The sequence below is a fragment of the Ovoidimarina sediminis genome, from assembly GCF_032586175.1.
Classification (GTDB): domain Bacteria; phylum Pseudomonadota; class Alphaproteobacteria; order Rhodobacterales; family Rhodobacteraceae; genus Ovoidimarina; species Ovoidimarina sediminis.
This window is the reverse complement of record NZ_JAWHTE010000016.1, coordinates 55,681-110,727: the sequence shown is the minus strand read 5'-3', so window position 1 is coordinate 110,727 and position 55,047 is coordinate 55,681. Positions and strand designations below refer to the sequence as shown.

Below are 55,047 nucleotides of genomic sequence, written 5' to 3'. Positions count from 1 at the left end.
TGCAGTAAGGGACGATACCGGGATGCTATGACAGCGGCATGTCGTACAGGCAGAGCTGTCAATACGGGGCGCCACCGGCGCGGGCAGGGCGGATCGCACGATCCCAGGGCCCAATGCGGGAAAGGAGCGCTTCGGCGAATGAACAGGAGAGGATACATGAAGAAACTCGTAACCAGCGTCGCGGGTACGGCCCTTCTGGCGGCTGCACCCGCTATGGCCGCAGACATCGTCATCGGGGTGCCGAACTGGGCCTCGGTCAATGCGACCGCCCATGTGCTCGAAGTCGTGATCGAGGAAAACCTCGGCCTCGACGTCGAGCTTCAGAACGGCACGAACCCCATCGTGTTCGAAGCGATGGACAAGGGTTCGATGCATGTGCACCCCGAAGTCTGGATGCCGAACCAGCAGAACCTGCATGACACCTACGTCAAAGAGAACGGCACCGTGGTGATGAACCAAAACCCGGTGCAGGCGGAGCAGGGCATGTGCGTGCCGAGCTATATCGCCGAAGAGCATGGCATCAAGTCGATCGACGACCTGAGCGATCCCGACAAGATCGCGATCTTCGACACCGACGGCAACGGCACGCCGGAAGTCTGGATCGGGGCGCCGGGCTGGGCGTCGACCGTGGTCGAGAAAATCCGCGCGAAATCCTACGGCTACGATCAGACCTTCGAGCTGACGGAGTACGAGGAAACGATCGCCTACGCGAACCTCGCGAACGCGGCGAAGGCGAAGGAGCCGTGGATCGGCTTCTGCTACAGCCCGCATTACATCTTCGTGACGCAGGATCTGCACGTGCTGGAAGAGCCGGCGCATGATCCGGCGACCTGGACAATCGTTCAGCCGACGGATGATCCGGACTGGCTCGAGAAATCGGAAGCTTCGACGGCGTGGAACGGTGCGACGCTGCACCTGCACTACGCCAAGGCGCTGGAAGAGCAGTTCCCCGAAGTCGCGACGCTGTTCCAGAACTTCCAGATGAACGGCGACGATCTGTCGGCCATGGGCAAGGCGCTTGCCGTGGACGGCCAGGAAGCTGCCGAGTTCGCGAAAGAGTGGGTTGCCGCGAACGAGGACACCGTTCTCAACTGGCTGACCAACTAAGCCCCGACGCTTCTTGCCGCCGCGCCACACGCGCGGCGGCCTTTCCATGAGGGGACAGGGAATGAGCGAAGCCGTCGTAAAGCTCACGGACGTCTGGAAGATATTCGGCAATCGGGCTGCCGAGGCCATGGCGGCCGTAAAGTCCGAAGGGATCGGGAAGCCCGAGGTTCTGTCGCGCTTTCAATGTGTCGTCGGCGTGCAGGCCGCGACCTTCGAGGTCGCTAGGGGTGAGATCTTCTGCATCATGGGCCTGTCGGGCTCGGGCAAATCGACGCTGGTGCGCCACATCAACCGGCTGATCGAGCCCACATCCGGCACCATCGAAATCCTGGGCCAGGATGTTTCGGCAATTTCGGACAGCGAGTTGCGGCGCATCCGCGCCCAGCAGATCGGGATGGTGTTTCAGCACATGGCGCTGATGCCGCACCGGTCGGTGCGCGACAACGTGGCCTATCCGCTGGAAATCCGTAAGGTATCGAAATCGAAACGCTGGGCGGTGTCGGACCATGCGCTTGGCCTCGTGAATCTCGGGGGCTACGAGGATCGCCTGCCGAAGGAGCTTTCGGGGGGCATGCAGCAGCGGGTGGGGATCGCCCGGGCGCTCGCCTCCGACCCCGAGATCCTTCTGATGGATGAACCGTTCTCGGCGCTCGACCCGCTGATCCGGCTTCAGCTTCAGGATCAGTTCAAGGCGCTTGTGGCGCAGCTGAAGAAGACCACGCTCTTCATCACCCACGATCTCGACGAGGCGATCCGCATTGGCCATCGTATCGCGATCATGAAGGACGGTGTCATCGTGCAGATCGGCACGCCGGAAGACATCGTGATGAACCCCGCCGACGATTATGTGCGGGAGTTCGTGCAGGGCATCTCGAAGCTGAAGCTCGTGAAGGCGCATTCGATCATGGAGCCGCTCGCAAGCTATCAAAAGCCGCTCGACGGCGCGCCGCGGGCGGATCATGGCGCCGATCTCGACCAGTTGATCGATCTGGCGGTGAACACCGATCACCCGGTCGTCATCACCGATGGCGGCGCCGATGTGGGCGTGGTGACGAAACCGAGGCTGCTGCGCGGCATTCAAGGGGGCAAGGATGGCTGACACGACCACGGAAACCACCGTCATTGCCGCCTCGGATATCGAGGTGGACCGTGAGGCGCTTGACGCCTCTATCCACGAATTCGCCGAGGTGAACGGGGCCTATTACGCGAACGCCTTCCACAAGATCCACGACACCACCACGGTCCTGCCGAGCACCTTCAACCTCTGGGCGGCCGTGCTGGGGCCGATCTGGGCCGCGAGCCGGGCGATCTGGGGGATGTTCTGGGCGTTCCTGATCCTCGAAATCATCGCCTGGGTTCAGATCGGGCGCGGGGCCTGGGGCAACCCGGGTGCGGAGCTTTTCGAACGCGCCGAGCGGCAACTGGAACGCGCGGCGGAGCTTGCGCAGCGCGCTGCGGATGCCACCGAGCAATCGGATGTCGAGCGGTTCACCACCCTGTCGGAAAACATCGGCAAGGCGGCACAGAACACGCTGGACCAGGCCAATGCCGCGCAGGCGGAATCCACCGGCATTCTGCTGACCGGGCTTGTCGTGCTGGCGGTGCTGAAGCTGTTCCAGGGGCTTTACGCCAATCAGGTCTACGAAAAGCAGTTCTCGCACTGGCGGATCGACCCCGAGAAGACGGAAAACGGGCGGAAGACCTCGAACATCGTTCTGGGGGTGGTGCTGACCGCGGCAATCGCGCCGCTCATCATCTACAAGTTCACCGTCAACAACTCGCTTTCGATCCTCGATGACTTCCCGGAGGATTGGGTGTCCTCGCTGTTTCTGGGCGCGGAAGGCGGATCGCTCTTTTCGGCCATCGCAAGCTGGATGGAAGCGCGGATCGACGCGGCCGCGGCCGCGGGCGGCGATCTGTTCGACGGGATCGTGGCCGGCGTCCGGTCGGTTCTCGATGCTCTGACGATCGCTTTGATAGGCTCGCCCTGGCCCGTGGTGATGCTGGTGATCATCGTCACCGCCTGGCGCGCGGCGGGGCCGCGGGTGGCGATCTTCACCGCCGCCTCGCTCGTTTACATCGCGTTCCTCGGCTACTGGTCGATCGCGATGGAGACGGTGGCGCTTGTCGGCGCGGCGGTGATCCTTTGCGTGGTGATCGGCATTCCGCTGGGCATCTGGTTCGGCAAGTCGCGCCGGGCCTACAACTTTGCCGAACCGGTCCTCGATCTGATGCAGACGCTGCCGGCCTTCGTCTATCTGATCCCGATCATCGCGTTCTTCGGAACGGGCAACCCGCCTGGGATCCTGGCCACGATCATCTTCGGGATGCCGCCGGTGATCCGCCTCACGGCGTTGGGGATGCGTGGCGTGCCGGAAAGCATCAAGGAGGCAGCCGTCGCCTTCGGCGCGTCGCGCTGGCAGCTTCTGAAGGATGTGGAAGTACCGCTGGCGCTGCCGTCGATCATGACCGGGGTGAACCAGACGATCCTGATGTGCCTGTCGATGGTCGTGATCATCTCGCTCATCGGCGGGGGCGGGCTTGGCAAGGAGATCCTGGAAGCGCTGCAATACGCGGCCAAGGGCCCGGGCCTTCTGGGTGGCTTCGCGATCCTCTTCGTCGCGATGGTCATCGACCGGATCGTGCAGGGCGCCTTCCGGCGCGAAGACGAAAAGATCTGATCGGTGGGGGGCTTCGGCCCCCCCTTTTCCTTTCGGGATGGCGCTGGCGATGACTGATGATCCCTACCAGACCTCGATGATGGAAAACCTCTACTGGTGGGGTGTGCCGACGCTGTTCCGCTGCCCGCATGAAGGGCCGGAGGGCAAGGATATCGCCCTGGCGGGGGTGCCCCATTCCACCGGAAACGGAACGACGGAGCGCGATCAGCACCTTGGCCCGCGCGCCCTGCGCCACGTTTCCGCCGTGGCGCGGCGGGTGCACGGGGGCTTCGGGATCGATCCCTGGAAGGCGGCGAAGATCGCCGATGTGGGCGATGTGCCCTTGCCGCGCGCCAATGACAACGAGCACTGCATCGCGCAGATCACCGAGTTCTACGGGCGTATCGACGCGGCGGGCGCGCGGCCCGTCTCGGTCGGCGGCGACCATTCGATCACCGGCGGGATCGTGCAGGCCTTGGGCCGCGGGCACCTTGCGGGCGGGGAGCCGGTGAGCTTTCTGCATCTCGACGCGCATACGGACGTCTTCACCAAGGTCGATCACTTCCTTGGCGCCAGGAAATCGGCCGCGCATTGGGGTGCCTACCTGGCCGATCAGGGGCAGGTCGATCCCACCCGGTCGATGCAGATCGGGCTTCGGGGGCATGCGCGCACGCTCGACTGGCTGCAACCCTCCTACGACTACGGCTACAACGTGGTGACTATGAAGGAGTTTCGGCGCCGGGGGCTGGAGGACGTGGTGGCCGAGGCGCGCGAGGTTCTCTCAGGCCGTCCGGTCTACATCACCTTCGATCTCGATTGCCTGGATCCCACCATCGCGCCCGGGGTGTCGAACCTTGAGGCCGGTGAAAAGGGGTTCGATATCGACGAGGCCGTGGGGCTTTTGCACAGCGTCCGGGGGCTCAATATCATCGGGGGCGATGTCGTGTGCATGATGCCCACGAAGGACAGCCCCAACAACATCACCGCGCTGACGGCGGCGGCGGTGATGTTCGAAATGATCTCGATGATCGCCGAGACCGTGGCGGCGCGGGGGTAAGCCGCCCGCGCCGCGCCGGATCTATTCGGCGGCCAGCGGCGGGCCTGTGAAACTCTGGCCGAAGCTTTCGGAAATCTCGTTGAACCGTTCCATTTCGCCGGGAAGCTCGACGCCCAGCGTCGCTTCGAAGAAGCCTTCGAAGCCACCGGGCGTCACGACGACGAGAAGCTGCCCGCCATCATCGCCAAGCACCCGGAAGGTGTGCTCTGCCCCGGCCGGAACGAAGGCGGCTTCACCCTCTTCGAGGATCATCGTCTCGGTCCCGCTTAGAACCTGGGCGCGGCCCTCCAGCACGACGAACCCTTCCGCCGCATCCGAATGGACATGGCGCGGGGGGCCTCCAGGCTCGGAAAAGCGGGTGGTGAACATGCCCATTTCCCCCCCTGTGGCCTCGCTTTCGAGGATCACGTGAATTTCTGATCCGTTCCACATCATCGGGTCGTGGGCCAGTGCCGGGCCCGCCAGCGTGATCAAAGCCAGTGTCGCAACTGCACGCATTCGTTTCCTCCTTGTCTGTCGCTTCCCGCACCGTGACCCGGGCGGGAGGGGTATGCCTGAAGCCTGAAACCGTCACCAACACGGAGATGTTGGCGAGACAGGCAGGCTTGGCCTAAGCTTGTTGAAGCGTCCGAAGGGGTGGAGGGGCGAACGAAAACCGGTGAAAATTTACGAATTCCACCAAAAGGGCCTCGTGCTTGACGGATCGGACGGGAGCCTGCGACGGCACACGGGCGAGGCTGTCGAACTTCGCCCGCAAAGCCGGGAGGTGCCTGCGCATCTGGCCCGCGCGCCCGGCCGGACCGTGAGCCGGGAAGAATTCACCGAGGCCGTTTGGGACGGACGGCAGGTCAGCGATGACAGCCTCGTTCAGTGCATCGCGGAAATCCGCAGCGCGCTGGGCGATCATGAGCGCAACATTATCCAGACTGTTCCGCGCAAAGGCTACCGCTTCGTGCCGCCGGACGGGGCGCAGCGGCAGGGGGCGGGGCGTCGCCGCGCCTTGCTGCCGGCTGCGGCGGTCGTGGTTTTGGTCGCGGTGGTTGTGGGGTTCGGTTTCTGGCCGCAGCAACAGACGTCGCGTGCGCCCGTGGTCGCCGTGCTGCCGCTGGATGATCTGAGTGCTGCCCCGCACCAGGGCTATCTGAACGATGCGCTGGCGGAGGGGATCATCACCGAACTCGCCCGCTTCCCCCAGTTTCGCGTCATCGCCCGCAATTCGAGCTTCCAGTTTCGCGAGGCGCCGACGGATGTGCGCGAGATCGGGGCGACCCTTGGCGCGGGATATGTCGTAGAGGGCAGCCAGCAGTTCGACGGGGCGCGGATCAAGGTGACGGTTCAGCTTGTGGAGACCGATACCGGGGCACACCTCTTTTCAGATCGTTACGAGCGCGACCTCGATGATCTTTTCGCTGTTCAGAATGAAATCGTGCGCCATATCGCGTCGGTCACGGGGCAATCCATCCTGTCGGACATGCCGGTGCACGCGGCCGAGGATGACGTGGATTCGCGGCTGCGCGGGCTTCAGGCGCGCAACCACATGACGAACCTCACGCGGGAAAACTGGCAGAAGGCGATGGCGCTTGAGGAAACCTCGATCCGGGAAGAGCCGCACTCGGCCTGGGGGTATGTCGGAAAGGGCCTGATGCTTGGGGTCGGGGCACGGCTCGGCTGGCTCGAGCCGCGCGAGGATGTGCTGGCGGAGGCGAAAGACCATGCGGAGACGGCCCTGCGCCTCGCGCCCGAAAACTACATGTCGCATTACACACTCGCGCGCATCCTGTCCTGGCAGGGAGAGTACGCGGAATCGCTTCTGCATTTCGCCCGCGCCTCCGATCTGAACCCCTCGGATTCGATCGTGCTGATCGGGATGTCGATCCCGCTTCTCTATACCGGCGAGACGGAGCAGGCGATCGACGTGCTGCAACAGGCCGCGAAGGTCGATCCGCTGCACGGGGACTGGCTCAGGTGGCAACTGGGCTGGGCCTACTGGCAGAACGACGAATGCGAACGGGGGCTTGAGGCGATGCAAAGCATGGCCTCGCCGCCGGTGGCGTCGAACAAGACGCTGGCCTCGCTTCTCGTCTGTCTCGGGCGGGAGGAGGAGGCAAAGGTGGCGCTGCAACGCTTTCTCGATACCCGGCCTGGATACTCGCGCGAAGACGAGGCGAAAACGATCCCGATCGACTGGAAGCCCGACGGGCTGCGGGACCGGTTTCTGGAGGATATGCGCCGCGCCGGGATGCCCTGAGCCCGCGCGTCAGCGGGCATAGGCCCAGCCGTCGGACCGTGGATCGCTGGCGCTTTCGGTGCCGCCGTCGGGGTGGGCGACGACAGCGCCTGCATGGCCCATGAGGCTTGAGAAGGCCGGCAGGATTTCGACGTCGTGGCCCGCCGCCCGCAGGGCTTCCACCATGGAAGGATCGGCGGTGCTCTCGATCTTGAGCGATGTCGTTTCATCGCCCCATGTGCGGCCCAGAAGCCAGCGCGGCGCGGTTATGGCGGCCTGCAGCGGCTGGCCGAACATCGCATAGCGGCTGAAGACGGCGGCCTGCGTCTGCGGCTGGCCTTCGCCGCCCATGGTGCCATAGGCCATGACCCGGCCATCCGAAAGCTCGGCCAGGGCGGGGTTCAGGGTGTGGAACGGGTGGTGGCCGGGGCGCAGCTGGTTCGGCCCCGGTGCAAGGGAAAAGCCCGCGCCGCGGTTCTGGAAGTAGACGCCCGTTTCGGGGCAGACGAGGCCGGAGCCGAATTCCCAGTAGACGCTTTGGATGAAGCTCACCACCGTGCCTTCCGCATCCACCGCGCCCATCCAGATCGTATCGCCGTCCTTCGGCTCATGCGGCCAGGGCAGGGCGCGGGTCATGTCGATCCCACGGGCGAGGGCGGCGATGTCGTCATCCCCGAGCAGATCCTGCGCGGGCCGCGCCATGGTGCGGGTGTCGCCAAGCTCCCGGTTGCGGACGATGAAGGCCTGTTTGGTGGCCTCGATCAGGCCGTGCCAGTGATCGAATGTTTCGGCGCCGGTCACGCCAAGCCGGTCGAAGGCGCCAAGGATCGCGAGCGACGCCATGCCCTGGGTCGGCGGGATCATGTTGTAGAGCGTGCCTTGCCGTGTCCTGAGGGTCAGCGGCGTGACCTCGCGGGCCGTCGCCGCGTCGAAATCCGCCTTGCGGAGGGGGCTTCCGGCGGCTTCCAGAAAGCGCGCATGTGTCGCACCGATATCGCCGCGGTAGTAGTCGTCGAGCCCGGCCTCTGCGAGGCGTTCGAAGGTTCCGGCCAGCGCCGGTTGCACAAGGCGCGCGCCGGGCGGCGGGACGGCCCCGTTCTGCAGAAACACATCGGCGAAGCCCGGTACATCGGCAAGCCCGTCAAGCTTTTCCGCCGTCGTCTCCGACTGGTTGCGGCTGACGGCGATGCCGCCGCGCGCATGCGAGATCGCATCGGCCAGAAGATCCGAAAGGCGTGCCGGGGCGGAGCCGTCGAGGTCGAGCGCCTTCGCCCAGCCCGCGATCGTTGCCGGGATCGTCAATGCGGCCTCGGCCCCCCGCGTGGGCAGGGCCGTTGTATGGCCTCGTTCGGCATACCACTCAGGTGTCGCAAGCCCCGCTGCCGCACCGCAGGCGAAAACGCCCTGCGGCGCCGCGCCTTTCCGCTTGATGATCCAGAACCCGTCGCCCCCGATCGCGTTCATATGCGGATAGACCACAGCGATCGTCGCTGCCGCGGCCACCATCGCCTCGACCGCCGAACCGCCCCCTTCGAGGATATCGGCGCCCGCCTTGGTCGCAAGCCGGTGAGGGGCTGTGAAGGCCATGCCGCGGCCAAGTGCCGTTTCGATCATTCCAGTGGCTCCTTCTGCCGCGCCCGGTTGCGGGGAAGATGCAGTCTTCGTCCCGAAAGACAAGACCATGGCCGACGGTCAGCCGAAGATCTTCCTGAACCGGCCGATGCACTGCCGGAACCCGGCCTCGAAATCGCCGTCGCCGGGGTGAAAGACGCTTTCGAACGAGATCGCGCCGTCATAGCCGTCCGCGCGAAGCGCCGCGGCCATCGGCGCGAACTGATCGGCAAGCTGACCGTCGCCCATCCGGCGCACTTCCAGCGTGGCGCGCGGCGTGTCGACCTGCACGTCCTTGATGTGGATATGCCCCAGGTAGCCGTCCTTCACTTCGTCATAGCCGTCGGGAAAGGCACGCTCGTGGCACCAGCAGTTGTTGGCGGGATCCCACAGAACCTTCAGCGCGTCCTTCGCGCCGAGATCGTCGATCAGCTTTCGCGCTGTGTAGTTCGAGTTCACCATGGTCCCGTTGCCGGTTTCGACAACGAGCGTCACGCCCTCGGCGCGTGCGAGGTCGACTGCCGGCGCGATGAGCGGCAGCATCGCGTCCCAAGCACCGTGGGCGACGTTCCATTTCTCGGCCCCGTTCCGGCCCCAGAGGATCTGTTCCTTCTTCGGAGTCATGATCCGCACGAGCGGGGCGCTCAGGGTCTGGGCCATCCCGATCACCCGCTTCAGCGCGTCCATGTGCCGGGTGTGAAGGTCGTCGCCCGGCCGGTTCGCCACGGTCATGCCCGCGAAGACATGGCGCGAGAGGCAGGAGACGGGTTTGCCGCGGTCCCGAAGCAGGCGGTCGATCTCCGCGATTTCGGCCGGGGAGTGATCGCCGACCTCATGCTCGCCCACGAACTGAAGCTCGGCATGGGTGAGGCCGAACTCGTCCATCACGCCGACTGCATGGGCGAGATCACGGCTGATCCCGTCGCAGATGACCCCGAGCTTCATGGCCTGCCCGTCCGGTGGAGTTCCGCGCCCACGATTTCTTCGATCACCCGGGTACAGACCCAGTTATCGCCGTCGGGGTATTTCGTGCGGCCGGCGTGAAAGATCTGCATCGCCGCGGCGGCGGTGTGAAGCGGCACGCCCAATTCCTCGCCGAGGCCCATCGAGATCGTCAGATCCTTGTGCATCGTGTTGATGTGGCTGCCGGTGCCCTCGAACTGGCGGTCGATGATCTTCTGAAGCGCATTATTGACGATCCCGCAGCCGGCGGAAGACGTGGAGAAGACATCGAGGATCACCTGTCCCGGCACCCCGGCCTTTGCGGCAAGGGCCGCGGCCTCGAAGGTGGCCGCGAATTGCGCCCCGATCAGCGATTGCAGGCAGGCTTTCACGGTTTGCCCGTCGCCCGGTTCGGTTCCGACGCGGTGGATGACGGCGGAAACCGCCTCCATCACCGGGCGGAACGTGTCGAGCACGTCGCCGGGGGCGGCGGCCATCATGGTGAGCGTGCCGCCCTGCGCGCCGGGAAACCCGCCCGAGACGGGCGTGTCGATCAGGTGAATGCCCGAGCCTTCCATCGCCGCGCCGATCTCCCGTGCCTCGCGGGGTTTGATCGTGGCCGAGAGGATCACGGCGCTGCCTTTCGCCATCGTCGAGACAAGGCCGCCTTCGCCGAGGATCACCTCGCGCGCCTGATCGCCGTTCATCACCATCACGAAGACGGCGTCGGCTTCCGCGCCCACCGCGCCCGCCGTATCCGCCCCATGCCCGCCCATGTCGCGAAACGCGGCCATGCGCGCCGCGCTCAGATCATACCCGGTTGTGGTGAACCCGTTCGCAATCAGGTTCTTTGCCAGCCCCGAGCCCATATCTCCAAGCCCGATAACGCCCGCTGTCTTCATCGCGATGCCCTCCCGCACACGCAAGCAATGCCAGTGATGTCCGTGGGGACACCGGTTCTCGCGGGGATTTCACGCGTCGCTTATCCGGCGACGTCGGGCGCGTCCGGAAGACACCCCGCTGCCCGGTTAGGTAGGGCGAGCGTAGGCGCGGATATCCGGGCTGGCAAGCGCCGTGCGCGGGGCGTAGCGTTGGGGCGCGACGCGGCCGGGACACGGGAGGACTGGGCATGGATGGAGCACGAAATCACGCGGGCGGCGGCCCGGTCTGGCTGGAGCCGGATGCAGGGAGTATCGATGACTTCTCGATCCTCGTGTCGCGCCGGACCGATCCCGCGGACTGGCCCGCGGCGGCGGCGGTCGAGCACAACATCCCGATCTATGACGGTGCCGCCGTGCGCCGGGCCTGCGCGACGCCGCAGACGCGGCGGGCCTTCATGGCGGAATGGGCGCGGATCTTTCGCGACGGGCCCGGCGTGCTTGCGATCCGCGACGCGGTGGACCGCGAGGCGGTGGATCGCGCAACCCTGCTGTTCGAGCGGCTGATCGGGGAGGAACGCGAAAGCGGGGCAGGCGGCGGCGATCACTTCGCCAAGCCCGGCGCAAATGACCGGGTGTGGAATGCCGCGCAAAAGCATTGCCTCGCCGACCCGGAAGGGTTTGCCGCGTACTATGCCTCGGATGCCATCGCCGCGGCCTCGGAGGCGTGGCTTGGCCCGAACTATCAGCTGACCGCACAGGTCAACCGGGTGAACCCCGGCGGCGCGGCCCAGACGCCACACCGGGATTATCACCTCGGCTTCATGACGCTTGAGGATGCGGTGTCCTACCCCGCGCAATGCCACGCGATGAGCCCGCTTCTGACCCTGCAGGGCGCGGTGGCCCATTGCGATATGCCGCTAGACAGCGGGCCGACGATGCTTCTGCCCTATTCGCAGGCCTTCTTCGAAGGATACGTGGCCTTCCATCACGAGGCCTACAGGGAGGTCTTCGCGCGGCATCACGTGCAGCTTCCGCTTCAGACGGGGGACGCGATGTTCTTCAACCCGGCGCTGATGCACGGGGCGGGGACGAACCGGTCGCCCGATATCCGCCGCATGGCGAACCTTTTGCAGGTCGGGTCGGCTTTCGGGCGCTCGATCGAGACGGTGGACAGGGAGGCAATGGTGGCGGCGCTCTATCCCGTTCTGGCCGGTAGGGCTCTTTCGGGGCGTGCGCGGGAAAACGTGATCGCGGCAAGTGCGGAGGGTTATGCCTACCCGACCAATCTCGATCGCGATCCGCCCGCACCGGGGAGCCTTGCCCCGCTTTCGCCGGCGCAGATCATGCGCGCGGCGCTGGCAGAGGGGAAATCCGCCGAGGCCTTCGTGGCGGAAATCCGGGCGGCGGCGGAGAGGCGGCGCGCATAGCCGGACGGGCCTCCACGCGGCTGTGTGTCGGTCAGGTCGCGGGCCCGATGGCGCGGATCACCCGGCGTGCGGCGTCGACGAGACGGGGCTCGACCTCCTTCAGGATCGCAACCCGGTCGAACCGGTCCGGGTCTGCCGCCAGCACCTCGCGCAAGGCCTGCCCGAAGGCCATGCGAAGCTCCGTTCCGATGTTGTACTTGCAGATTGCGGTGGTGCGGGCGAGGTCTGCCCGCTCCGCCACGGGCACGCCCGATCCGCCGTGGATCACGAGGGGCAGGGACGTGGCGGCCTCGATTTCCGCGATCCGGGCGCGATCGAGCCCCCCCTCCTGATCCTGTTGCAGGTGCACATTGCCGACCGAGATCGCCATGGCATCGACCCCGCTTTCCGCGGCGAAGCGCGCGGCCTCTGCGGGATCGGTCCCGCGAGAGGCCTCGCCCGCCGCATATCCCACGAAGCCGATTTCACCTTCGCAGGAGACACCGGCGGCATGAGCCATCGTCGCGATCGCGGCCGTTGCGCGGATGTTCTCTTCCAGCGGCAGTTTCGAGCCGTCGAACATGATCGAACTGAAGCCGGCGTCGAGCGCCGCGCGGCACTCCTCTGCGGTGTAACCGTGATCGAGATGAACGACGACGGGCACCGCCACGCTGTCCGCCACGTTCCGCATCATCGCGCCGAGAACGGGCAGTGGCGTATGCGCGCGGCAGGATGGCCCGGCCTGAAGAATGACCGGCAGGCCCTCGGCCTCGGCCGCATGGGCGTAGGCGCGCATGTCCTCCCACCCGAGGCAGACGAGCCCGGCCACCGCATAGCCCTGCCGGTGTGCGGGCTTCAGAACCTCGGCAAGGGTCGCGAGGGTCATTTGAACTTCGCGACCATGTCCATGATGCCCGGGATCGTGTGGAGCTGTTCGGCGTGGGTCGGCTGGAAATACTGAACCAGGCTCCGCTGCGACAGGCCGCCCAGGATCGTGAAATAGTACATCTCGTAGCCCGGCAGCACGCAGCAGGGGTGATAGCCCCGGTCGAGACAGATCGTGGAGCCGTCGACGATGTGATAGGCATCGCCCGGCTCGTTATCCTCGCGCTGCAGCATCTGAACGCCGGAGCCGTAATTCGGGCGGAACCGGAAATTGTAGGTCTCGTCGTGGCGCGTCTCGTCGGGCAGGCGATCGGTGTCGTGCTTATGGCTCGGAAAGCCCGACCAGCCGCCTGCGCCAACCGTGTAAAGCTCGCTCACCAGAAGCCGCCCGACGCGGCCATGCTGTTTCTGGCCGAGGATGTGCTTGATCTTGCGGTGGGTCTTGGTGTCGTCGGAGCCGTATTGCACGATGTCGAGTTCGTCGGCACGCACCGCGAAAGGCTCCAGCACCTCGTCGAATTTCGCACCGGCCACGAAGACTTCCGCGGCCTTCGACCGGCAGGCGATGGTGGCCCTGGCCCCGGTCGGCACATAGACGCCCTCGGGCTCTCCATCCCAGACATCAACGCCGCGACCGCCGAGGTCGGTGGCCGAGAAATCGCCCACGGTCACGTCGACCGTGCCGGTGGCCGGGACGATGCAGGTCTCGAATCCGGGCACGGCATAGTCGAAGCTTTGCCCTTCGGTCAGCTTCACGATGTTGAAGTAGTTGAGCGGCACCACTTCATTGCCCACATCCACGATAGGCTGGTTCTTGTTGTCATAGGGCGGAATATGCATCGGGTTCTCCCGGAGGTCAGGCCGCTGTCGGGCCGGGGTGAGCATCTAGAAAGGCGGCGAGATCGGCATGATCCGGCATCGAGGGCGCGCAGCCGGGGCGCGATACGACGATGGCCGCACAGGCCGACCCGCGCAGGATCGCGTCACGCAGGTCGAGCCCTTCGGTGATCCCGCTCAGAAGCCCGGCCATGAAACTGTCGCCCGCGCCGTTGGGCTTGAGCGCGGTCACCGGGTAGACGCCGGTGTGTATCTCCTGACCATTCGCATAGGTCAGCGCGCCTTTCTCACCCATCTTGTAGATGACGATGCCGGCGGAAGACCCCGCAAGGTCTTCCGCCATTTGCCGGCCTCTGGCGATGCCGCCCGCCATGAAGCCGAACTCCTCGTCATTGCCGACGATCATGTCCGCCGCCGCACCGGCGCGGGACAGAACATCGGAGGCCACCTCGGGCGATGGCCATGAATAGGGGCGGTAGTCGATATCGAAGATGATCGGCAGCCCGATCGCGCGCGCCTTGTCGAACGCGTGGAAGGTGGCGCTGCGGGATGGCTCGGCAGCGAAGACGGTGCCGGCAGTGACAAGCGCGCCGTAATCGCCCAAGGCGACGCGATCCACGTCCGCCTCCGTCACCTGAAAATCGACCGCACCGTTGCGGTAGATCACAAGCTGGAAATCCTCGATCTTCGATTCGTAGACGGCAAGCGAGGTGCGGTATTCGCCCCCCACCGGCCTGCAATACTGCGTGTCGACGCCGTAGCGGCGGAGTTCGTTGACGCAGAAGCGCCCCACCGCGTCGTCGGAGACGGAGGTGACGAGCGCCGCCTTGCCCCCGAACTTGCAAAGCCCCGCCGCGATATTCGCCGACGAACCGCCAAGGCCGGTGCGGAAGACATGCGCCTCCTCTGCCGGGGTGCCGGGTGGATCGGCGAAGAAATCCATCCCCGCGCGACCGAAGACAACTGTGTTGTTCGCCGAAATCCCGGCGATCAGCGCGTCGAGACCAGGCATCAGACCCCCCGGCGCTGCCGGACGCGGGCGCTTTCCCATTCCTCGTGGGCCTCGCGCACCCTGGGCTTGTCCGACACTTCGGGCGTGCCGACCTCCCACCAGGTGTGGCCTTCGGTCGTCCAGCCTTCATAGGCGTCGACATGCATCACGATGACGCTTGTCTTGTCGGAGGCCTTGGCGCGCTGAAACGCCTCGCCAAGCTCGGCGGGCGTGGCCGCGTATTCGGCATTGGCGCCCATCGAGGCCGCGTGGGCTACGAAATCGACCCCGAAAGCCTCGGGCACCGTCGGGCAATCCTTGAAGAGGCAGTTGAAGCTTTCATTGCCGGTGTTGTTCTGAAGCTTGTTGATGACCGCGAAACCGCCATTGTCGAGAACGAGGATGATCAGCTTTTTTCGCGTCAGAACAGAGGAATAGATGTCGGAATTCATCAGGAGGTAGGAGCCGTCGCCGACGAAGACGATGGTGTCGGCGTCGGGCTCTTTCTCGGATTGGGCGATCCGCGCGCCCCAGCCACCGGCGATCTCGTACCCCATGCAGGAAAAGCCGAACTCCACATCCACCGTGCCGATATCGAGCGTGCGCCAGTTCGCCGTGACCTCTGCCGGCAGGCCGCCCGCCGCCGTCACCACGCGGTCGCGCTTGCCGCATAGTTCGTTCACGACGCCGATCGCCTGGGCATAGGAATTCGGGCGGTTTCCGGGCCGGACGTTTTCGGCCACATAGGCATCCCAGTTCCGCCTTTCGGCCTGGGCGAAGCCCGTCCAGTCCGGCGGGGCGGTTGTGCCGTTCATCGCCGCGCCGATTGCCTTGAGGCCCAGCTTGGCGTCGCCCACCACGGGAATCGCCATGTGCTTGCCCGCGTCGTGGCGGGCGGCGTTGAGCGAGATGATCTGTGCATCGCCCGCAAACGCCGTCCACGATCCTGTCGTGAAATCCTGAAGCCGGCAGCCGACCGAGAAGATCACGTCCGCCGCCTCGGCCACCGCGTTGGCACTGTCCGATCCGGTGACGCCCACGGGCCCGATGTTCAGCGGGTGGGTGGCAACCATGTTCGCCCGGCCCGCGATCGTCTCGATCACGGGGATGTTGTGGGTCTCGGCGAACTGCGTAAGCTCCGCGACCGCGCCGGAATACTGAACGCCGCCGCCCGCGATGATCACCGGGCGCTTGGCTTTCTTCAGCCGCTCGGCGGCCTCTGCGATCTCGGCCGGATCAGGCGCCTGCCGCCGGATGCGATGGATGCGCTCTTCGAAGAACGAGACCGGGTAATCATAGCTCCACCCCTGCACGTCCTGATGCAGCGCGAAGAAGGCCGGGCCGCAATCGGCCGGGTCGAGCATGGTGGCAAGGGCGGCCGGCAGCGACTGGATGACCTGGGCGGGGTGGGTGATCCTGTCCCAGTACCGGCTGACCGCCTTGAACCCGTCGTTCAGGCCGAAGGCGGGGTTCCCGTAATGCTCGATCTGCTGCAGCACCGGGTCGGGCAGGCGGGTCAGGAAGGTATCGCCGCAAAGCATCAGCATCGGCAGGCGGTTCGCATGGGCAAGCGCCGCCGCCGTCAGGAGGTTCGCGGTGCCGGGCCCTGCTGAGGCGGTGCAGAACATGAAGCGCCGGCGCAGGTGATACTTCGCATAGGCCGCCGCCGCGAAGCCCATGCTTTGCTCGTTCTGGCCCCGGTAGAGCGGAAGTTCATTCTGGAAACCGTAAAGTGCCTCGCCAAGGCAGGTGACGTTCCCATGTCCGAAAATGCCGAAGCCGCCGCCGCAGATCCGAACCTTTTCGCCATCGATCTCGATGAACTGCGCTGCCAGGTAACGCACGATGGCCTGTGCTGTGGTCAGCCGAATGGTTTCACCGGACATGCCGTGTCCTCCCTCGTGCCCTGTCTCTTCCGGACGATTGGTCATTGACCATGACCGCCGTTTGAAGATACGCAAATTGCAACCGGTTGCAATACGAATCTGGGGGTGATGCCAATGGCGGAGATCGGGATCGGCATCGTTGGGGGCGGCTACATGGGCAAGGCCCACTCCGTCGCGATGGCCGCCGTCGGGGCGGTGTTCGACACCGCACTGCGCCCCCGGCTCGAGATGATTGCGGGCTCCTCTCCCGAAAGCTCCGAACGCTACCGCGCGGCCTATGGGTTCGCCCGCGCCGCCCGCGACTGGGCGGAACTGGTGGCCGATCCGCGCGTCGAGGCCGTGGTGATCGCCTCGCCGCAGGGCACCCATCGCGCCATCGCCGAAGCGGCCTTCGCCCTTGGCAAACCCGTCTTCTGCGAAAAGCCCCTGGGCGCAAGCATCGAGGATGCCCGCGCTATGACGGACGGGGCAGAGGCCGCGGGCGTCGTGAACATGATCGGCTTCAACTACATCCGCACGCCCGCCTCGCGCTTTGCCCGCCAGTTGCTGGCCGAAGGCGCGATCGGCCAGGTCACCTGGTTCCGGGCCGAGCATACGGAAGATTTCTTCGGCGATCCCACCGGCCCGGCCTCCTGGCGCAGCCACGGGGATGCCAACGGCTGCATGGGCGATCTCGCGCCGCATATCATAAACGCGGCGCTGGCGCTCATGGGGCCGATCGAACGCGTTTCGGCAGAGATCGAAACCGTCCACGACACTCGTGGCGGAGAGCGTGTGACGAATGACGACCAGGCCCAGATCATGTGCCGCTTCGCCAGCGGGGCCATGGGGCACATCTTCGCCTCGCGTATCGCGAACGGGCGGAAGATGGGCTATGCCTACGAGATCACCGGAACGAAGGGGGCGATCCGCTTCGACCAGGAAGATCAGAACGCGCTGTGGCTCTACCGCACCGACGACCCCGAAGGTCAGCGCGGCTTCCGCAAGATCCTGACCGGGCCCGAGCACCCCGACTACCTGCCGTTCTGCCAGGGCCCGGGCCATGGCACCGGATACCAGGACCAGATCATCATCGAGGCCAAGGATTTCCTCGAGGCCATCACTGCGGGCGAAAGCCGCTGGCCCACGTTCCGCGACGGTCTTGCCGTTTCGGAAGTGGTGGCGGCGGCGCGCCGCGCCCACGCATCACGCACCTGGGAACAGGTCAAGGAGGTCTGAGATGACCATCAGAATCGGCAATGCGCCCTGCTCCTGGGGCGTCGAATTCGCGGGCGATCCGCGCAACCCCGACTGGCGCGACGTGCTGCGCGAGAATGCCGAGGCCGGTTATGGGGGGATCGAGCTTGGCCCCGTCGGTTTCATGCCGGAAGATCCACCGCAGGTGGCCGAAGCGCTTGACGAATACGGGCTGACGCTGATCGGTGGCGTGGTGTTCCGCCCGTTCCACGATCCCGGCCAGTGGGAGGATGTGCTGGACGGGTCGGTGCGCACCTGCAAGGCGCTGACGGCCCATGGCGCGCAGCATCTCGTGCTGATCGATTCGATCTCGCCGCGCCGTGCGCCGACGGCGGGCCGGGCCGATGCCGCCGAACAGATGGATGCCGCAGAATGGGCGGCCTATCGCGACCGCATCGCCCATGTGGCGAAGATGGGGGCCGAGGAATACGGCCTGACCGTCGGCATCCACGCCCATGCGGCGGGGTTCATGGATTTCGAGCCGGAGCTTGAGAGGCTTCTGGACGAGGTCGATGACAGCATCCTGAAGATCTGCTTCGACACCGGCCACCACTCCTATGCGGGTTTCGATCCCGTGGCGTTCATGGAACGCCACATGGATCGGATCTCCTACATGCATTTCAAGGATATCGATCCGGCCGTGAAGGCCGATGTGATCGCGAAGGGCACCGGCTTCTACGAGGCCTGCGGGCAGGGCATCTTCTGCAACCTCGGCGACGGCGATGTCGATTTCCCGCGGGTGCGCCAGATCCTGCTCGACGCGGGCTTCGACGGCTGGTGCACGGTCGAGCAGGATTGCGACCCGACGCTGCCCGATACCGATCCCCTGCGGGACGCCAAGATCAACCGGGCCTACCTGGCCTCCATCGGTTTCTGAAGGAACACGCGCTATGGCAAAACTGAACTGGGGCATGGTCGGCGGTGGCGAGGGCAGCCAGATCGGCCCGGCGCACCGTCTGGGCGCGCAGGCCGACGGGCATTTCGCCTTTGCCGCCGGGGCCCTTGACGTGAACGCCGACAAGGGCCGCGCCTATGCCGAAAGCCTTGGCATCGCGCCCGACCGGGCCTATGGCGACTGGCAGGAGATGCTCGCGGGCGAACGCGCGCGGGACGACCGCGTCGACCTTGTCACCGTCGCGACGCCGAACGCCACGCATTTCGAGATCACGAAGGCATTCCTCGAAGCGGGCTTCAACGTGCTTTGCGAAAAGCCCATGACGATGACCGTCGAAGAGGGCGAGGAGATCGTGCGCGTGGCCGAGGCCTCGGGCCGGATCTGCGCGGTGAACTACTGCTATTCGGCTTATCCGATGGTGCGCCATATGCGCCGGATGGTGGCCGACGGGGCGCTGGGCAGGATCCGCCTTGTCGTCGCGAATTTCAGCCATGGCCATCACGCCGATGCCGCCGACCAGGACAATCCGCGCGTTCGCTGGCGCTATGATCCCGCGCAGGCCGGGGTGTCGGGTCAGATGGCCGATTGCGGCATTCACGCGCTGCACCTGGCAAGTTTCATCCTCGGCGACGAGGTGGAAACGCTGTCCGCCGATTTCGCCTCCACCGTCGCGGGGCGCGAGCTGGAAGACGATGCGATGGTGAACTTCCGCATGGCAGCGGGCACCGTCGGGCGGCTCTGGACATCGACGGTGGCGATCGGGCGCCAGCACGGGCTCGATATCCAGATTTACGGCGAAACGGGCGGGCTTTTCTGGGCGCAGGAACAGCCCAATCAGCTGCGCTACCAGCGCCTCGGCGGACGGACCGAGATCATCGAGAAGGGCGAGGCCGGGCTCAGCGCGGATGCCGCGCGGCTTTCGCGCGTGGTGATCGGCAGCCCCGAAGGCTTCCCGCTTGCGGTTGCGAATATCTATGTGGATCTCGCCGAGGCGATCCGCGCCCAGAAGGCCGGGCGTGCGGCCGATCCGGCGGCGACGGCCTATCCAAAGGCGGCCGACGGGCTGCGCTCCATGGCGGCGGTCTACGCGGCGGTGGCCTCGGCAAAGGCCGGCGGTGCCTGGCAGGATGCCCGTCCGCCCATGTTCCGCTAACCCTTCATTTTGGCGGAAATACTCCGGGGGTTTGGGGGCAGCGCCCCCAACCGGTCGGCGCGCCGCAAGGCGCGTCGAACCACTTAAGGCAGAGGGCGCAGCGTCTCGCGCTCCACGATCCGGCACCCGAAAAGCCGTGTCTCCGGTATCCTCCCGGGATCCGTCAGCATCGCCACCACAAGATCGATGGAGCTCTCCACGATCTCCGGAATGGGCTGCCGGATCGTGGTCAGCGCGATGTTCTCCCACCGCGCCATCTCCATGTCGTTCAGCCCGATGATCCCGACATCCCCGGGGCAGGACAGGCCCGCCGATTGCACCGCACTCAGCGCCCCGATCGACAGAACGTCGTCGCCGCAGAAATAGGCCTCCGCCCGGTCCGTCATCAGCTGCTTCGTCATCTCGACCCGGCCCGCATCGAAGGAATAGGCACTGGCGAAACTGTGGCTCGCCTCGATCTCCGGATGCGCCGCCACCACCTCCGTGAAGCCCCTGAAACGGTCCTGCGTCGAGGTCGCGCTTTCGGGGCCGCCGAGGAAGGCCACGCGGGTATAGCCGCGGGCGATCAGCGTTTCCGCCGCCATCCGGCCGCAGGCGATGTTATCGATCCCGACGACATGCACTTCAGGGGCGCTTGCGAACCGCCCGAAGGAATGGACGACGGGCATGCCCGCGTCGCGGAAGGCGCGGGCGAAGGCGGGCGACAGGGTCGACGAGGCGACGATCACCCCATCGACGGAATACTGCCTGAGCAGGCGGACGGAGTTTTCCGGATCGGTTTCGTCGGTGAGGTTCACCAGAAGCGGCCGCAGCCCCCGGTCCTGCAGCCCGCGGGTGAACCGGTCGAAGACTTCGAGGAAGATCGGGTTGTGGAAGTTGTTCGAGATCAGCCCGATCAACTTCGTGCGCCCCGTGGTCAGCGAGGAGGCGAGCGCGTTCGGGTGATAGCCAAGCTCGGCCGCCGCGCGCTCCACCTTCCGCCGCGTCTTGAGCGAGACCGATGCGCCTTCGGTGAAGGTGCGCGACACGGCGGAGCGTGACACGCCCGCCCGCTCTGCGACATCCTTCAAAGTGACGGCCATGAACCCCTCCCTGATCGGGATATGACAGACGCTCTGCCCCGGCTTTGTCAATCATTTTTGCAACCGGTTGCAAAAATGATTGACCTGTGCTTTGCTCCGACTCGGGTAGAGGCGGGGAACCGCCCCCTGGATCGATCCGCGGACACTCACCGCAGAACTGGGAGGACGAGAATGAAGACAATCCTGAAAACGATGGCCGTTGCGACCTTGGTTGCCACGGCGCCGCTCATGGCCCTGGCCGAAGGCGAGCGCTATGTGCTCGTCAGCCACGCGCCCGACAGCGACACGTGGTGGAACACGATCAAGAACGGCATCGCGCTTGCGGGCGAGCAGGTGGGCGCCGAGGTCGAGTACCGCAACCCGCCGACCGGCGATATCGCCGACATGGCGCGCATCATCGAGCAGGCGGCGGCCTCCGGCCCCGACGGCATCATCACGACACTCGCCGACTTTGACGTTCTGGCCGGTCCGATCCGGGATGCCGTCGATCAGGGCATCGATGTCATCATCATGAACACCGGCACGCCCGAACAGGCGCGTGAAGTCGGCGCTCTGATGTATGTGGGCCAGCCCGAATACGATGCCGGCTTCGCCGCCGGTCTGCGTGCCAAGGGTGAAGGCGTGACGAAGTTCCTTTGCGTGAACCACGCGATCCAGCAGCCCACCGTGGGCGAGCGCTGCCGCGGCTATGCCGACGGGCTCGGAATCGACCTGGGCGACGCGATGATGGATTCCGGAACGGACCCCGCGGAAATCAAGAACAAGGTCATGGCCTATCTTTCGGCCAACCCCGACGTTGACGGGATCCTGACGCTCGGCCCCGTCTCGGCCGACCCGACCATCGCCGCGCTTCAGGAAAACGGCATGGCCGGCGACATCCACTTCGGCACCTTCGACCTTGGCGAAGAGATCGTGAAGGCGATCAAGGCAGACATCATCAACTGGGGCATCGACCAGCAGCCGTTCCTGCAGGCCTACATGCCCGTCGTGATCCTCGCCAACTGGGATCGATATGGCGTGCTGCCGGGCAACAACATCAACTCCGGCCCCGGCTTCGTGACCAAGGACGGTCTCGCCAAGGTCGAGGAGTTTGCGGGCGAATACCGCTAAGACAAAACTCAAGGCGGGCGGTCGGATTTGACCGCCCGATTTGTATCCGACGTACGGCCAGGAGGAGGGAACATGGCGGATACGGCATCTCTTGACGAAAGAGTTAAGGAAATTTCTTCGCTGCGTAAGGCGCTGATCCGGCCTGAACTGGGCGGCATCGTCGGCACGGTTGCGGTCTTTACACTGTTTGCTCTTTTCGCCTTCGACAGCGGCATGTTCGCCGCTCAGGGCGTGCTGAACTGGTCGCTCGTTTCGGCGCAGTTCATGATCATCGCGGTGGGTGCCTGTCTTCTCATGATCGCGGGAGAGTTCGACCTGTCCGTGGGTTCGATGATCGGCTTTGCCGGCATGATGATCGCGGTGTTCGGCGTGGTGCTGGGCTGGCCGATGTGGATCGCCATTCTCATCACTTTCGCGATCTGCTGCGCACTCGGCGGGCTGAACGGCTGGATCGTGGTGAAGACCGGCCTGCCAAGCTTCATCGTGACGCTCGCGTTCCTCTTCATCCTGCGCGGTTTCACCATCTACATCCCCCAGACGATCGAGCGGAAGACGATCATCGGCGGCATTCGCGATGCGGCCGAGGGCGACTGGCTTGCCCCCATATTCGGCGGGAAGATCGGGCAGGGCCTGTTCCAGTGGATGGGCGATGCCGGGATCATCGAGGTGTTCGAACGCGGATCGCGCGAAGGGCAGCCGGTGGTCGACGGCATCCCGATGCTTGTCATCTGGGCAGTTGCGCTCATCATTTTTGGTCACATCCTTCTGACCCGTACGCGGTTCGGCAACTGGATCTTCGCCTCCGGCGGCGATCCTGAAGCGGCGCGGAACTCGGGTGTGCCGGTGAGCAAGGTGAAGATCCTGATGTTCGTCATGACCGCATTCTGTGCAACCGTTCTGGCGGTTTGTCAGGTGATGGAGTTCGGATCCGCCGGCGCCGATCGGGGCCTTCTGAAGGAGTTCGAGGCGATCATCGCGGTGGTGATCGGCGGCGCGCTTCTGACCGGCGGCTATGGCTCGGTTCTGGGGGCGGCGCTTGGCGCGCTGATCTTCGGGGTCGTGCAACAGGGGTTGTTCTTCGCAGGCGTCGAAAGCTCGCTCTTCCGGGTCTTCCTGGGCGTGATCCTTCTCGCCGCCGTGATCCTGAACACCTACATCCGCCGCATCATCACCGGGGAGCGCTGAGATGAACACGCGAACCACCCACGAACCGATCATCCGGATGAAGAACATCGAAAAGCATTTCGGCAGCGTGATCGCGCTCGCCGGCGTGTCGGTCGATGTCTACCCCGGCGAATGCCACTGCCTTCTGGGCGATAACGGCGCGGGCAAATCCACCTTCATCAAGACGATGTCGGGGGTGCACAAGCCGACGAAGGGCGAGATCTTTTTCGAAGACAAGCCGATGCACTTCAACGATCCGCGGGACGCCATTGCGGCGGGGATCGCCACGGTGCACCAGCATCTCGCCATGATCCCGCTGATGAGCGTCAGCCGGAACTTCTTCATGGGCAACGAGCCGGTGAAGAAAATCGCGGGGCTGAGTTTCTTCGATCACGAGTATGCCAACCGCGTGACGATGGAGGAGATGCGCAAGATGGGCATCAACCTGCGCGGGCCGGACCAGGCGGTGGGCACGCTGTCGGGCGGGGAACGCCAGACGGTGGCCATTGCGCGGGCGGTGCATTTCGGGGCGAAGGTTCTGATCCTCGACGAGCCGACCTCGGCCCTGGGCGTGCGGCAAACCTCGAACGTTTTGGCGACCATCGACAAGGTCAGGAAGCAGGATATCGCGGTCGTCTTCATCACCCACAACGTGCGGCATGCGCTGGCGGTGGGCGACCGGTTCACGGTGCTGAACCGGGGCAAGACGCTCGGCACCGCGCAGCGCGGGCAGATCACGCCGGACGAGCTGCAGGACATGATGGCTGGTGGCCAGGAACTTGCGACGCTGGAAGGCAGCCTGGGCGGCACCGTCTGACGGCACACATCGCGGGCCGGATCAGGTCTCCATCCAGATCGTGACCGGCCCGTCATTCACCAGCGACACGGCCATATCGGCCCCGAAACGCCCCGTTGCGATCGGGATGCCTTGTGCCTGAAGGGCGGCGGCGAAATGTTCATAAAGCCGTTCGCCCTCCTCGGGCGATGCGGCATCGGAAAAGCCGGGGCGGTTCCCGCGCGAGGTGTCGGCGGCCAGCGTGAACTGGCTGACCACGAGGGCCGCGCCCTTCACATCGGTGACGGATCGGTTCATCCGGCCCTCGTCGTCGCGGAAGATCCGGAGTTTCGCGATCTTGGCGGCAAGCTTTTCCGCCTCCGCCTCTCCATCGCCCGCCATGGCGCAGACGAGGATCATGAGCCCGGGCCCGATTTCACCGATCACCGCGCCAGAGACAGTGACGCGCGCCTCGCTCACCCGCTGGACAAGGGCCCTCACGCCAGTTCCTCGGCCCAGGGCGGGTTTGCCCCGGCGCGGCTGACCGTCACCGCCGCCGCCCGCGCGCCAAGCGACAGGGCGTCGGCAATGGTCGTTTCGTCCAACGCATCAAGCGCGGGCTTCGTCAGCGCGCCGGCGGCATGAAGTGCGGCGAGGACGCCCGCGTTGAACGTATCGCCCGCGCCAACCGTATCGGCCACTTTCACGGGGCTCGAGGCGACGAAGGTGCTGCCCGAGGCCGTGACCCCGCGCGCGCCCTTCGCACCTTCGGTGATGCAGACGAGCTTCGGCCCCCGGGCAAGGATCTGCCCCGCCGCCGCGTCGATGTCGCCATCGCCTTCGAGCCAGGCAAGATCCTCGTCGGACAGCTTCACGATATCGGCGAGGCCGATCAGGCGCAGGATGCGGGCGCGGTAGGCCGCTTCGTCCCTGATGAAGGACGGCCGGATGTTCGGGTCGAGCATTATCACCCGCCGCCCTGCCTCGCGTTCCAGAAGCGCGGCATAGGCCGTGGCGCAGGGCTCCACCATCAGCGAGATGCCTCCGAAGAAGCAGGCCGTCACGCTTTCCGGCAGATCCGGCAGATCCGCGGGCGTCAGCATCCGCCCGGCGGTGTTCTCGTCATAGAACGCATAGCGCGCCTGGCCGTCGGTTAGCGTGACGAAGGCCAGCGTCGTCGGGCGGTCGGACCGGTGCGCAAGGCCCGCATCGACCTTGGAGGTCGCAAGCGCCTCTTCCAGAACGCTGCCGAATAGGTCGGTCGACAGCCCGCTGAAAAAGCCCGAGGGCGCCCCCAGCCGCCCAAGCGCGATTGCCGTATTGAAGACCGAGCCGCCGGCATAGGGCGCGAAAGCGGTTTCACCGTCCGCCGTTTCCCGCGGCAGCATGTCGATCAGGGCTTCGCCAGCGTTCAGTATCATCGGTTCTAGGCTCCCTTCGATCGGCAGATTGACGGCTGTCAAGAACGACCCGCCCGTGCCGCGATAGTCTTGCAGGGCCTTTCAACCATTCATCTCAAGAGGTGTCGAGATGGTAGAGAAATCCCATACATCCGGGTTCTGGCCGTCACTTTACGATCCGCTGCGCCATATGGGCGCGCGACTGGCGGAATGGATCGCCCCGGCGGCGGAAGCTTCGGGCAACGACAAGCATTACACGATCAGCGTGGAATTGCCGGGGGTCGCGGAGGAAGACATCGATCTCAGCGTCGAGGACGGCGTCGTGACGCTCAAGGGCGAAAAGAAGACCGAGCGCGAGGAATCGGGAGATACATGGTTCTTCTGCGAACGTCAGTACGGCAGTTTCAGCCGGTCGTTCCGCCTGCCGCCCGATGCCGATCCGAAGGGCGTCAGTGCCGAGTTGAAGGATGGCGTGCTGACCGTTTCGATCGCGAAACGCAGCCAGCAGGCGCCCGAGACCGCGAAAGTGAAGATCGCGCGGGGCTGAACGGATTCAGAACTGCCCGGTCTCGTTCAGGGCGTAGAAATAGCCGAAAAGCGCCGCCACGATCAGCCCGAGCACGACCGCAAAGGCGATCTTCCAGGCGGACCACGGCCGCTCGCCCTGAACGCGCCCGGTGCGGCCGTTCACCACGAAACGGTAGGTTTTCCCGCGGTAGCGGTAGGCGGCCATCCAGACGGGCAGAAGGATGTGCTTGAACGTCACGTCCCTGACCGTCGTTTCGATGTGGTGGATGCGCTGCCGGTCACCGCCGATGTCGAAGACCACATCGCGGCGGATCACCCGATCCATATGCTCCCGCGCGGCGACATAGGCATCGGGAAGTTCGATCTGGTATCCCTCGGCCCGAAAGCCCGCGATGAACTCGGGCTGGTACGGCTCCAGCGCGGCCAGATTCCAGGGCTCCAGCCCATCGGTGAAGCGTTTCGGCAGCGAGCGCGAGGCAAGGACCAGGACGTCGTCGAAAAACCGCGCCACGCGGCCCGAAACCCGGCGCCAGCGCACATGCATCTTCCGGTCCTTGCCCTTGCCCGTGTAATGGACGGTGCCCCGTTCGCCGTGGTACTGGGAAGCGGTGTCGGCATCGAACGTCCAGTAGGGCACATAGATGCCCGACAGGCGGCGGCCCTTCCGCGCATAGGCCTGAAGCCCGTTTGGCGCGAACCACAGGGAACCCAGCCAATCCGTCATCGCCTTTCGCGCGTCGCCTTCATCCAGCGCGAAGGGCAGAAGGCCCTTTGGCTTGATGTGCCGGTGAACGCCTGTATCCGTCACCACCGGTGTCGCGCAGAACGGGCATTCCTTTGCGTGAACCTCTTCGCTGAATTCGACCTGCGCCCCGCAATTGGGACAGGTCAGAACCCGGGTTTCCTCGATCTCCTGCTCCGGCAGGCGCTCGGCTATGGCATCCCGGAAATCAAGCTCGACGATCGTGCCTTGCCAGGGGGCGAGGGCGGAAATCTCCTCTTCATTCCCGCAATGGTCGCAGTGAAGCCGCCCGGTTTCCGGAAGATAGCGCAGGTCTGACCCGCAGGTGTCGCAGGGAAAGCGGTGCTCCTCTGCGGCCGGGGCGGGAAACGGCGGTGCGTCAGCCATCTGTGCCGGGCAGCGCCTTGCGGGTCATGCGCGTCAGCGTTCCGTCCTTCAGGACGTATTGGTGCCAGAGGGCGGCGACGGCATGACCAAGCGCGACGAGCATAAGGGCATTCGCGGCGAGTTCGTGAACCTCACCGAGATCCCGGATCCCGAGATACCAGGTCGTGGCCCCAAGCGCGGGCGCGGCGACCATCAGGACATAGAGAAGGCGGTGGCCCCAAAGCGCCGCAGCCGCCAGCGCGGGCGGCGTGCCCGCGACGGGGCCCGGCGCGCCGGAGGCAAGCCGCACGACGATGCGGATCAGCACCAGCGTGAAGATCGTGCCGCCGATCCATACATGAAGCGTGTTGCCCTCGATCCCGGTGGCACCCGACTGGATGCGCGCGCGCAGGGCATCGTCCATGTCGTCGCCGGTGAAATAGGCGATGACGATCAAGACCGCGATCAGCCAGTGCAGCGCGATCTGCAGACCGGAATATCCCGTGCGCGAGCCGGCCATCGGGCTCAGGCCCCGGGCGGGGGCGGGGGCAGCACCGTGAAGAGTTGGGCGAGCTCGGCCACGTCCTCGGCGCGCATCCAGCCATCCTGGCTCGGCGTCCAGACATAGGTTTCGCGGGTGAGCTTGCCCTCGCTGGCCATGCGCCCGAGTTTCGCTTTCGAGAACGGGCCCGACGTCTCACCGTTTTCGGCGATATGCCAGACATGCTCCACCGGTGGCGGGGGCGGCGGCGGCGCGGCCGCTCCGGCCCCCCAGGGCCCGCGCTGCGCCATCTGCGTGCCGATCGCCATGCCGAGCCCGGCGCCAAGCCCCGCGCCCATCCCGTCGGAGGCCGCGCCGCCCTTGGCGAGCGCCTCGGCGGTGGCGTATTGCGTGTACCGGTTCAGATCGCCCACCACGCCCATCGAGGTCCGCTTGTCGAGCGCTTCTTCCACGGCGGGTGGGAGAGAGATGTTCTCGATATAGAATTCGGGGATCGACAGCCCGTATTCGGCGATGTTGGCCGAAATCGCCTCGGCCACGATCCGCCCCAGATCCTTGGTGTTCGCGGCCATGTCGAGCACCGGAATGCCCGCGCCGGCGATCACGCGGCTGAATTCCTGTACGATGATGTTGCGGATCTGATAGCTGATCTCATCCATCGTGAATTCGCCGTCCGTGCCGACGATTTCGAGAAGGAACTTGGCGGGATCCGCGACTTTCACCGCATAGGTGCCGAAGGCCCGCAGCCGCGTTGGCCCGAATTCCGGGTCGCGCAGGATGATCGGGTTCTTCGTGCCCCATTTCAGATCCGTGAACCGCGTCGTGTTGACGAAGTAGATTTCGGATTTGAAGGGCGAGCGGAACCCGTGATCCCAATGCTGAAGCGTCGTCAGGATCGGCATGTTGTTGGTCTCGAGGAAATAGAGACCGGGGGTGAACACGTCCGCCAGTTGGCCTTCGTGAACGAAGACGGCCGCCTGACCCTCCCGCACTGTCAGTTTCGCGCCGTACTTGATGGCATGCCCCTCGCGCTCGAAGCGCCAGACCATCGTGTCGCGCGTGTCGTCCACCCAGTGGATGACGTCGATGAATTCGCCGGAAAGGAAATCGAAGATGCCCATGGGCTGTCTCCCTGTCAGGTCGTCAAGTTTCGCCGCCCATCCGTTCCGCCGCGATCTGGCGGACGATGGGTTCGGCTTCTTCCGCATCCATCCCTGGCTTCAGCCGCGGATCGTAGAGCATTGCCAGAAGCTCTTCGTCCATCCGGGTCAGCAATGCGAATTCCTCGTCATCGTTGAAGACGGAGGGTCGGGCGAGCGGGCTGTCATTCGACAACCCCATGCCCTGCGCCAGTTCTTCGTGGATGCAGGAGAGGCGGAGAAGATCGGGATGTTCGGCCCGGATCACGGCGACGGCGGTGCGATAGGTGCCGTCGTCTTCAGGATCATAGCCGATGACGAGGCAATAGCTCGACCGGGGCAGGTTCACCACGGTGTTCACCGCCGCCTTGTCGATGGTCGGGATGATGCGGCGAAGCTCGGGGCCCAGTTCGCGGCGGGCATCCTCGTCGACGATGAAGACGTGGAAGTTCGGATTGCCGCCAGCGCCCACCATCCGCACGGGATGATCCGTCACCCGTGAAAGGCGGCTGGCATAGGACATTACCGCCTGACGGTCCTTCGCCTCCTGCTCGGGCGGGATCGCGCCCCCGAAGGTCAGCGACATCCGGATCGGCTCTGCCCAGCGGTGCAGCTTGCTGGCCGTGGCCTTGGCCACGATGTGACCGCCGAGATTGGTGTATTCCTCGTACAGCGCGATCCGCTTGAACGTTTCTGCCAGCTGCGCAGCGGTGTAGGGCGTATCGCGCCCGCCACCGTCGGTGCGCAGAAGACCCTGCGCGACGAGGCTTTGCTGAACCCGGCCATAATAGTACTTCATACGCTGGCTTTCGCGCGACGCGACGACCGGCGGGGAAGGAAGCTGTGCAGCGCGATCCTGCAGGGCGCCCGACGGGGGAACCGTCGACCCCATGCAGCCCGAAAGCGCCGCTGCCACGAACGTGGCGAAAAGGCCGGTGCCGGCCCTCACGCTTCGGGCACGCTGGTGCCGGCGTTGGCACCCACCTTGTTGGCCCGGGATTTCGCCGCAGCCAGCGTTTCCTTCAGGTCATGCTCCATCTGCCGCAGATCCTCTTCCGCCTGCGCCCGCTTTGCCTTGCCTTCGTCGGCGATGGCAAGGCTTTCCTCGATCGTGGCGATCAATTCGGCATTGGCCGCCTTCACGGCCTCGATGTCGAAGACGCCGCGCTCCATTTCCTCGCGCACCGTGCGGTTGGCTTCGCGCAGGTTCTTGGCATTCGCGGTCAGAAGCTCGTTCGTCAGGTCATTGGCCTCGCGCACCGCCACGGCGGCCTCGCCGGAACGCTGGATCGTCACCGCCTGCGCAAGCTGGGTTTCCCAGAGAGGCACGGTGTTCACGAGGGTCGAGTTGATCTTCGTCACCAGCGACTTGTCGTTCTCCTGCACCAGCCGGATCGAGGGGAGCGACTGCATCGTCACCTGGCGCGTGAGCTTCAGGTCATGCACCCGGCGCTCCAGGTCATCGCGGGCGGCGCGCAGGTCGCGCAGTTCCTGCGCTTTCATGACGGCCTGTTCTTCCGGCGCGGCCTCCACCTCGGTTTCCTTGTGGGGAATGTCGTTCGTGTCGAGCCGGTTGAGCTTTTCTTCCCCCGCCGCGATGTAGAGCGCGAGTTCGTCGTAGAAGCCAAGCGTCTTGTCATAAAGGACGTCGAGCGACTTGATGTCCTTCAGAAGCTTGTGCTCGTGGCTCAGGAGGTTGTCGGTGATCTTGTCGATCTGGCCCTGAACCTCTTCGAAGCGCGCGGCGAACTTCGCCATGGGCGCGGCCTTGCCGGTCAGCCATTCCCACCAGCTTCGCTTCCGGCGCACATCGAGTTCCGAGACGGAAAAACCCCGGATCGTCGATACGATCTCGCGCAAGGAGTCGCCGGCGGGCCCCACATCCTTGTTGCGCACATCCTGCAGCATGGATTGCGAGATTTCCTGAAGTTCGGCCTGGGCCGACGAGCCGAACATCACGATCGACTGGGTGTTCGTCATATCCAGTTCGTCGATGCGCTTTTCGATCTCGGCGGCGACGGGGGCCTCGGCGCTGGAAAAGGGCACGACCTCCTGCTGGGGTTCGGGCAGCGTTACCGCGGTCACTTCCTGGACGATCGCGCCGGCTTCGGCGGCCTTTTCCCTGACAGTCTGTGTGCTCATTTACATTCTCCCTTTTCCGGGTTCCCTGGGTCTATCTATTCGGCGCGAATGCCGTCACGTTCAAGACGTTCGCGCAGGACGTCGATCTCGATATCGAGGTCTGTCCGGTCGTCCAGCAGCATCCTGCCCGTCTTGGCGGCAAAGCTGCGTTCGAGATCGTCAAGCAGGCCCTCGAAGCGCGCGCGTGCCTCCTCGTCGGGTTTGCGCGACCAGATCTCAGCGAATTTCCGGGCGGCATCCCGCGCGCCCAGAAGGTAGACGCCGAGGTACTTGCGCGCGCTCGTCAGATCGCGGGGGTCGTTTTCGACGGTCCGCGCCATCTCGCGCGCCGTTTCCGCGAACCGGTCGACCCGGTCGGTCAACTGGCGCAGGCCCAGGGGCCGGATCGCCGCGCGCATGTCGTCGAGGTGGCGGCCGGCCTCGTCCACCACCTTGGCGACTCGGTCGGACTGGTGCAGGTCGATCTCTTCGGAAAGCTTGTCCGTCATCGGATCGGGCCCGAAGGCGAAGGCGTGAAGCGCTGTGCCCAGGACGGCATAGATGATCGGGTTGACGAGGCTGCCCTCGGGCGAGAACCCGGCCAGAAACAGCCCGGCGCCGGTAAGCGCGCTGGCGAACAGCTTACGCGGGATCGCCGGCCGCCGTGCGGCCTTCTTGGCGTGGTAGGCGTCTTCGGCCCGGATGCCTTCGCGCGTCAGCCAGGCCGCGAGCATCAGCGTCGCGAAAGCCGCAAGCCCAAAAGCAAGCCCGACAGGCTCGCGCCAGAAGGCGGCGATCGCAAAGACGAACGGGAGGACGAAAAGAAAATTCACCCGCGCGCCCATGCGGGTCGGGCCGGCGCCGGTTTCGGGCCGCGAGGCGCCCGTGCCTGCCGCGCCGGGGCTGTATTTCCCGCCATAGCGCTGGGCCATCAGCCCGCCCCCTGGAAGGCAACGTAAAGGACAAGCGCCACAAGAAGCGCGAAGGCCGTCTTCTGCACGCCCGTCGCGCGATGCGCAGGCACCTGGGCCGCGTCGGGGCCCTGAAGGACGCGCCGCAGCCCGGCCAGCACGACGACAGCCGCAACGACCAGGACCGCGACGAGAATGACTGCGAGGGCTAGTCGCTGCATGATGTCTCCACCGTCACCATCACTTTAACATATAGGCCAATCCCAGCCGCGCCACCACAGGGCACACGCCCTGCGGGGAACACCCGGAAACACGGCCTAACGCTTTGGCTTCGGATGGTTTTTCGGCTTTCGCGGGGCGCCCTGGCCGGATTTTCCCCGTACCGGGCCCTTCGGTTTCGGGCGCTCCATCCCGAGTTGGTCGGCAAGAATCCGCGGCGCGACCTCGGACACCGCGCCGGCGGCGAGATCGCCCAGGCGGAACGGGCCATAGCTGATCCGGATCAGCCGGTTCACCTTGAGTCCGACCGCTTCCATCGCGCGCCGGATCTCGCGGTTCTTGCCCTCGCGCAGCGCGACGGTCACCCAGGCATTCGCGCCTTGCTGCCGGTCGAGCGTCACCTGCATCGGCTGAAAGCGTTCGCCGTCCACCGTCAGGCCCGCGCGCAGCGGCGCGAAAGTGTCGTCATCCGGCGTGCCGTTCACCCGCACCCGGTATTTCCGCACCCATCCGGTCGAGGGCAGTTCAAGCCGGCGCTTGATCCCCCCGTCATTCGTCAGAAGAAGCAGGCCCTCGGAATTGAGGTCGAGCCGACCGACACTCACCACGCGCGGCATCTCCGCCGGCAGGTCGTCGAAAATCGTGGGCCGGCCCTTTTCGTCCTGCGTCGTCGTCACCCGGCCCTGGGGCTTGTGGTAGAGCCAAAGCCGCGGCGGCTCCGGTGTGCCCACCGGTTTGCCGTCCACCGTGATCTTGTCTTTCGGCCCGACATTCAGGGCCGGGCTGTCGATCGGGGCGCCGTTCACCGTCACGCGGCCCTCGGCGATCATGCGCTCGGCTTCCCGGCGCGAGGCGATGCCGGCGCGGGCCAGAACCTTTGCGATGCGGTCACCCGGGGGCGGTTTGGGGGTGGTATCGGCCATGGGGCGCACATAACCGCTTCGGTGCGGCCTGTGAAGCGGAACCGGTGCGATGCTTGACGGGCAGGGGGCAGAGAGGCGATGTCGGGCCAATGGCGTTTCAGGATCATATGGGCCGCGCGCTGCAAGAGGCCGAGGCTGCCGCAAAGCGCGGCGAAGTTCCGGTGGGGGCCGTCGTCGTCGCACCGGACGGGCGGATCGTGGCGGCGGATGGCAACCGCACGCGGGAACTGAGCGATCCGACGGCCCATGCCGAGATCCTGGCCCTGCGCGCCGCCTGCGCGGCGGCCGGGTCGGAGCGGCTGCCGGGACATGCGCTTTACGTCACGCTCGAACCTTGCGCCATGTGCGCCGCCGCGATCGCCGCGGCACGGATCGCGCGGCTGGTCTACGGGGCGGAGGATCCGAAATCCGGCGGTGTGGCGCACGGGGCGCGGGTCTTCACCCACTCCCAGACGCATCACGTGCCGGAAGTGATCGACGGGATCGGGGCAGGGGACGCGGCGGATCTTCTGAAGACATTTTTCGCAAGGCGTCGCGCGTCCGGCGAATAGGGACGGCCCGAAGGCCGCCCCGATCTTCATCAAAATCTTGCCTTCGGGCCTCGATCGGCCGTCTGGCAAGCTTCCATGGCCGCATTTCCGGCCGATCACGAACGCGCGAAGAAACGCGTGGTCACCATGTCTGGCCAACGTAACGTGCAGATGACCCGCGCCAGTGACGCTCAGGCCGCTTCGGCGGGGTTCGCCTCAGGAAACATGCGGTCGTCGCCCGTCTCCTCTCGTTTCGCGGCGCGGGCGATGATCTCTTCTCGTGCCTGGCAGGCGATGTCCCACGATGTGTTCGGATCCGCGCAAGGCAGGCAGAACCAGACGTCCTTGCCGAAAACATCCTGATCCGCCACGCGCACCTTCACCTTGTCGAGATCGCCAAGTTCTTCCTGGTCCAGGCCCTCGATCACCTCATCGAAGACCGTGCGCAGCTCTTCCACGTCGGCCCCGTGCGCCATCTTGATCTTGATGATGCGAAGCATCTCGGGCTCCTGCATCGTCCAGTTCTCGAACGCCTCCGACACGAAATCCTCGACGGGAACGACAAGGCGCGTCCCGTCCCAGTCCCGCAACTGGACGAAGGTGAAGTTGATCCGTTCCACATGGCAGAGATGATCCTTGTAGACGATGCGGTCCCCGATCCGGGCAGACTGGTTCAGCGCGATCTGAAGCGACGACATGATGTTGCCCAGCACCCGGCGCGCCGCGAAGGCGAGGATCAGGGTCAGTGCCCCGGCGGTGCCGAGAATGGACAGGCCGAGGTTTTGCAAGAGGTTCGATGTCGTCAGAACGGTTCCGGCGCCGATCGCCACCGCGATCACGATCAATGCGCGCCGCGCGGCGGCAACCTTCGTCGCGACCGAGCGCTTGGTGCGCTCGGCGTTGCCGCTAAGGTCGGTGCCGTCGAAATCGACCAGCCGGTCGAGCAGCACGTCGATCGCATTGACGAAGAGCCACAGAACAGAGGCAGTGATGCCGATGGCGATCAGCGGGTCGAGCGCGGCGTCGATCCGCCCCGAGAAGACGAACAGCGTGGATGAGGCGACCGATACGATCGCGGTGACCGCCCCGAAGATCGCCGGCCCCCGCGTCGCTCTCAGGATCTCGGACACGACGCCGCGGTCGCTGACACGTGCGGCGGCGTCGAGGCCCCAGCGCACGACAAGCCCGATCAGAACCGCGACGGCGATGAGGATGGGCATGGCGAACCATTCCCATCGCATCAGTCCCAGCGCTGCATCCTTGCGCAGCCAGCCCGGAAGCGCGGCCTCGAATTGAGACGGCCCGTAGCGGGCGTAGAGCGGTTCAATCGCGTCGACTGTCTGACGGGAAAAACCCAGACGGGCGCTCCGTTCTCGGGCTGAAGGCGGTTGAGCCGAAGTGCCGCGGGATAGTCGCCAAGATCGAGCGTCCAGAGCAGGATCGATTTGCGCGCCATCTCGGCGGTGGCGGAACGGTCGCTTGCGCGGGCGTCCAGCGCATCGGGCCGGTCAAGCAGATCCGTCCAGTCCACCACCGTCTTGCGGCGGATCACCGTGGTCAGCTTGCTGGCCAGTTCCGCGCCGATCTCTGCCTGAAGACCGGGCGGCAAGCCATTGAGATTCATAAGGTGGGCCGCCTCTGCCCACATTCCCGTACGCTCGGCTGTGATCAGCGACTGCATCGTCGCGCGCGGGGTGGAGCGATCGATCCAGTCAGGCGGTTCCGGAAGACCGGAATTCAGCGTTTCGACCTGGTACGCGACGCTGTCATCGGAGCTTTGCGCATGGACGGGCCCGGGTGCGGCGAGGACAGCCGGGATCAGAAGAAGGGCGGCGATGTACCGTATCAGGTGCCAGAAATTCAGTCGATGCATACGCGATAACGCGCAGGCCGCTTCGCGGTTCCCCGAATACCCCCGAACGAGGGTGCGGATGGCGGATTACATGAAGCCGAGTTCCAGCCGCGCTTCGTCCGACATCATATCCATCCCCCAGGGCGGATCCCAGGTGATCTCGACATTCACCGTGCGCACGCCGGGAAGCGGTTCGATGGCTTCGGCAACCCAGCCGGGCATCTCGCCCGCAACGGGACAGCCCGGCGCCGTCAGGGTCATCACCACGTTCACGTCCGCCTCGCCCGAGATGTCGATCGTGTAGACGAGGCCAAGATCGTAGATATTGACCGGAATTTCCGGGTCAAACACCGTCCGGCAGGCTTCAACCACCGTGTCGTAAAGCGGATGGTCGGTGGTCGACGGGCGGATCAGGGGCGCGCCTTCCATCATTTCCTTCGGTTCTACAGTCATTTGCTCGGTGCCGTGGATGAAACTTGACCAAACATATAAGGAATGCGCTCCGGGGCGTCCACCCTGGCGGATAACGTGCCGCAGGCGCTTGCGCCCCGGGGGAGAAGCGGCGTAGGAGCGCGGCCATGACGGAGTTCAGCTTCACGCTCAAGGCCACGGACGGGCAGGCGCGCACAGGTGTGATCCACACACCGCGGGGCGAGGTGCGCACGCCCGCCTTCATGCCGGTGGGCACCGCGGCGACGGTCAAGGCGATGCGGCCCGAAAGCGTGCGCGAGACCGGGGCCGATATCCTGTTGGGCAACACCTATCACCTGATGCTGCGCCCGGGGGCGGAGCGGATTGCGCGGCTCGGCGGCCTGCACCGCTTCATGAACTGGGAGCGGCCGATCCTGACGGATTCGGGCGGCTTCCAGGTGATGAGCCTGGCCGAGTTGCGGAAGCTCACCGAGGACGGGGTGACCTTCCGAAGCCATATCGACGGCTCCCGCCACACCCTGACGCCGGAACGGTCGATGGAAATTCAGCGGCTCCTCGGCTCCGATATCGTCATGGCCTTCGATGAATGCCCGGCCCTTCCGGCGGATCGGGCCCGGATCGAAGACAGCATGCGGCTCTCGATGCGATGGGCCGCGCGCTCGCGCGAGGCGTTCGGCGACCGGCCGGGGCATGCGCTGTTCGGCATCCAGCAGGGCGGGCTTGAACGGGATCTGAGGGCCGACTCCGCCGCGGCGCTGACCAACATAGGGTTCGACGGTTACGCGGTGGGCGGGCTCGCCGTGGGCGAGGGGCAGGAGGCGATGTTCGCCTGCCTCGACTATGCGCCCGGCATGCTGCCCGCCGACAAGCCTCGCTACCTGATGGGCGTGGGCAAGCCCGACGATATCGTGGGCGCGGTGAAGCGGGGGATCGACATGATGGATTGCGTTCTGCCGTCCCGGTCGGGCCGGACGGGGCAGGCCTTCACACGCCGCGGTGTCGTCAATATCAAGAACGCGCGCCACGCGGACGATCCGAGGCCGCTTGACGAGGCCTGCGGATGTCCGGCCTGCCGCGGCTACAGCCGGGCCTATCTCCACCATGTGTTCCGGGCCGGGGAAATCCTGTCATCGATGCTCCTGACATGGCACAACCTTCATTATTATCAGGAGCTTATGGAGGGTATGCGCCAGGCGATCGCCGCAGGAAGCTTCGATGCCTGGGAAGCCGGATTTCACGCCGGACGGTCAGAGGGCGATATCCCGCCTCTCTAGCCCGGCGGCGGATCCGCGAACGAGATGCTCAGGTGCGTGCGGCCTGGTAGGCAAGCGAATGTTCATCGACCCAGTCGAACACCTGGCCCAAGGCCTCCGCCGCGACAGAACCCTGAGCGCGCGCCATAGGAAGCGCGGCAAGCAGAAGGCCGGCACCGCCCACGACGAGCGTGGCCGACAGGATCGGGGACTGGATGAGCGTGTGAGCGAAGCCCGGCATCGTCAGTGCCCCCAAGCCCACCACAAGCCGCATTACTGCAACGGCATCGGCCAGATGCCGCAGGCCGGGCAGGAAGTACGTTGTCAGGCAGGCAGTGAAGAAGACGGCGATCGCATAGGACGCGCCTGCAAAGAGCATGATGGGCACATTCAGCCCACCGACGGTCACAAGGCTGCCGGGAGCATGGGCGTAAAGCGCGGCACCACCGATGAATGAAAGCACTGATAACATTGCGAGGCGCCGACGCTCGCGCTGCAGATATTTTATTATGGGGTCCACTCGATGCCCTCAATTACCATAAATCTAGCGGTCGTGGGGAACTAGGCAACAAGATTTTGGCAATACTTTGCCGACTGTGTGGCAGAAGCATTGAGAAAAGAGTAAAAATGCCACGGTTTTGCCCGTGTTCCGGCGCCTGGCGTCAGGCCAGCGCCTCCAGCGTCCGTGCCTCGTGACGTTTCAGGCTCGGATGACCATGGCTGGGTGCATCCAAGGCGACCGGAACCCGCGCCACCTCGCGCCGTGCAAGCGGATCGAGCGTGGCAAGCCCCACAGGCCCCGGCTCGAAGCTTTCCGACACAAGCCCCGACGTTGTGACCAGTCGATGGCTGTCGAACATCAGGTGCACGTAGGACACGCCGTCTTCGGGCTGGCCTTGCGTGATCCCCGGTCGATGAAGAAGGTGTTTCGCCGCCACAAGCGCCTGCGGCTGGCCCAGCGCCAGCTCCAGCGCCCAGCCTGACACCTGGATCCGGTGATTGGCCGAAATGGTCACCGGGGCAGACGGCACGCCTGGCGCGATGGCGCCCGCCGCGATGGTGATCGGCCGCAGCATCGGTGCCGTATCCATTTCGGCCGCCGTCACCTTGCGCTTGCCCACCCAGCGGACCGCGCGGGGCCCAAGATCGGTCATCACGATATCGCCGGGCGCGATCTCTTCGACGGGGCGGGGGCCCATGGGCGTATCGATCCCGGTTCCCGAGGCAAAACATATTGCGACCGGCGGCGGCGTTTCGTTGACATTCTCAAGCTGGATCGAACCGTTCGGAAAGCCTTCCATCGTCGCGACGGAAACCATCTGATCCGTGAGGAAGTAATACCGCTGCCCGGTGCTGTCGTCGGTGATGACGAGCACCTCTTCACCGCGGAGATCCAAGCCGTTGATGTCGCTGTATTTTCCGGTTAACGGAAGCGTGCCGGTGAATTCGACCGTGAAGGTCGTTTCAACCCCGTCGACGTAAAGGATCGTATCCGGATCGGAAGCCCCGTCATTGTAATCCAGAAGAACATCGCCCCCGTCCGCCGCCTCGAATCGCAATTCGGTGACCGGAACGGTGATGGTGTTCTGCGAGTTGACCGCGCCGTTGTTGGCGGTCGAACTGTCGCCGCGGGCATAGAAGGTAAACGATGTCGGCATGTGATTTTCTGCTCGATGCCATGTGTTTTGACCAACATGTGTGGAGAATTGCGGCGAATTTGGGGCCACTGGCGCGGGCGTGGCGAAAAAAACGGAACCCGTGCACTAGCGCCTTGCAGGCCGCCCCGGTGCGGGGCAGAGTTCACCGCAGAATGAACAGGCGTGGCGCTTGGGTTGAACGGAGGCAGAACAGCCCCATCTCTAAGAGCCAAGACGTGGGGATGCAAAAGGCTGCCGCGAAGCGGGGCCGGGGCCATCCTGCCAAGAACAAGGACTTTCCATGACCGAGCACACAACCCAAAGTTTTCCGGTCCTTCCACTGCGCGACATCGTGGTCTTTCCGCACATGATCGTCCCGCTCTTCGTGGGACGCGATCGTTCCGTCCGCGCCCTCGAGGCGGTGATGGCGGATGACAAGCAGATCCTGTTGTCGAGCCAGATGGATCCCTCCGTCGACGAGCCGACCGCCGACGGCATCTATCGCGCCGGCGTTCTCGCCAACGTGCTTCAGCTCCTGAAGCTGCCCGATGGTACCGTGAAGGTGCTGGTCGAGGGTCGCGCGCGCGTGCGCATCACCGAATTCGTCGAGAACGAGGCTTTCTTCGAAGCCCGTGCCGAGCTTCTGGAAGAGGCGCTTGGAGATGTCGATACGGTCGAGGCGCTGATCCGGTCGGTGGCCGACGAATTCCAGCGCTACGCCAAGGTGAAGAAGAACATCCCCGAAGAGGCGCTCGTCGCCGTCTCGGAAACGCGCGAGCCCGACAAGCTCGCCGATCTCGTAGCGGGCCATCTGGGCGTCGAGGTGGAACAGAAGCAGGAGCTTCTGGAAACCCTGACCGTCGCGGAGCGGCTTGAGAAGGTCTATGGCCTGATGCAGGGCGAGATGAGCGTTCTGCAGGTCGAGAAGAAGATCAAGACGCGCGTCAAATCCCAGATGGAGCGTACCCAGCGCGAGTACTATCTGAATGAGCAGATGAAGGCCATTCAGAAGGAACTTGGCGACGGCGAGGACGGCTCGAACGAGATCGCCGAACTCGAGGAAAAGATCGAGGCTACGAAGCTTTCGAAAGAGGCCCGCGAAAAGGCGGATGCCGAACTGAAGAAGCTGAAGAACATGTCGCCCATGTCGGCCGAGGCCACGGTGGTGCGCAACTACCTTGACTGGATCCTGGCAATTCCGTGGGGCGTGAAATCCCGCGTGAAGAAAGATCTGGGCCGGGCTGAGAAGATCCTCGACGACGATCACTACGGCCTCGAGAAGGTCAAGGAACGGATCGTCGAGTATCTGGCGGTCCAGCAGCGCTCGAAAAAGCTGAAGGGCCCGATCCTCTGCCTCGTCGGCCCGCCCGGCGTGGGTAAGACGAGCCTCGGCAAGTCGGTCGCGAAGGCCACGGGGCGCGAATTCATTCGCATCTCGCTGGGCGGCGTACGCGATGAAAGCGAGATCCGGGGCCACCGGCGGACGTATATCGGCTCCATGCCAGGCAAGATCATCCAGGCGCTGAAGAAGGCGAAGACGACGAACCCGCTGATCCTCCTCGATGAGATCGACAAGATGGGCCAGGATTTCCGGGGCGATCCGGCGAGCGCCATGCTCGAGGTGCTCGATCCCGAGCAGAACAACACTTTCGTCGATCATTATCTTGAGGTCGAATACGACCTGTCGAACGTGATGTTCCTGACCACGGCGAACTCCTACAACATGCCGGGCCCGCTTCTGGACCGGATGGAGATCATTCCGCTCGCCGGCTACACCGAGGACGAGAAGGCCGAGATCGCCAAGCAGCACCTGATCGCCAAGCAGGTGAAGAACCACGGGCTGAAACCGTCCGAGTTCGAGCTGACCGACGACGCGCTGCAGGAAATCATCCGCACCTATACCCGTGAGGCGGGGGTGCGGAACCTCGAACGCGAAATCGCGAAGCTCGCCCGTAAGGCGGTGACGAAGCTCGTGAAGAAAGAGACCGACAAGGTCACCGTCACTCCGGACGTTCTGGAAGAGTTCCTTGGCGTGAAGAAGTTCCGCTATGGCCTTGCGGAGAAAGAGGATCAGGTCGGTGTCGTCACCGGTCTGGCCTGGACATCCGTGGGTGGCGATCTTCTTTCGATCGAGGCGTTGCGCCTGCCCGGCAAGGGCCGGATGAAGACCACCGGCAAGCTGGGCGACGTGATGAAGGAATCGATCGACGCGGCCTCAAGCTTCGTGCGTTCGATCGCGCCGTCGATCGGGGTGAAGCCGCCGAAGTTCGACACGATGGATATTCACGTCCACGTGCCCGAAGGCGCGACACCGAAGGACGGCCCGTCGGCAGGCGTCGCGATGGTGACGTCGATCGTCTCCGTTCTGACGCAGATCCCGGTCAAGAAAGACATCGCGATGACGGGCGAGGTTACCTTGCGCGGCAATGTCCTGGCGATCGGGGGCCTGAAGGAAAAGCTTCTGGCGGCCCTGCGCGGCGGCATCAAAACGGTGCTGATCCCGGAGGAAAACGCCAAGGATCTGCCGGAAATCCCGGACAACGTGAAGGACGGGCTGAAGATCATCCCGGTCTCGCACGTGTCGGAGGTTCTGAAGCACGCCCTTGTCCGCGAACCCGAGCCCATCGAATGGGACGAGGCGGCCGAGGAAGCGGCGGCCGCGGCCCGCGCGGCGGACGTGGCCAAGGACGATGGCACGCAGACCGTGACGCATTAAGCGCGGATGCCAAGCCACTGAAAAAACGGCGCCTTAGGGCGCCGTTTTGCTGTTCGGAGGGGGCCTTAGCCCGTCTCACCATGAACCACGATGGTGAAGCCTTCGTCGGGCGACGGCGGCACGAAGTTGCGGGAAAAGCGGTGAAACAGATCCTCGGTCACCGCAAAGGCGTGCGTGCCCTCCGCATTCCGTTTCCGAAGCCGCGCGAGGCACAGATCATCGGGAAGGTCGAACAGGTGAAGCTCGTGCGCGGCCCCCGTAAGATCCAGGATCTTCCGCATCCATTTTCGTGTCTCGGGCGTGTTCGCCGGGAAATCGAGCACCACCGAAACCCCCGCATTCAGAAGCGCCGCGACATGCGGCCCCATGATCTGCCGAAGCTTCGCCGAACAGCGGACATAGTCGGCGCCGGTCGACATCTGATCCGTAAAAAGCGTGCTCAGCCATGCGTCTTCCGAGATCAGAACCGTGCCCTCGCGACGCGCAAGCTTTGCGGCGAGGGTGGATTTGCCGGATGCGATTTTCCCGCACAGCATGTGCAGGGTCGGGGGGGTGACTGTCATGAGGAAAGACCCGGAGTGGCGCATTTCGCGCGGTTGAACACAAGGGAATGGTCGCCCGGCCCGACGTGTCAGGCCGGGGTGCTAATTCGCCTCTGGCAGCGTGCGGCGCGGGATCTGGCGACATGGGTCATGCCCGTCTGCTGGCACATCCGGGCCCCCGGTGTCCAGCCCGGCAGGGCCTCACGCGATCTTTGAAGTGACAGGGCCGGGCCGGCGGAGGATGATGGGCCATCCGCACCGATCGAAAGCCCCGCCCATGCGCCCCATCCTCGCCCTTCTGCTTCTTGCCGCCGCCATGCCCGCCGCCGCCCAGAACGGGCCGCCGCCCTTCGCGAGCTTCGCCGGTGCAAGCGCTCCGGTCCTCGGCGATCCGCATGACCTGACCTTCGGGCCGGACGGCAACCTCTACATCGCCGACAAGCTCAATGACCGCGTCGTGCTGATGGATCCCGAGACGCTGGAAATCATCGGCTCCATCGGTGATGGCGCGCTGTCGCAGGCCCGCGATGTCTCTTTCGGGCCCGACGGGCGGCTTTACGTCGCCGCCACGGGGCTGAGCGGCGTCGTGGTCTATGACATGACGGAAAACCGCCCGGTCAGCGAAGGCATGCTCGGCCCGTTCCCCAACACCGAAGGCGCGCTCGCCCATTCGAACGGGCGGCTTTATGTCATGGCCTCCGGCACGGGCCAGCTTTTCGCCGTCGAGGGCGACAGTGTCGTGGCCACCGCCGACGGGTTCTTCGGCGCGCATGACGTGGAAGAGGCGCCTGACGGCTCGATCTGGGTCGCCGACAATCGCGCCCGCCGCCTCGTCCGGCTCGATCAGGATCTGAACGAGCTTCAGGTGCTGGCCGCGCTGGAATACCGCTTTCAGGGCCCGCGCTACATGACGATCGATCCCGACGGCCTTCTGATCGTGGCCGATCAGGAGGCGCACCGGGTGCTCAAGATCGATCCGTTTTCCGGCGCGCTTCTGGGCGCGATAGGCTCCGGCACCCCGGGGGAAGGGCCGAACCTTCTCGACGATCCCGAAGGCGTGACGATGCGCGGCAACGCCTTCTACATCTCGGACAGTGACAACAACCGGATCGTGAAATACATCGTCGTCACCAATTGAAAACGCGGCCCGCGGGGCCTTGCGAAGCGCATCGCTTGGCGGTAAGAGACCGGGCCTCGGGGGCGATTAGCTCAGTGGTAGAGCGCTTCGTTCACATCGAAGATGTCGGCAGTTCGAATCTGTCATCGCCCACCAGTCACACCGCAAACGCGCCCCTCTCAACGGGGCGCGTTTTCGTTTGTGCAGGGCGCGCGCCGGGCATCGAGCGCATCGGCGCGCCGCATTGCCTCGACTTCCGCCTCCACCGCCCGGCACAGCGCGCCGCAGGCCCGCTCGGGCGCGAAAATCGCCAGAAGGGATCTCACGCCTACCATGGCGTCACATCCTTCCGGATCAGGGGGCGCGGCGGCAGGCCAAGGTCACGGGCGCGGTGCGGGTCGGACAGCGCGGCCTCGAGCGCGGCCTGCCCGCGCCGATTTTCCCGAAGCCGCTCGAGCGCGTGGGCGAGATCGTGAAGGGGATGTGCCATGGAAACCTCCTTTGAGTGGCGAATCGTATAGTCAGACGCTAGTTCCTCAAGTGAACTTGAGGTAAAGAGGAAATCTCCCGATGCCCAAACCGAATGATCTGAGTGTCGGCGCCTTCGCCGACCGCGCGGGCGTGCCCGTCTCGACCATCCACTATTACGAAGCCGAGGGGCTGATCGAAAGCTGGCGCACCCCGGCCAATCACCGCCGCTACGACCGCCGAGAGTTGCGCAGGGTGGCGATCGCCCGCGTGGCGCAATCGGTCGGTGTGTCTCTGGCGGAGGTGAAGGCGGTGCTCGACCGGATCCCGCGCGGCAAGCCTGTGAGCGCCGATGACTGGGCCCGCGCCGCGGCACCCTGGGCGGCGCTTCTGGACGAACGCATCACCCTTCTCACCCGCCTGCGCGAGCAGATGGGGTTCTGCATCGGCTGCGGCTGCCTTTCGCTTGAAAGCTGCCCTCTCTACAACCCCGGCGACAGGCTCGGCGACAGGGGCCCTGGCGCCCGCCGCTGGACAGGCACGGCAGAGGAACGCGCCACACCGCCCGGCTGAGGCTTGCACAGGCGCGAAACCCGCGCTATCCCGCGCGCAGTCGGGCGATTAGCTCAGTTGGTAGAGCGCCTCGTTTACACCGAGGATGTCGGGAGTTCGAGTCTCTCATCGCCCACCAGGTTTCCTGATCGAAAGTTTGGAGAGCAGCCATGCTTGATTGCAAGGCAGCTGCACCACTAGTCTCTGAACAGTTGTTTTTCTACATTTCGACGGAGATTACCCTGACACCGGACTTTAACACCGCCCGTCACATTGCCGAGGCCCATTGCGCCGCATGGACCAATCGCGATCCCAATGCCGTTTCCTTGCGGTATGCAGAGCAAACGACCATGGGTATGAACGGGGGAGAACCCTTGGTCGGCCGGGCCGAGATTGCGGCGATGGCCGCTGGCTTCATGGCGGATTTTCCCGACCTTGTCCTGACGCTCGACTCGATCCTGGTTGCCGACCACCACATGGTCTACGCGTGGACATTTGACGGTCACCACAAAGAGACGAAACGCCATGTGCGCTTCTCGGGCTGGGAGGAGTGGGATCTCGATGACAATCTGAAAGTCACCAAATCCCTCGGTTGGTATGACGCTGCGGATTACGAGCGGCAGGTTGCTGGAGATTGAGCGTTTTCGGAACAAACCCGAGGCCGATTCGCGCCGTCATCTACGGCGTCGGCGAAATGGGATCGATTGTCACGCGGCTCTTGCTTGATCGCGGAGTGGAGATCGTCGGGGCAATCGGTCGGAGTGAGACGAAAGTTGGCCGGGACCTGGGGATCGTTGCGGGTATTGAACGCCCTTTGGGCGTGACCGTCGAGGCAAATGCGAAAGCGGTTCTGGGCCGGGATGCGGATATCGCGGTTGTCTGTGTCGGCAGTTACCTCGAAACGATGCTGCCGCATTTCATGACCTGTCTGGAAGCCGGTGTGAATGTTGTCACCATCGAGGAAGAGACGGTGTTCCCCTGGACGAGCGCGCCGGAGCAGGCCGAGATGCTTGATGCAGCGGCAAAGGCCCATGGTGTGACGCTGGCTGCTTCGGGCGCGCAGGATGTCTTTTGGCTGAACCTCGTTACGACGCTTATGGGGGCGTCGCATCGGATCGAGCGTGTCGTGGGGCGTTCGGTCTGGAACGTGGACGACTATGGCCCCGAAGTCGCGAACCATCTTCGGATCGGTATGCCGCGCGCGGAGTTCGAGGACTACGTTGCCGAGAGCGGCTGGCCCGAATTCGTGGCACGCCAGACGCTGGAGGCTATGGTCGCGCGCCTTGGTCTTACGGTCGAAAGGGTGACCTCCACGGTAAGCCCCATTGTACTGGATACGCCGATTGCTTGCCGTGCTCTGGGAAAGGATGTGCCGCCCGATGCATTGATCGGAACAGTTGATACGACTGTGCTGACGACGGCGGAGGGACCCACGTTCGAGTTCAGCATGGAGGGCCGGATTCACCGTGAGGGCGAGACCGACAGCAATAAGTGGCAGGTGTTCGGAGAGCCCGATCTGCATCTGAGGAACGACCGGGTTCCGACGCGGTTCATAACCTGCTCGACCGTGGTGAACAGAATTCCCGATGTCATTGATGCGCCTCCCGGGCTTATGTCCTTGGACAAGCTTGGTCCGCCTGGTTATCAGCATGAAATGACGACGCGTTGAGGGTGCCCCGGTACCTGCGGCCCTGACAGCGCAATCCACATATTCCTTGACAGAATCATAACCGAGGCGCAGGGACCGTTTTGCTTCGGTCCGGGCGGTTGCCCGGTGAAAAGGGAACGCGGTCCAATGCCGCGACTGCCCCCGCAACTGTAGGCGGCGAGCGAGGTTGATGATGCCACTGGGGTGCAACATGCACCTTGGGAAGGCCAGCCCGCGCTGTGACCCGCAAGTCAGGAGACCTGCCGAAGAGATCACCCAGTCCGGGTGCGGGGTGCGCCGGCGGCTACGGATCCTCCGTTGTGGTGACGCTTCACCGTCGGAGGAAAGTGCATCTTTCCAATGGCTTGATTAATCGAGCGGATCCGTCCGCCGAAGCACTATGGGGGCATAGATGCACCAACTCTTCAAAGCGGGCCTTGCCACGCTTCTTCTGTCCACGTCCGCCCTGGCACAATCCGGCCCGGCCTTCGAACTCGACGAAATCATCTTCACCGCCAACGCCGGTACGACCGAGGCGGAACGCGCGGGCTTTTCCGTCGAGGTGATCGAGGGCGAGGAACTGACCGAGGCGGGCGACCTGCAACTGACCGATTTCCTCAAGCGCCTTCCCGGCATCGCGCTGTCGCAGCAGGGGCCGCAGGGCACCGCGGCCGATATCCGCATCCGCGGCGCCCGCTCGCGCTATGTCTCGGTCTATGTCGACGGCATTCTCGTCACCGACCCGTCGCTCACCGAAACCCAGTTCGACGATTTCGGCGGGCTCACCACGTCCGGCGTGCGCCGGATCGAGATCCTGCGCGGATCGCAGGGCGCGCTTTACGGCGGTACGGCGGTGGCCGGCGTCATCAACATCTCGACCGTCGCGGGCGACGAGGCGCCAGAAGGGCTGAGCCAGACCGCGCGGATCGAGGCCGGAAGCCACGGGACGTTCAGCGCCGACTATGCGATGACCCAGCGGACGGGGGACACGATCCTGTCCTTCGGGATCAGCCACGCCCAGTCCGACGGGTTTTCCGCCGCCGACGAGGATCAGGGCAATACCGAGGCCGACGGCTTCGACCGGACGCGGATCACCTTCGGCGCCCAAACCGCAGTGACCGAGGCGTTGACCCTCGGCGTGAACGGCTTCGTCGAAGACGGCAGTGCGGAATTCGACGATTTCAGCTTCGTCGCGCCCTTCCTTCCGATCGACGGCACCCCGGACGACGAACAGCAACGCGAGGCACAGGGCCTGCGCCTCTGGGGCCTGTACGAGGCGGGGGCGTGGGAGCATGAATTGTCGCTCTCCCGCTACCGGGTGCGCCGCGACAGCACCAGCGGGGGCTTCACCAGCACGTTCGACGGCCGCCGCCTTGCCGCGGATTACCGGGCGACGGGCCAGGTCTCCTCGGCGGTCAAACTCAGCTTCGGCTTCTCGGCGCAGGAAGAAGACGCGCGCTACGCCAACACGCCTGGCGGGCAGACGACGGTGCGCACGAACGGCGCCTTCGCCGAGGCCGTGGTGGCGGCGAGCGATGCGCTCGACATCACCGGCACCGTCCGCTTCGACGACCATTCCGAATTCGGCGGCGAGGCGACGGGGCGCCTCGGGTTTGCCTACCGTCCGGGCGCACGCACCGTCATCCGGGGCGCTGTCTCCACCGGCTACCGGCCCCCCTCGATCGACGAACTTTTCGGCGATTACCTGATCTTCAACTTCATCGGGAACCCGGCGCTCCAGCCAGAGGAAAGCCGCAGCATGGAGCTTGGGGTCGACCATATCTTCGCCAACGGCGCCACGCTCAGCGCCACGGTCTTCGCTCTCGATATCGAGAACCTCGTGACGTTTCAGTTCGGGGCGCCGTCGACGCTGATCAACGTGCCGGGCACCTCGCACCGGCGCGGGATCGAGATCGCGGGCAGTTTTCCGATCGGCGAACGCGTGACGCTGAACGGCGCCTACACCTATACCGATGCCGAAAGCGCCACCGGCGCCCCGCTCGCGCGGGTGCCCGAACATGATCTCGTCCTCGGGATCGAGGCGATGCTGACCGACGAGCTGACGGCGACGGCAACGATGCAGCACGTCACCGGGCTGATCGATGCAGGCACGTCGCTGTCGGATTTCACGGTCGTCGACGCCCAGATCGCCTATGAGTTCCGCGAGGGGCTCGAAGCCTACCTCCGGGTGGAGAACGTGACCGACGAAGCCTACCAGACGATCCTTGGCTACGGCACATCGGATCGCGCGATCTATGTGGGGCTGCGTGCCAGCTATTAGGGCGATATCCCTGGCGCTTGCGGCATGGCTCTTTACGGGCCTTGCCGCAGGGGCCGAAACGCCGCCCGGCCGGGTGGTGTCGATCAACCTGTGCACCGATCAGCTTGCGATGATGCTGGCCGCCCCCGGCCAGCTTGTGTCCGTCTCCTATCTCGCACGCGATCCCATGAGTTCGGCCATGGTCGCGGACGCCGCGGCCTATCCCCCGAACCGGGGGCTAGCCGAAGATGTGTTCCTCCTCCAGCCCGACCTCGTCGTGGCGGGGGCCTGGACGACGCCCGCGACGGCCGCGATGCTCGAACGCCTCGGCGTTCGGGTGGAACGCTTCGGGATCGCGGCGACGCCGGAGGAGATCACGGGGCAGATCCGCCGCATGGGCGCGCTTCTGGGCCGGGATCCGGAGGCGGAGGCCATGGCGAACCGTTTTCTCGACGACGTGGCCCGCCTCGCGGCCAGCGCCGCGGCGGCGCCGCGGGGCAGGGCGGCCACCTACCACGCCAACGGATTCACGTCCGGAACGGGGGAGCTCAGCGACCTCATCCTCTCGCTCGCGGGATACCGGAACATTGCGGACGAGATCGGGCTTTCCACCGGCGGGCACCTGCCGCTTGAAACGCTGGTCCTCGCGGTCCCCGATCTTGTCGTGACGGGCGAACGCTTTCCCGGGGTGTCGCGCTCGGAAGACGTGATGGGGCATCCGTCCCTCGATCACCTCGCCGCACGGGCCGAAACCGATGCGGGCTGGGTCTGCGGCCTGCCGCACATCCTGTCCGCCGTCGAAGGGCTCAGGGAATGACCGCGCGGAGCGGCCTGTTCCCGGGCCTTGCCGCCCTCTGTGTCCTGCTCTTTTTCGGCTCGCTTCTGATCGGTCCGGCGGGGATCGGCCCGGGCGCGGCCCTTTCGGCCCTTTTCGCGGGTGGCGATGATCCGCTCGCGCTTGTGATGCGCGAGATCCGCCTGCCGCGCGCCCTTCTCGGGCTACTGACCGGCGCGAGCCTCGGGCTCGCCGGGGCCGCGATGCAGGGATACCTCAGGAACCCGCTGGCCGAGCCGGGGCTGATCGGCGTGTCGGGCAGCGCATCCCTCGGCGCGGTGATCGCGATCCATACCGGGCTTGCCGGGGCCTTCACGCTGGCGCTTCCGCTGGCCGCCCTTCTCGGGGCGGCGGTCGCGGTGCTTCTGATCCTGATCCTCGCGGGGCCGCGCGGCGGCTCGATCACCCTGATCCTCGCGGGCATCGCGATCAGTGCGCTGGCGGGCGCGCTCACCTCGCTTGTCCTCAACCTCTCGCCCAACCCCTTCGCGGCGGGAGAAATCATCTTCTGGATGATGGGATCCCTCGCGGACCGAAGCTTCACCCATCTCTGGATCGCGCTTCCCTTCGTTCTGATCGGCGCGGGCCTCATCGCCACCACGGCCCGCGTCCTCGATGCCCTGACGCTTGGCGAAGACGCGGCGGCCGCGATGGGGCTTGGCCTCGCACAGGCGCGCCTTGCGCTCGTCTTCGGCGTCGCGGCTTCCGTCGGCGCGGTGACGGCGGTGGCGGGTGTCATCGGCTTCGTGGGGCTCGTCGTCCCGCATCTGCTGCGCCGGGCCGTCGGCGGGCGGCCCTCGGCCCTTCTGCCGGCCTCGGCACTTGGCGGCGCGGCCATGGTGCTGTCGGCCGATATCGCCGTGCGGGTGATCCTGCCGCACGAGGATCTGAAGCTTGGCGTCCTCACGGCCATCGTCGGTGCGCCGCTCTTCCTGCACCTGATCTTCAGAACCCGGCGGGAGACGGCGGTATGACGCTTCTCACGCTGGAAAACCTTCTCGTCATGCGCGGCCCGGTCCGCATCGTCGACGGGGCGAGCCTGAAGATCGGCGCGGGCGAGGTCGTTGGCCTCATCGGGCCCAACGGTGCAGGGAAGACCACGCTGATGCGCGCCGCGCTCGGTCTCCTGCCGTCCGAGGGCCATGCTTCGATCGCGGCCCTGGCTCCGGCGGCGCGGGCGCTCGCGGCCGCCTGGCTCCCCCAGGGGCGCGAAATCGCCTGGCCCGTGGATGTGGAAACGCTGGTGGCCCTGGGGCGCATGCCCTGGCGCCCCAGAGGATCGGCCCTGAGCGAGGCCGACAAGGCCGCGGTGGATCGGGCGCTCGGCACCATGGGGCTCGAGGCCTTCCGCCACCGCCCGGCAACCGAGCTTTCCGGGGGAGAGCAGGCCCGCGCCCTCATCGCCCGGGCGCTCGCGCAGGAGGCGCCGCTTCTTCTTGCTGACGAACCGATCGCGGGGCTCGATCCCGCCTATCAGCTTGGCACGATGCGCGCCTTCGGCGACATCGCGCGCGCGGGGAAGGGCGTCTTCGTCTCGCTTCACGATCTGCCGCTTGCGGCCCGCGCCTGTACCCGGCTCGTGCTTCTGGAACAGGGCCGGATCGCCGCCGACGGCCCGCCCGCCGATGTTCTGACACCGGATAACGTGGCCCGCGTCTTCGGCGTGGCAGGCACGTTCCGCGACGGCGCGTTCCAGGTGACGGAGCTTTGCCCATGAACCGCTTCCCGCCAGACCGCATCGTCTGCCTGACAGAGGAGACGGTCGAAACCCTCTACCTCCTGGGAGAGGAGGCGCGGATCGTGGGCGTCACGGGCTACGCCGTCCGCCCGCCCCGCGTGCGGCGCGAAAAGCCCCGGGTTGGGGCCTTCACCTCGGCGGATGTGCCGAAGATCCTTGCGCTCGAGCCCGATCTCGTCCTCACCTTCTCCGATCTTCAGGCCGATATCGCGGCGGAGCTGATCCGCGCAGGCGTCGCCGTCCACGCCTTCAACCAGCGCGGGGTCGAGGGCATTCTGGGCATGATCCGCACCCTCGGCGCACTGGTCGGGGCAGGCGACAGGGCAGAGGCGCTTGCGGCCTCCTTCGAAGCGCGCCTGGCAGATTGCGATCGCATGACGCCCGCCTCGCCTCCCCGCGTCTATATCGAGGAATGGGACGATCCGCCGATCTGCGGCATCCGCTGGGTTTCGGAACTCGTCGAACGCGCAGGCGGGCGGGATGTCTTCGCCGACCGCGCCCGCGCGCCGGATGCGAAATCCCGGATTCTCGACCCCGAAGAGGTCATCGCGGCCGCGCCCGATGTCATCCTCGCCTCATGGTGCGGCAAGAAGGTCAGGCCGGAACGCATTGCGGCCCGGCCCGGCTGGGATAGAGTGCCAGCGGTCAGGGAAGGGCGGATCGTCGAGATCAAGTCGCCCCTCATCCTGGCCCCGGGGCCCGCGGCGCTGACCGACGGGTTCGATGCGATCCGGGCGGCAATTTGGGGTAGTGCGCCATGGACCTGATCGAAGGATCGGCGGGAATGTTCCTGTCACGCGGCGGCCCGGTTCTGTGGCTGATCGCGGCGCTGTCTGTACTGACGCTCGCCCTCATCCTCTGGCGGCTCTGGCGGTTTCTGCGGATGGGGGCCTGGGCGGGATCGGATGTCGATCCGGCGATTTCGGCCTGGGTCGCGGGCGATCTGGTGGGGGCGGAGGCGCTTCTGCGCGGCAAGCGCGGGCTGCGCGCGCGGGTGGCGCGGGTCGCAATGGCGCTCCGCCGCGACCCGAAGCTGGAAGACCGCGACGCGCGTGAAGAGGTGACGCGCCTTGCCCTGGCGGAACTGCGCGAGGCGCGCGCCGGGCTTCGCACGCTCGAACTCATCGTGCAGGTGGCGCCGCTTCTTGGCCTTCTAGGCACCGTCCTCGGCATGATCGAGGCGTTCCAGACCCTTCAGGCCTCCGGCAATCAGGCCGATCCCGGCGCGCTCGCCGGCGGGATCTGGGAGGCGCTTCTGACCACCGCCGCGGGCATGGGTGTCGCCATCCCCGCCGCCATGGCCGGCGCCTGGTTCGAAAGCATCGCCGAACGCATACAGGCGGATATGGAAGACGTGGCCACCGTCGTCTTCACCCGCGGCCCCGCTCAGGGCGGCGGCCAGAAGGGGATCGGCTGATGTTCGCCTTCGGAATACCCCGCACCCGCCGCGGCGTCAGCCTGACGCCGATGATCGACGTGGTGTTCCTGCTGCTCGTCTTCTTCATGCTGGTCGCGCGCTTCGGGGTGGAACGCCCGGTGCCGGTGTCGCTCGCCACCGGCGGGGCAGGCTGGGAGGGGCCGCCGCGCCTGGTGGAGGTCGGCGCCGGGGATCTGCGGCTCAACGGTGTCACGATGGATCTGCAACCGATGCTCGTCGACCTCGTCCGCCTGACCGAGAGCGGCGACGATCCCATCGTCATCCGGCCCGATCCGGGCGTCGACCTGCAGCGCCTTCTCGATGTCATGGATCTGATGGACCGCGCCGGGTTCACACGGCTTGCAATCGTCGAGGCGCGCCCATGAGGTTCGTACCCGCCTCCCGCCGCCGGCCCGTGCGCGAGGCCGTGGTGCCCATGATCAACGTGGTCTTCCTCCTCCTGATCTTCTTCCTCATGTCCGCGGTGATCGCCGCGCCGCCACCGCTCGACGTGTCTCTGCCGGCGTCGGAGGCCGGCGGGGATGGCCGGGCCCCGGGCGACGGGCTGACGATCGATGCGGGCGGCACGATGGCCTTCGGCGATCTGCGGGGCGACGCGGCCCTTGACGCGGCGGTCACGGCCTCGGGCGAGGGCGTGCTCGATCTGCGGGCCGATGCCGGGCTCGAGGCGGTGAAACTCGCGCGCCTTCTTGTGCGTCTCGCCGAGGCGGGTGTGCTCGAAACCCGGCTTCTTACGGTGACGCCGTGAGGGGGGTCGTTGAAACGGCCGTCTTCGTCGGCCTCGCGGCCGCGGCCCATGCCGCGGTGATCGTGGCGGTCGCGGAAAGCCTGCCCGGTGTGCCGCCGACGGCGGGGGCAGGGGGCGAGAGCGGGATCACCCTTGCGGCCCTTCCGGGGCTTGCCGAGGCGGTCGCCGACTGGGACACCGCGCCATCCGCCACCACCGAGACGCCCATGCGCCAGGCGGCGCCCGCCCAAACCCTGGCAGAGGCGCCCGGCATCGTCGCCGACGCCCCGGCACCTTCCGCCGCGCCGGCCATGCCGCGTACCGACAGTCCGCCAGACAGGGCAGAGATCGCGCTTCCCGCGGCCCTGACCGTCCGGCCAGAGCTTCAGGCCATTCTGCCCGCCCCGCCTGCTCCTGCGGTCCCCCTCGCGGAAGCGCCCCTGGCGCTGCCTGCAGCCGAGGCGCGCCCTCTGTCCTTCGGCGCAGGTACAAGACTGGCCGCGATGACGCCACCCGGCAGCACCCCGGCGGCCCCATTCCCGCCCGAACCGTTCCGCGCGCTTCCCGACCGCGCCACCGCGGCCCCGCTCGCGCGCCCTGCCTTCCGGGCTGCCGGAACCGGCGAGGGCGCCGTCGCGGGCCGGGCGGCCACGACGCTCTTGCCCGAGAAAGCCTCGCAAGACGCCGTGTCTTCGAACCCCGCGCTCATCGCCCGCTGGGGTGCGGCGATCGGCGCCCGCATCGAAGCCCGCAAGCTCAGCCCGCGCGGCGACTGGGCCCCCGGCCGCGCCGCCCTGCGCCTTGTCGTCGCCCGCGACGGGCGGGTGCAGTCAGTCAGCCTCGTTCAATCCGCGGGCGATCCGCGCCTCGACAAGGCGGCGCTGTCGGCGGTGCAGCGCGCGGGCCGTCTGCCCCCCGCGCCCGAGGGCTTCGCGGCCCCGACCGCCACCTTCACGCTTCCGGCAAGTTTCACCCGCTAGGCCCGCAAGCCGGCTCCGGGCTTGCGCGGGCCTTTGCCTCCCGCTCTAGTGGGGGAAACGGACGGGGAGCGCGCGGCCATGCATCTTTTCCAGGAATACGAACGGTTTCTGACCTTTGCCGGCGTTGCGGTCCTGACCGTGGTCAGCCTCGCGCTTCTTGGCGTCAGCACCTGGTTCTGGCTTCCGGCCCTCGTGTTCGGCGGGCTTACGCTTGTCGGTGTCTACGACGTCACGCAGCGCAAACACGCGATCCTGAGGAACTACCCCGTCCTCGGCCACATGCGCTTCATTTTCGAAGGCATCCGGCCGGAGATCCGCCAATACCTGATCGAAAGCGACCGCGACGAAGAACCATTCTCCCGCGAAGACCGCAGCCTCGTCTATCAGCGCGCCAAGGGACAGGAAGACAAACGCCCCTTCGGAACCCAGGCGCGCGTCTATGATGCGGGCTATGCCTGGTTTACCCACTCGATCCAACCCAAGCACCTGAAATACAAGGAATTCCGGGTGAAGATCGGAAACGAGGATTGTGCCCGGCCCTATGACGCCTCGCTCTACAACATCTCTGCCATGAGCTTCGGCGCCCTCTCGGCCAACGCCATTCTCGCGCTGAACACGGGCGCGAAGATGGGCGGGTTCGCCCATGATACGGGCGAGGGCGGGGTCAGCCGCTACCACCGCGAAGGCGGCGGCGATCTGATCTACGAAATCGGATCGGGCTATTTCGGCTGCCGCACGGCAGAGGGGGCGTTCGACCCCGAACGCTTCGCCGACACCGCCGCCCTCGACCAGATCAAGATGATCGAGCTGAAGCTCAGCCAGGGTGCGAAGCCCGGCCATGGCGGCATGCTTCCCGCTTCGAAGATCTCTCCCGAGATCGCCGAGGCGCGCGGCGTGCCGATGGGTGTCGACTGCATCTCGCCGGCCGCCCATTCCGCCTTTTCGACACCCATAGAGATGATGGAGTTCTTGGGGCTTTTGCGTGAAAAATCAGGCGGCAAGCCGGTGGGCTTCAAGCTTTGCATCGGCCACCGGCGCGAATTCATGTGCATCGTCAAGGCGATGATCGAAACCGGCATCGTCCCCGATTTCATAGTCGTCGACGGCAAGGAGGGCGGCACGGGCGCCGCCCCGCTCGAATTCGCCAACCACGTGGGCATGCCCCTCGTCGAGGGGCTGACCTTCGTGCACAACACCCTGCGCGGCGCGGGCCTCAGGGACAAGGTGCGCATCGGCGCGGCGGGCAAGCTGATCTCGGCCTTCGACATCGCGCGCGCCTTCGCCCTGGGCGCCGACTGGGCGAACTCCGCACGCGGGTTCATGTTTGCCGTGGGCTGCATCCAGGCGCAGGCCTGTCACACCAATCACTGCCCCGTGGGCGTCGCCACGCAGGATCCGATGCGCATGCGTGCGCTCGATGTCACCGACAAGTCGCACCGCGTGGCGCGATTCCACAAGAACACGCTGAAGGCGCTGGCCGAGATGGCGGGGGCGGCGGGCCTCGACGACCCGCGGGATTTCCAGCCTCACCACATCATGCAGCGCGAGAATTCCGGCGAAATGGTC

57 protein-coding genes, 2 tRNA genes and 1 riboswitch (1 of these 60 only partly in view) are annotated in these 55,047 nt (G+C 65.6%); of the genes, 32 read left to right on the top strand and 27 right to left on the bottom strand.

Translation table 11 applies throughout. The annotated features are described in order from the left end of the window. Positions 1–156 precede the first annotated feature (156 nt). The 4 genes from RXV90_RS17575 to RXV90_RS17560 all read left to right on the top strand — a co-directional run bounded on the left by RXV90_RS17575 (position 157) and on the right by RXV90_RS17560 (position 4,824). Positions 157–1,107: an ABC transporter substrate-binding protein gene (locus RXV90_RS17575; RefSeq protein WP_316650215.1), complete on the top strand. Its 951-nt coding sequence runs from the start codon at positions 157–159 to the stop codon at positions 1,105–1,107. Positions 1,108–1,168: 61 nt separating this feature from the next. Then, entirely contained in the window at positions 1,169–2,206 is a 1,038-nt protein-coding gene (locus RXV90_RS17570) for a quaternary amine ABC transporter ATP-binding protein (RefSeq protein ID WP_316650214.1), read from the top strand. Continuing rightward, complete coding sequence (locus RXV90_RS17565; protein WP_316650213.1) at positions 2,199–3,788, top strand: ABC transporter permease; 1,590 nt, start codon at positions 2,199–2,201, stop codon at positions 3,786–3,788. The genes RXV90_RS17570 and RXV90_RS17565 overlap by 8 nt, the downstream gene beginning before the upstream one ends. 49 nt (positions 3,789–3,837) lie before the next feature. After that, a complete protein-coding gene (locus RXV90_RS17560; protein WP_316650211.1) occupies positions 3,838–4,824 on the top strand; it encodes an arginase family protein in 987 nt (328 codons plus the stop codon). A 21-nt stretch (positions 4,825–4,845) separates the two neighbouring features. On the opposite strand, the gene RXV90_RS17555 is transcribed toward RXV90_RS17560, so the two are convergent. Continuing rightward, positions 4,846–5,322: a cupin domain-containing protein gene (locus RXV90_RS17555; protein ID WP_316650210.1), complete on the bottom strand. Its 477-nt coding sequence runs from the start codon at positions 5,320–5,322 to the stop codon at positions 4,846–4,848. A 160-nt stretch (positions 5,323–5,482) separates the two neighbouring features. On the opposite strand from RXV90_RS17555, the gene RXV90_RS17550 reads away from it, so the two are divergent. Further along, the gene (locus tag RXV90_RS17550; RefSeq protein ID WP_316650208.1) at positions 5,483–7,072 is read left to right on the top strand and encodes a winged helix-turn-helix domain-containing tetratricopeptide repeat protein; all 1,590 of its coding nucleotides are present in this window, start codon (positions 5,483–5,485) and stop codon (positions 7,070–7,072) included. 9 nt (positions 7,073–7,081) lie between these two features. On the opposite strand, the gene RXV90_RS17545 is transcribed toward RXV90_RS17550, so the two are convergent. The 3 genes from RXV90_RS17545 to RXV90_RS17535 all read right to left on the bottom strand — a co-directional run bounded on the left by RXV90_RS17545 (position 7,082) and on the right by RXV90_RS17535 (position 10,524). Further along, positions 7,082–8,665, bottom strand: a complete 1,584-nt coding sequence (locus tag RXV90_RS17545) for a gamma-glutamyltransferase family protein (protein ID WP_316650206.1) — start codon at positions 8,663–8,665, stop codon at positions 7,082–7,084. Positions 8,666–8,743: 78 nt separating this feature from the next. Further along, on the bottom strand, positions 8,744–9,607 hold the full coding sequence (locus RXV90_RS17540; RefSeq protein WP_316650205.1) for a sugar phosphate isomerase/epimerase family protein: 864 nt from the start codon (positions 9,605–9,607) through the stop codon (positions 8,744–8,746). Then, positions 9,604–10,524, bottom strand: a complete 921-nt coding sequence (locus tag RXV90_RS17535; RefSeq protein ID WP_316650204.1) for an NAD(P)-dependent oxidoreductase — start codon at positions 10,522–10,524, stop codon at positions 9,604–9,606. Before RXV90_RS17535 ends, RXV90_RS17540 begins: the two co-directional genes overlap by 4 nt. Before the next feature lie 209 nt (positions 10,525–10,733). Between RXV90_RS17535 and RXV90_RS17530 the strand changes: the two genes are divergently transcribed. Further along, the gene (locus RXV90_RS17530; protein ID WP_316650203.1) at positions 10,734–11,912 is read left to right on the top strand and encodes a phytanoyl-CoA dioxygenase family protein; all 1,179 of its coding nucleotides are present in this window, start codon (positions 10,734–10,736) and stop codon (positions 11,910–11,912) included. A gap of 31 nt (positions 11,913–11,943) precedes the next feature. Here RXV90_RS17530 and RXV90_RS17525 read toward each other — a convergent pair whose 3' ends face one another. From RXV90_RS17525 to iolD, 4 genes are read right to left on the bottom strand one after another with little or no spacing between them, the layout of a single operon-like run. After that, positions 11,944–12,777, bottom strand: a complete 834-nt coding sequence (locus tag RXV90_RS17525; protein ID WP_316650202.1) for a class II fructose-bisphosphate aldolase — start codon at positions 12,775–12,777, stop codon at positions 11,944–11,946. After that, a complete protein-coding gene (locus RXV90_RS17520; protein ID WP_316650201.1) occupies positions 12,774–13,616 on the bottom strand; it encodes a 5-deoxy-glucuronate isomerase in 843 nt (280 codons plus the stop codon). Before RXV90_RS17520 ends, RXV90_RS17525 begins: the two co-directional genes overlap by 4 nt. Positions 13,617–13,632: 16 nt before the next feature. Next, entirely contained in the window at positions 13,633–14,625 is a 993-nt protein-coding gene (gene iolC / locus RXV90_RS17515; protein ID WP_316650200.1) for a 5-dehydro-2-deoxygluconokinase, read from the bottom strand. Next, entirely contained in the window at positions 14,625–16,490 is a 1,866-nt protein-coding gene (gene iolD, locus RXV90_RS17510; protein WP_316650199.1) for a 3D-(3,5/4)-trihydroxycyclohexane-1,2-dione acylhydrolase (decyclizing), read from the bottom strand. Before iolD ends, iolC begins: the two co-directional genes overlap by 1 nt. 114 nt (positions 16,491–16,604) lie before the next feature. Between iolD and RXV90_RS17505 the strand changes: the two genes are divergently transcribed. The 3 genes from RXV90_RS17505 to RXV90_RS17495 are packed head-to-tail and all read left to right on the top strand — an operon-like array spanning position 16,605 to position 19,774. Continuing rightward, positions 16,605–17,708, top strand: coding sequence for a Gfo/Idh/MocA family protein (locus RXV90_RS17505; RefSeq protein ID WP_316650228.1), 1,104 nt, complete (start codon positions 16,605–16,607; stop codon positions 17,706–17,708). A gap of 1 nt (position 17,709) precedes the next feature. After that, positions 17,710–18,603, top strand: a complete 894-nt coding sequence (locus RXV90_RS17500) for a TIM barrel protein (RefSeq protein ID WP_316650197.1) — start codon at positions 17,710–17,712, stop codon at positions 18,601–18,603. A 13-nt stretch (positions 18,604–18,616) separates the two neighbouring features. Next, complete coding sequence (locus RXV90_RS17495; RefSeq protein WP_316650196.1) at positions 18,617–19,774, top strand: Gfo/Idh/MocA family protein; 1,158 nt, start codon at positions 18,617–18,619, stop codon at positions 19,772–19,774. A gap of 83 nt (positions 19,775–19,857) precedes the next feature. Here RXV90_RS17495 and RXV90_RS17490 read toward each other — a convergent pair whose 3' ends face one another. Next, the gene (locus RXV90_RS17490; protein ID WP_316650195.1) at positions 19,858–20,856 is read right to left on the bottom strand and encodes a LacI family DNA-binding transcriptional regulator; all 999 of its coding nucleotides are present in this window, start codon (positions 20,854–20,856) and stop codon (positions 19,858–19,860) included. Between the two features lie 171 nt (positions 20,857–21,027). Here RXV90_RS17490 and RXV90_RS17485 point away from each other — a divergent pair, with 171 nt between their 5' ends. From RXV90_RS17485 to RXV90_RS17475, 3 genes are all read left to right on the top strand, one after another. After that, positions 21,028–21,966: a sugar ABC transporter substrate-binding protein gene (locus RXV90_RS17485; protein ID WP_316650194.1), complete on the top strand. Its 939-nt coding sequence runs from the start codon at positions 21,028–21,030 to the stop codon at positions 21,964–21,966. 72 nt (positions 21,967–22,038) lie between these two features. Next, entirely contained in the window at positions 22,039–23,151 is a 1,113-nt protein-coding gene (locus tag RXV90_RS17480; protein WP_316650193.1) for an ABC transporter permease, read from the top strand. A gap of 1 nt (position 23,152) precedes the next feature. Continuing rightward, positions 23,153–23,947: an ATP-binding cassette domain-containing protein gene (locus tag RXV90_RS17475; RefSeq protein ID WP_316650191.1), complete on the top strand. Its 795-nt coding sequence runs from the start codon at positions 23,153–23,155 to the stop codon at positions 23,945–23,947. A 21-nt stretch (positions 23,948–23,968) separates the two neighbouring features. Here RXV90_RS17475 and dtd read toward each other — a convergent pair whose 3' ends face one another. Then, positions 23,969–24,406 (bottom strand): D-aminoacyl-tRNA deacylase, encoded by a 438-nt coding sequence (gene dtd / locus RXV90_RS17470; protein WP_316650190.1) that lies wholly within the window; start codon positions 24,404–24,406, stop codon positions 23,969–23,971. After that, entirely contained in the window at positions 24,403–25,326 is a 924-nt protein-coding gene (locus RXV90_RS17465; protein ID WP_316650189.1) for a carbohydrate kinase family protein, read from the bottom strand. The genes dtd and RXV90_RS17465 overlap by 4 nt, the downstream gene beginning before the upstream one ends. Before the next feature lie 109 nt (positions 25,327–25,435). On the opposite strand from RXV90_RS17465, the gene RXV90_RS17460 reads away from it, so the two are divergent. Then, entirely contained in the window at positions 25,436–25,852 is a 417-nt protein-coding gene (locus RXV90_RS17460) for an Hsp20/alpha crystallin family protein (protein WP_316650188.1), read from the top strand. A 6-nt stretch (positions 25,853–25,858) separates the two neighbouring features. Here RXV90_RS17460 and RXV90_RS17455 read toward each other — a convergent pair whose 3' ends face one another. From RXV90_RS17455 to RXV90_RS17420, 8 genes are all read right to left on the bottom strand, one after another. Further along, positions 25,859–26,962, bottom strand: a complete 1,104-nt coding sequence (locus tag RXV90_RS17455) for a TFIIB-type zinc finger domain-containing protein (protein WP_316650187.1) — start codon at positions 26,960–26,962, stop codon at positions 25,859–25,861. Beyond that, positions 26,955–27,461: a cytochrome b gene (locus RXV90_RS17450; protein WP_316650186.1), complete on the bottom strand. Its 507-nt coding sequence runs from the start codon at positions 27,459–27,461 to the stop codon at positions 26,955–26,957. Before RXV90_RS17450 ends, RXV90_RS17455 begins: the two co-directional genes overlap by 8 nt. A gap of 5 nt (positions 27,462–27,466) precedes the next feature. Further along, the gene (locus RXV90_RS17445) at positions 27,467–28,564 is read right to left on the bottom strand and encodes an SPFH domain-containing protein (protein WP_316650184.1); all 1,098 of its coding nucleotides are present in this window, start codon (positions 28,562–28,564) and stop codon (positions 27,467–27,469) included. A gap of 22 nt (positions 28,565–28,586) precedes the next feature. Continuing rightward, complete coding sequence (locus tag RXV90_RS17440) at positions 28,587–29,531, bottom strand: DUF2927 domain-containing protein (RefSeq protein WP_316650183.1); 945 nt, start codon at positions 29,529–29,531, stop codon at positions 28,587–28,589. Next, on the bottom strand, positions 29,528–30,724 hold the full coding sequence (locus tag RXV90_RS17435) for a toxic anion resistance protein (protein ID WP_316650182.1): 1,197 nt from the start codon (positions 30,722–30,724) through the stop codon (positions 29,528–29,530). The genes RXV90_RS17440 and RXV90_RS17435 overlap by 4 nt, the downstream gene beginning before the upstream one ends. A gap of 35 nt (positions 30,725–30,759) precedes the next feature. Then, positions 30,760–31,635 (bottom strand): 5-bromo-4-chloroindolyl phosphate hydrolysis family protein, encoded by an 876-nt coding sequence (locus tag RXV90_RS17430; RefSeq protein WP_316650181.1) that lies wholly within the window; start codon positions 31,633–31,635, stop codon positions 30,760–30,762. Continuing rightward, the gene (locus RXV90_RS17425; RefSeq protein WP_316650180.1) at positions 31,635–31,835 is read right to left on the bottom strand and encodes a hypothetical protein; all 201 of its coding nucleotides are present in this window, start codon (positions 31,833–31,835) and stop codon (positions 31,635–31,637) included. Before RXV90_RS17425 ends, RXV90_RS17430 begins: the two co-directional genes overlap by 1 nt. Before the next feature lie 96 nt (positions 31,836–31,931). After that, positions 31,932–32,756 (bottom strand): pseudouridine synthase, encoded by an 825-nt coding sequence (locus tag RXV90_RS17420; protein WP_316650179.1) that lies wholly within the window; start codon positions 32,754–32,756, stop codon positions 31,932–31,934. An 89-nt stretch (positions 32,757–32,845) separates the two neighbouring features. Between RXV90_RS17420 and RXV90_RS17415 the strand changes: the two genes are divergently transcribed. After that, positions 32,846–33,307: a nucleoside deaminase gene (locus RXV90_RS17415; protein WP_316650178.1), complete on the top strand. Its 462-nt coding sequence runs from the start codon at positions 32,846–32,848 to the stop codon at positions 33,305–33,307. 170 nt (positions 33,308–33,477) lie between these two features. On the opposite strand, the gene RXV90_RS17410 is transcribed toward RXV90_RS17415, so the two are convergent. From RXV90_RS17410 to RXV90_RS17400, 3 genes are all read right to left on the bottom strand, one after another. Next, positions 33,478–34,506, bottom strand: a complete 1,029-nt coding sequence (locus RXV90_RS17410) for a mechanosensitive ion channel family protein (protein WP_316650177.1) — start codon at positions 34,504–34,506, stop codon at positions 33,478–33,480. Positions 34,507–34,526: 20 nt separating this feature from the next. After that, a complete protein-coding gene (locus RXV90_RS17405; RefSeq protein WP_316650176.1) occupies positions 34,527–35,159 on the bottom strand; it encodes a hypothetical protein in 633 nt (210 codons plus the stop codon). Positions 35,160–35,225: 66 nt separating this feature from the next. Beyond that, on the bottom strand, positions 35,226–35,591 hold the full coding sequence (locus RXV90_RS17400) for an SUF system Fe-S cluster assembly protein (RefSeq protein ID WP_316650175.1): 366 nt from the start codon (positions 35,589–35,591) through the stop codon (positions 35,226–35,228). Between the two features lie 125 nt (positions 35,592–35,716). Here RXV90_RS17400 and tgt point away from each other — a divergent pair, with 125 nt between their 5' ends. Beyond that, positions 35,717–36,844, top strand: coding sequence for a tRNA guanosine(34) transglycosylase Tgt (tgt, locus tag RXV90_RS17395; protein ID WP_316650174.1), 1,128 nt, complete (start codon positions 35,717–35,719; stop codon positions 36,842–36,844). Positions 36,845–36,872: 28 nt separating this feature from the next. Here tgt and RXV90_RS17390 read toward each other — a convergent pair whose 3' ends face one another. Both RXV90_RS17390 and RXV90_RS17385 read right to left on the bottom strand, forming a co-directional pair. Further along, complete coding sequence (locus RXV90_RS17390; RefSeq protein WP_316650173.1) at positions 36,873–37,286, bottom strand: hypothetical protein; 414 nt, start codon at positions 37,284–37,286, stop codon at positions 36,873–36,875. A gap of 199 nt (positions 37,287–37,485) precedes the next feature. Beyond that, positions 37,486–38,481 carry a Hint domain-containing protein gene (locus tag RXV90_RS17385; protein WP_316650171.1) on the bottom strand — a complete coding sequence of 332 codons (996 nt, stop codon included), beginning with the start codon at positions 38,479–38,481 and terminating at the stop codon, positions 37,486–37,488. A gap of 280 nt (positions 38,482–38,761) precedes the next feature. Here RXV90_RS17385 and lon point away from each other — a divergent pair, with 280 nt between their 5' ends. Continuing rightward, on the top strand, positions 38,762–41,176 hold the full coding sequence (gene lon, locus RXV90_RS17380; RefSeq protein ID WP_316650170.1) for an endopeptidase La: 2,415 nt from the start codon (positions 38,762–38,764) through the stop codon (positions 41,174–41,176). Positions 41,177–41,241: 65 nt separating this feature from the next. Here the strand turns inward: lon and RXV90_RS17375 are convergent, their stop codons facing one another. Further along, positions 41,242–41,739, bottom strand: coding sequence for an AAA family ATPase (locus tag RXV90_RS17375; RefSeq protein ID WP_316650168.1), 498 nt, complete (start codon positions 41,737–41,739; stop codon positions 41,242–41,244). Between the two features lie 256 nt (positions 41,740–41,995). Here RXV90_RS17375 and RXV90_RS17370 point away from each other — a divergent pair, with 256 nt between their 5' ends. Together RXV90_RS17370 and RXV90_RS17365 are read left to right on the top strand one after the other, a co-directional pair. After that, the gene (locus RXV90_RS17370; RefSeq protein ID WP_316650167.1) at positions 41,996–42,856 is read left to right on the top strand and encodes a Vgb family protein; all 861 of its coding nucleotides are present in this window, start codon (positions 41,996–41,998) and stop codon (positions 42,854–42,856) included. 60 nt (positions 42,857–42,916) lie between these two features. After that, a tRNA-Val gene (locus tag RXV90_RS17365) sits at positions 42,917–42,991 on the top strand. 23 nt (positions 42,992–43,014) lie between these two features. On the opposite strand, the gene RXV90_RS17360 is transcribed toward RXV90_RS17365, so the two are convergent. Beyond that, positions 43,015–43,170: a hypothetical protein gene (locus tag RXV90_RS17360; protein ID WP_316650166.1), complete on the bottom strand. Its 156-nt coding sequence runs from the start codon at positions 43,168–43,170 to the stop codon at positions 43,015–43,017. Further along, the gene (locus RXV90_RS17355) at positions 43,164–43,325 is read right to left on the bottom strand and encodes a hypothetical protein (RefSeq protein WP_316650165.1); all 162 of its coding nucleotides are present in this window, start codon (positions 43,323–43,325) and stop codon (positions 43,164–43,166) included. Before RXV90_RS17355 ends, RXV90_RS17360 begins: the two co-directional genes overlap by 7 nt. An 80-nt stretch (positions 43,326–43,405) precedes the next feature. Here RXV90_RS17355 and soxR point away from each other — a divergent pair, with 80 nt between their 5' ends. The 14 genes from soxR to RXV90_RS17285 form a co-directional block, all read left to right on the top strand. Then, positions 43,406–43,876, top strand: a complete 471-nt coding sequence (gene soxR, locus RXV90_RS17350; protein ID WP_316650163.1) for a redox-sensitive transcriptional activator SoxR — start codon at positions 43,406–43,408, stop codon at positions 43,874–43,876. A 42-nt stretch (positions 43,877–43,918) separates the two neighbouring features. Then, positions 43,919–43,994, top strand: a tRNA-Val gene (locus tag RXV90_RS17345). A 31-nt stretch (positions 43,995–44,025) separates the two neighbouring features. Beyond that, positions 44,026–44,493 (top strand): DUF1348 family protein, encoded by a 468-nt coding sequence (locus RXV90_RS17340; RefSeq protein WP_316650162.1) that lies wholly within the window; start codon positions 44,026–44,028, stop codon positions 44,491–44,493. Then, positions 44,490–45,524: an NAD(P)H-dependent amine dehydrogenase family protein gene (locus tag RXV90_RS17335; protein ID WP_316650160.1), complete on the top strand. Its 1,035-nt coding sequence runs from the start codon at positions 44,490–44,492 to the stop codon at positions 45,522–45,524. The genes RXV90_RS17340 and RXV90_RS17335 overlap by 4 nt, the downstream gene beginning before the upstream one ends. 69 nt (positions 45,525–45,593) lie before the next feature. Next, positions 45,594–45,785: riboswitch (cobalamin riboswitch) on the top strand. Positions 45,786–45,915: 130 nt separating this feature from the next. Then, complete coding sequence (locus RXV90_RS17330) at positions 45,916–47,784, top strand: TonB-dependent receptor plug domain-containing protein (protein ID WP_316650159.1); 1,869 nt, start codon at positions 45,916–45,918, stop codon at positions 47,782–47,784. Further along, positions 47,771–48,580, top strand: a complete 810-nt coding sequence (locus RXV90_RS17325) for an ABC transporter substrate-binding protein (protein WP_316650158.1) — start codon at positions 47,771–47,773, stop codon at positions 48,578–48,580. The genes RXV90_RS17330 and RXV90_RS17325 overlap by 14 nt, the downstream gene beginning before the upstream one ends. Beyond that, positions 48,577–49,572: a FecCD family ABC transporter permease gene (locus tag RXV90_RS17320; RefSeq protein ID WP_316650157.1), complete on the top strand. Its 996-nt coding sequence runs from the start codon at positions 48,577–48,579 to the stop codon at positions 49,570–49,572. Before RXV90_RS17325 ends, RXV90_RS17320 begins: the two co-directional genes overlap by 4 nt. Then, complete coding sequence (locus RXV90_RS17315; RefSeq protein WP_316650156.1) at positions 49,569–50,315, top strand: ABC transporter ATP-binding protein; 747 nt, start codon at positions 49,569–49,571, stop codon at positions 50,313–50,315. Before RXV90_RS17320 ends, RXV90_RS17315 begins: the two co-directional genes overlap by 4 nt. Next, the gene (locus RXV90_RS17310) at positions 50,312–51,103 is read left to right on the top strand and encodes a cobalamin-binding protein (protein WP_316650155.1); all 792 of its coding nucleotides are present in this window, start codon (positions 50,312–50,314) and stop codon (positions 51,101–51,103) included. The genes RXV90_RS17315 and RXV90_RS17310 overlap by 4 nt, the downstream gene beginning before the upstream one ends. After that, positions 51,094–51,753, top strand: coding sequence for a MotA/TolQ/ExbB proton channel family protein (locus tag RXV90_RS17305; protein WP_316650154.1), 660 nt, complete (start codon positions 51,094–51,096; stop codon positions 51,751–51,753). The genes RXV90_RS17310 and RXV90_RS17305 overlap by 10 nt, the downstream gene beginning before the upstream one ends. Beyond that, a complete protein-coding gene (locus RXV90_RS17300) occupies positions 51,753–52,139 on the top strand; it encodes an ExbD/TolR family protein (protein ID WP_316650153.1) in 387 nt (128 codons plus the stop codon). Before RXV90_RS17305 ends, RXV90_RS17300 begins: the two co-directional genes overlap by 1 nt. Then, on the top strand, positions 52,136–52,522 hold the full coding sequence (locus RXV90_RS17295) for an ExbD/TolR family protein (protein WP_316650151.1): 387 nt from the start codon (positions 52,136–52,138) through the stop codon (positions 52,520–52,522). The genes RXV90_RS17300 and RXV90_RS17295 overlap by 4 nt, the downstream gene beginning before the upstream one ends. Further along, complete coding sequence (locus RXV90_RS17290) at positions 52,519–53,481, top strand: cell envelope integrity protein TolA (protein ID WP_316650150.1); 963 nt, start codon at positions 52,519–52,521, stop codon at positions 53,479–53,481. The genes RXV90_RS17295 and RXV90_RS17290 overlap by 4 nt, the downstream gene beginning before the upstream one ends. 78 nt (positions 53,482–53,559) lie before the next feature. Further along, positions 53,560–55,047 carry the 5' portion of an FMN-binding glutamate synthase family protein gene (locus tag RXV90_RS17285; RefSeq protein ID WP_316650149.1) on the top strand. It continues 123 nt past the right edge of the window, so the window shows 1,488 of its 1,611 coding nt (coding positions 1–1,488); it begins with the start codon at positions 53,560–53,562; its stop codon lies off the right edge, out of view.

Bases quoted from the DNA above. Each gene is read 5' to 3' on its own strand.
- RXV90_RS17575 (WP_316650215.1), top strand. From the start codon at position 157: ATGAAGAAACTCGTAACCAGCGTCGCGGGTACGGCCCTTCTGGCGGCT.
- RXV90_RS17570 (WP_316650214.1), top strand. From the start codon at position 1,169: ATGAGCGAAGCCGTCGTAAAGCTCACGGACGTCTGGAAGATATTCGGC.
- RXV90_RS17565 (WP_316650213.1), top strand. From the start codon at position 2,199: ATGGCTGACACGACCACGGAAACCACCGTCATTGCCGCCTCGGATATC.
- RXV90_RS17560 (WP_316650211.1), top strand. From the start codon at position 3,838: ATGACTGATGATCCCTACCAGACCTCGATGATGGAAAACCTCTACTGG.
- RXV90_RS17555 (WP_316650210.1), bottom strand. From the start codon at position 5,322: ATGCGTGCAGTTGCGACACTGGCTTTGATCACGCTGGCGGGCCCGGCA.
- RXV90_RS17545 (WP_316650206.1), bottom strand. From the start codon at position 8,665: ATGATCGAAACGGCACTTGGCCGCGGCATGGCCTTCACAGCCCCTCAC.
- RXV90_RS17540 (WP_316650205.1), bottom strand. From the start codon at position 9,607: ATGAAGCTCGGGGTCATCTGCGACGGGATCAGCCGTGATCTCGCCCAT.
- RXV90_RS17530 (WP_316650203.1), top strand. From the start codon at position 10,734: ATGGATGGAGCACGAAATCACGCGGGCGGCGGCCCGGTCTGGCTGGAG.
- RXV90_RS17525 (WP_316650202.1), bottom strand. From the start codon at position 12,777: ATGACCCTCGCGACCCTTGCCGAGGTTCTGAAGCCCGCACACCGGCAG.
- RXV90_RS17520 (WP_316650201.1), bottom strand. From the start codon at position 13,616: ATGCATATTCCGCCCTATGACAACAAGAACCAGCCTATCGTGGATGTG.
- iolC (WP_316650200.1), bottom strand. From the start codon at position 14,625: ATGCCTGGTCTCGACGCGCTGATCGCCGGGATTTCGGCGAACAACACA.
- iolD (WP_316650199.1), bottom strand. From the start codon at position 16,490: ATGTCCGGTGAAACCATTCGGCTGACCACAGCACAGGCCATCGTGCGT.
- RXV90_RS17505 (WP_316650228.1), top strand. From the start codon at position 16,605: ATGGCGGAGATCGGGATCGGCATCGTTGGGGGCGGCTACATGGGCAAG.
- RXV90_RS17500 (WP_316650197.1), top strand. From the start codon at position 17,710: ATGACCATCAGAATCGGCAATGCGCCCTGCTCCTGGGGCGTCGAATTC.
- RXV90_RS17495 (WP_316650196.1), top strand. From the start codon at position 18,617: ATGGCAAAACTGAACTGGGGCATGGTCGGCGGTGGCGAGGGCAGCCAG.
- RXV90_RS17490 (WP_316650195.1), bottom strand. From the start codon at position 20,856: ATGGCCGTCACTTTGAAGGATGTCGCAGAGCGGGCGGGCGTGTCACGC.
- RXV90_RS17485 (WP_316650194.1), top strand. From the start codon at position 21,028: ATGAAGACAATCCTGAAAACGATGGCCGTTGCGACCTTGGTTGCCACG.
- RXV90_RS17480 (WP_316650193.1), top strand. From the start codon at position 22,039: ATGGCGGATACGGCATCTCTTGACGAAAGAGTTAAGGAAATTTCTTCG.
- RXV90_RS17475 (WP_316650191.1), top strand. From the start codon at position 23,153: ATGAACACGCGAACCACCCACGAACCGATCATCCGGATGAAGAACATC.
- RXV90_RS17465 (WP_316650189.1), bottom strand. From the start codon at position 25,326: ATGATACTGAACGCTGGCGAAGCCCTGATCGACATGCTGCCGCGGGAA.
- RXV90_RS17460 (WP_316650188.1), top strand. From the start codon at position 25,436: ATGGTAGAGAAATCCCATACATCCGGGTTCTGGCCGTCACTTTACGAT.
- RXV90_RS17455 (WP_316650187.1), bottom strand. From the start codon at position 26,962: ATGGCTGACGCACCGCCGTTTCCCGCCCCGGCCGCAGAGGAGCACCGC.
- RXV90_RS17450 (WP_316650186.1), bottom strand. From the start codon at position 27,461: ATGGCCGGCTCGCGCACGGGATATTCCGGTCTGCAGATCGCGCTGCAC.
- RXV90_RS17445 (WP_316650184.1), bottom strand. From the start codon at position 28,564: ATGGGCATCTTCGATTTCCTTTCCGGCGAATTCATCGACGTCATCCAC.
- RXV90_RS17435 (WP_316650182.1), bottom strand. From the start codon at position 30,724: ATGAGCACACAGACTGTCAGGGAAAAGGCCGCCGAAGCCGGCGCGATC.
- RXV90_RS17430 (WP_316650181.1), bottom strand. From the start codon at position 31,635: ATGGCCCAGCGCTATGGCGGGAAATACAGCCCCGGCGCGGCAGGCACG.
- RXV90_RS17425 (WP_316650180.1), bottom strand. From the start codon at position 31,835: ATGCAGCGACTAGCCCTCGCAGTCATTCTCGTCGCGGTCCTGGTCGTT.
- RXV90_RS17420 (WP_316650179.1), bottom strand. From the start codon at position 32,756: ATGGCCGATACCACCCCCAAACCGCCCCCGGGTGACCGCATCGCAAAG.
- RXV90_RS17415 (WP_316650178.1), top strand. From the start codon at position 32,846: ATGGCGTTTCAGGATCATATGGGCCGCGCGCTGCAAGAGGCCGAGGCT.
- RXV90_RS17410 (WP_316650177.1), bottom strand. From the start codon at position 34,506: ATGCCCATCCTCATCGCCGTCGCGGTTCTGATCGGGCTTGTCGTGCGC.
- RXV90_RS17405 (WP_316650176.1), bottom strand. From the start codon at position 35,159: ATGCATCGACTGAATTTCTGGCACCTGATACGGTACATCGCCGCCCTT.
- RXV90_RS17400 (WP_316650175.1), bottom strand. From the start codon at position 35,591: ATGACTGTAGAACCGAAGGAAATGATGGAAGGCGCGCCCCTGATCCGC.
- tgt (WP_316650174.1), top strand. From the start codon at position 35,717: ATGACGGAGTTCAGCTTCACGCTCAAGGCCACGGACGGGCAGGCGCGC.
- RXV90_RS17385 (WP_316650171.1), bottom strand. From the start codon at position 38,481: ATGCCGACATCGTTTACCTTCTATGCCCGCGGCGACAGTTCGACCGCC.
- lon (WP_316650170.1), top strand. From the start codon at position 38,762: ATGACCGAGCACACAACCCAAAGTTTTCCGGTCCTTCCACTGCGCGAC.
- RXV90_RS17375 (WP_316650168.1), bottom strand. From the start codon at position 41,739: ATGACAGTCACCCCCCCGACCCTGCACATGCTGTGCGGGAAAATCGCA.
- RXV90_RS17370 (WP_316650167.1), top strand. From the start codon at position 41,996: ATGCGCCCCATCCTCGCCCTTCTGCTTCTTGCCGCCGCCATGCCCGCC.
- RXV90_RS17360 (WP_316650166.1), bottom strand. From the start codon at position 43,170: ATGGTAGGCGTGAGATCCCTTCTGGCGATTTTCGCGCCCGAGCGGGCC.
- RXV90_RS17355 (WP_316650165.1), bottom strand. From the start codon at position 43,325: ATGGCACATCCCCTTCACGATCTCGCCCACGCGCTCGAGCGGCTTCGG.
- soxR (WP_316650163.1), top strand. From the start codon at position 43,406: ATGCCCAAACCGAATGATCTGAGTGTCGGCGCCTTCGCCGACCGCGCG.
- RXV90_RS17340 (WP_316650162.1), top strand. From the start codon at position 44,026: ATGCTTGATTGCAAGGCAGCTGCACCACTAGTCTCTGAACAGTTGTTT.
- RXV90_RS17330 (WP_316650159.1), top strand. From the start codon at position 45,916: ATGCACCAACTCTTCAAAGCGGGCCTTGCCACGCTTCTTCTGTCCACG.
- RXV90_RS17320 (WP_316650157.1), top strand. From the start codon at position 48,577: ATGACCGCGCGGAGCGGCCTGTTCCCGGGCCTTGCCGCCCTCTGTGTC.
- RXV90_RS17315 (WP_316650156.1), top strand. From the start codon at position 49,569: ATGACGCTTCTCACGCTGGAAAACCTTCTCGTCATGCGCGGCCCGGTC.
- RXV90_RS17310 (WP_316650155.1), top strand. From the start codon at position 50,312: ATGAACCGCTTCCCGCCAGACCGCATCGTCTGCCTGACAGAGGAGACG.
- RXV90_RS17305 (WP_316650154.1), top strand. From the start codon at position 51,094: ATGGACCTGATCGAAGGATCGGCGGGAATGTTCCTGTCACGCGGCGGC.
- RXV90_RS17300 (WP_316650153.1), top strand. From the start codon at position 51,753: ATGTTCGCCTTCGGAATACCCCGCACCCGCCGCGGCGTCAGCCTGACG.
- RXV90_RS17295 (WP_316650151.1), top strand. From the start codon at position 52,136: ATGAGGTTCGTACCCGCCTCCCGCCGCCGGCCCGTGCGCGAGGCCGTG.